Consider the following 57,671-nt stretch of genomic DNA (forward strand, 5'->3'; position numbering starts at 1 on the left):
GCCCACCAGCGCCGATGGTACTGCATGCGGGAGCGTGTGGGAGAGTAGGACACCGCCGACACTACAACTTCACATAACAGGCACCGGCCCGGATCGACAGGAACGTCGACCCGGGCCGGTGCTTTTTCGTGATTCAGGCCTGTCTCGTCCTGGGGCGGGGCCCGGGAGGTTTGTACCTGGCGCGCTGGCCTCCGGGGCGGGGCGGTGGGTGGGTTGCGGCGACCCGGAGTGGTGGGTACGGGGTGTGCTTCCTGACTCCGAGGCTCCGGTTTTCACGGCAATGACGGCGGTGCGTGGACATGATGAAGCTCACGCGTCGGAATACCTGGCGTGGGCTGTTCGGGCGGCAGCCGCGGGGGGGGGGACACTCCAGACGCTTATGTCTACGGGACGAGACCGAAGTACAGGGTGGGAACCTGAACGGGTCGCGGGGTTGTGCCGCCGGCATCCGGGTGTAGTTGTCGGCGCTCCATCCGATCGTGACGGCCACCCCTTTCCCCGGCGCCGATTCGATGTCGACGACTCCGCCCTTCGTGGTCTGCAGGCGGCCGAAGGCCGTCAGCCGGAGCCCCGCCCTGTCGTCCGGAATCCGTCTGATGTCGAAACCGGGACCGTCATCGCTGTAGCGGACGGTCAAACCACGCAGACGGTTGTCGCTGTCGGCGACGATGATCGCGCACCGGCGTTGGGCGTCCGGAGCGTGTTTCACGGAATTGAGCGGAGTCTCGCGGAGAGCGTCACAGATCGCCGCCCCGGCCGAAGCCGGGAGGGTCACCGCGGTGGAGGGCACGGGTGTCGATGTGACAACGGTGGACGGATCGAACGTCATCACGATCTGCAGCACCTCATCCATGAGGTCACGGACCGCGACCGGGGCACCGCCCGTGTACGGAACCCCGTCGGGTGACAATCTTCCGACGATCTGTTCGGTATCAATCCCGGGATTGCCCCGGGCGACGGAGCCGAGGAGGGTGAGGACGTTGTCATGCACGTGGGCCAGAAACTGGGTCTCCGTCTCCCGCAGCGTCCGGGACCCGGCGTTCACCAGTGCGGCGCGGTGCAGTGACGCAACGCGAGCATCGAGTTGCCGGGCGGTGCTGGTCGCGTAGGCGAGGAACACGAGGAAGGGGAAGACGATGATCTCACCGTGGGCGATCGCGAGAAAGAAGTGGCTACCACGGGGAATCGTATTGTTCAGGAGTGTGGAGGCGGCGATGATGATCGCGCCGAGAGCGTATCCGAGCGGCGGTCGGAGTGAGGCGGCGAAGAACATGGCGGGAAACCCGGCGTAGTCCTCCATGTGGAGGTCGCCGAGAGGAGAACTGCCGTACACCGCCTTCAACACGATGTGGGTGCTGATGATGACGGTGTATCCGGTGGCGGAGAGAACCATCAGCCGCCGGTAGCGTCTCGGATCCGGGCTGAAAAACACCAGCAGGGGAAGTGCGGCACAGATCAGGAGGATGGCTGCCGCTGCGAGCGGTCCGCTGAAGCTCCCCGCGGTGAGTTGTCCCGCGACATGGTTCCCGGTCCTGCTGAATACCAGAGCCAGGATCCAGGCGACGCTCGTAGCGGAGGCGGTGACCCGCAACACCGCAGCTTCCGCCCGGTGTCGGCTGGTCGTGGGTTCGGAGGGGCTCTGCTCGAGGTTCCCGACGGACCGCGCGGGTGCGGGGATGAACGGAGGATCGACATCCGATTCATGGATGCGACGCCCACGGTCGTCGGAGACACCGGTTCCGGGGCTGTCCGCTGATCCACTCATGCCGTGGCACCGCGCCAGTCGAGGTCCATGTGGTCGCTCTGTTCACGGTGGGGATCCCGGGTCGACCGTCCGTGGTGGATCGGCGATTTCGACGGGAGAACCCGGAGCGGTCGGTGACCCCGCGCACGGGGGGGGGAACCCGGACCGGTGAGGGCGACCCCGTGTCTGAGCCGACGCCGCTGGAGCCGTCGCGGCCGGCCCCGGTGCCGCCGGCGCGCGACCGTCCGGCGGGCGCAAACTCCGGGCCGCGACCCGTCAGTCGAGAACGAGCAGGTCCGCGGGGGTCTCCCGGACCTCGGCGAGGCGGCCGAGGGACTTCTCCAGGCGTTTCCACCGGGCCGCCGGGATGGCGTCGGCGGCCCGGTCGATCACGCTTGTGTCCGGTGTCGCCCAGGAGATCGGCATCGGGGTGACCTCGCTCCAGTGTTCCCTGTCCGAGAGGTTCCGCTGCCCTGACACCGCCACCGACGGGACCCGTTCACCGACCTTCCGCGGATGGCCCGTGAGTCTGGTGACCGTCCGTGCGGCGAGCGCCCACCGGGGCTCCCCGGCCTCGTCGACGGTCGTGTCGACCAGCGCCAGGAGCACGAGATCCCGTTCGTTGACCTCCGCGACGATCGCGGGTGCCAGTGGGTAGCGGTCGTAGAGTTCCTGCGCCGTGCCGACCTTCCTGGGCAGGACCACCATCATGCCGAAACTCACCAGGGCCATCACGGCCAGGGCGATCGTCATCATCCAGACCCACGGCTGTCCACCGAAGTACAGGAGGACCCCGGCCGCGACGGCGAGCTGGATCAGACCGAACACCCCCGCGGAGACCACGAGGCGACGGGAATCCCGGAACAGTTCGTTGTTCGCCTTGTTGTGGGTCTCGTCGACGGTGAAGGGGAAGTCGGTTGCGCTCATCGCGTGGGAGTTACCTTCCGTGGTTGGAATCAGTGGCCGGTGCCACCTGTCAGTCTAGATGCCGGGGGAGGGAAGATCGGCCGCGTCCATGATGCGGTACGCGTAGCCCTGCTCAGCGAGGAAGCGCTGCCGGTGCGCCGCGTAGTCGGTGTCCAGGCTGTCGCGGGAGACGACCGAGTAGAAGTGGGCCTCACCTCCGTCGGCCTTGGGGCGCAGGAGCCTGCCGAGGCGCTGCGCCTCCTCCTGCCTGGAACCGAAGGTGCCCGACACCTGGATGGCGACCGCGGCCTCCGGAAGGTCAATGGAGAAGTTCGCGACCTTGCTCACGACGAGGACCTTGATCTCCCCGGCACGGAACGCGGCGAACAGTTTCTCCCGCCGCTTGTTCGAGGTGCTGCCCTCGATGACGGGGGCATCGATCGTCTGCCCGATCTCCTGCAGCTGGTCCAGGTAGGCGCCGATAACCAGGGTCGGTTGGCCCGCGTGCCTGGCCAGTAGTTTTCGGACGACCCGCATCTTGGATCCGGCGCACGCCGCCAGCCGGTACCGGTCGGCGGCCTCCGCTGTGGCGTAGGCCATGCGTTCGGCATCGGTCATGGTGACCCGGACCTCGACGCAGTCGGCGGTGGCGATGTAACCGCGGGCCTCGATGTCCCTCCACGGGGCGTCGAAGCGTTTCGGGCCGATGAGGGAGAACACGTCGCCCTCACGACCGTCCTCGCGCACGAGGGTGGCGGTGAGTCCGAGGCGTCGCCGCGACTGGAGGTCCGAGGTCATCCGGAAGACCGGCGCGGGCAGCAGATGGACCTCGTCGTAGATGATCAGCCCCCAGTCGTGGGAGTCGAACAGCTCGAGTGCCCGGAACTCGCCCCTGGTGCGGCGGGTGACCACCTGATAGGTCGCGATGGTGACCGGGCGGATCTCCTTGACCTCGCCGGAGTATTCGCCGATCTCGTCGGCGGTGAGGGAGGTCCTGCGGATCAGTTCGTCGCGCCACTGGCGCCCGGCCACGGTGTTGGTCACGAGGATGAGCGTCGTGGCCTTGGCCTTCGCCATCGCGGCGGCACCGACCATCGTCTTACCTGCACCGCATGGGAGCACGATCACTCCGCTGCCGCCCGCCCAGAAGGCCTCGGCGGCCTGGGACTGGTAGTCCCGCAACTCCCACTGTTCGTTCTCGGTGGACAGTTCGATCGGGTGCGCCTCCCCGTCGACGTAGCCGGCGAGGTCCTCGGCGGGCCAGCCCACCTTGAGAAGTTCCTGTTTGAGTCGGCCCCGTTCACTCGGGTGCACGGCGAACGTGGTGTCGTCGATCCGTTGTCCGAGCATCGGGGCGATCTTCCGGTGCCGGATGAGCTCGGCGAGGATCGCGGCCTCGTCGGATTCGAGGGTGAGACCGTGCGCCGGGTCCTTGTGCAGCCGGACCCGGCCGTAGCGGCTCATGGTCTCCGCGACATCGATGAGCAGCGCCTGCGGCACAGGGAAGCGCGAGTAGGTCTCGAGCATGTCGACGACCTGTTCCGCGTCGTGTCCCGCGGCGCGTGCGTTCCACAGTGCCAGCGGCGTGATCCGGTAGGTGTGCACGTGTTCCGGGGCGCGCTCGAGTTCGGCGAACGGCGCCAGCGCCGATCTGGCGGCGTCGGCCTTCTCGTGCCCCGTCTCCAGCAGCACGGTCTTGTCGGACTGCACGATCAGCGGTCCATCGCCGATGGGCACAGGCGATCACGTCCTCTCCAGCTTCGCGGATGATCCCCGGGCAGGGGACAAACCACCATTATTGCACCCTCCGCCGGGGGATGTCCGCGCGTCAGTCGTCGCCGAGAATGACCTCGGTGATCCGGTGGAGCAGGAAACGACGGGTTTCCCCGGTCGCCTCGTCGACGGCGTCGACCTGCCCGCCCGACACCATCACCGGGGTGATGCGCCGGTACCCGGCCTGGCCGTGATTGTCGACGAATCCGAGTGTCACCGTCCGGTTCGATCTCGCGGCGGCCTGCAGGATGCCGAGGGTACGCGCCCCCTGAACGACCCGTCCGGTGTCGTCGGTGGCGGTGCGGCCCTTCCTCGCCGCATCCTGTGCGGCTTCACCCCGACGCACGGCGGCGACGACGTCGCGGGTGCGTGTGGAGTCGGTGCCGGGGGACACGGCGTTCGCGGGTCGTGGTTCCGCCCGCAGCCGTGAGGGACGTTCCCGGAGATCGAGGCTGGCCCCGGTGGCGGACTCCGCGACCGGTTGGAATCCGTCGGCCCGGAGGGCGTCGAGCACCTGGATCAGCGGGGCCTGGGCGACGGCGACGGTGGGGGCGATGACACGGAGCGCGACCTTCCGTGCGCCGGGGGCCTGCGCGACCTGCAGAAGGAGTGCGGCGTCGTCGCACCGCAGGTAGCAGAGGGCCGGGCCGCCGCGCAGGGCGCCGTGGCGCCGGGAGACGTCGGTGATGAGGTAGTCGATGTTCTGCGGGAGCTCGCCCAGGGTGTGCCGCTCCAGGAGCGAGCGGATGTCGGTGCCGCTGCGTCCGGCGTCCAGTGCCCGCCGGATCGAGCCTTCGGTGATGCGGAACACACTGGCTACCCCAGCTGATTCGATGTCCGCGGTCAGGGTCAGCTCTGATTCGAGTTCGGGTTCGAGCGGCCCCGGGGCGAGAACGGTCATGTCGCCCTGCGCGATGAGGGTGTCCACGGAGGCCGGGGTCACGGAGCCGGTGGCGGCGAGAACCGCCGGGCCCGGGGTTTCCGGGGTGGCGGAGGATTCGCGTGACAGGACGCGGAGCGGAGTGGTCGCGGTGCCGTGGGCCAGCGCCCCGATCCAGGACGCCTCGGCGAGGATCTCGTCGACGGTGCCCGGACGGATGCGGCTGGCGGGGACCGGTGCGGTGAACCGGAGATCCTCGTCGAGTTCACCGCGGCTGAGCCGGATGCCTTCCGGAGGTCGGACGAACTGGGCCATGACCAGCGCGCGGACGTCGGGGAGTCCCTGGTGCTCGGTCGCGGAGGACAGGAGGTGGATGGAGCGACCACGCGCGTCGGTCCGCCCGTTGCGCCAGTACGCCCAGGTGGACCGGGACCAGCCGACGAGGAGCGTCGCCCACCGGGCGGCCAGCCCGGTGGCGAGCCAGGCGTCCGACTCGATTGTCGGTGCGAGCAGGTCACCGCCGGGATCATCCGCCGGTGGCGGATCCGGCTCACCTCTGCCGAGCAGTCCGGACGAGACACCGAGACAGATCAACCGGTTGACGGTGATCTCATCGCAGTCCAGGTCCCTCGCCAACCTGGTGAGGGACCGGACACCGATACCGCCCTCCTTCAGACACGGGGCGGGATGCTCTCCGAGTACGGTGATCAGGCGTCGCATGAGGCGGGTGACCTCGAGTCCGGCGGCCGCTCCCTCATCATCGGCCCGGCGCTGCGCCGCCGCATCGGCGGCGAGACCGTCCGCGCCTTCGCCACCGCACCGCGGGGACGGCAGCAGCGGCTGGGGGGCCACTCCGGTCCCGTCGAGGATCCCCCGTACCAACGCGGGCATCTTGACCGTTCGGTTGTCCACCCGAAGCAGCAGTCCCTCATCGATGAGCCGGGGAACCGGGCGTCCGGGATCGGCGTCGGGCGCGGCGTCCTTCGACAGTCCGAATCCTCCGGAGGATACGAGGGTGTCGAGGATGCGGCGTTCCCGGGGGGAGAGACCGGCGATGCGGGCCCGCGCGGCGTCCTCGTCGAGTTGTTCCGCGCGGCCGCCGGGGTCCGGGAGGAGCTGCCAGTTCGCGGGGAGGGAGGACATCGCCTCAGCGGTCACCCGGAGATGCTCGTCGTCCCCGTAGACCAGGGCACGGTCCATGAGTTCCCCCAGGGTGCGGGTCACAGTCCCCGGGGTGATGCGCGCGGAGCCACCACCGGCGCCCAGCCGGTCGGTGACCAGTTCCACCACTTCGGGGGAGCCGACCGGGTGGAGCTCACCACCGAGAGCGGCCGCGGCCTCGAGGACGACGAGCTGGAGGGCCGTGAGGCCCGCGGTGGCGCGGGCGACGGAGGCCCGCAGCTGCAGTCGGGCCGCGAGCGCTCCAATTCCGGGAGGTAACGGCCACGCGGTGTCGGGTCGGTTGTCGATGATCCGGGAGAGCCGGTCATCATCGACCCCTGACAACCACTGACGGAACGTGGGGCCGGAATCGGAGGCGGAGTCGGGTTTTTTCATGGTGCCGACAAGTTTAGATGGTCATAAGGTGACTTTTCTCCACCGTGTTTGAGACAATGGTGGCATGTCGAAAATCGAGAAGAAAACCTACGTCGATCCCGGTTGGCCGGACCATGTTCCCGGTGGCGGACATCCGGTGACTGAGCTGGTCTCCAAGGTCGACGGCGCGTCGAGCCCGTTCGGTGATGACACGGTGTTCCCGCGCCCCGTGGAGGAACTCGGCTACGTCCACCCCTACACCCGGGTGAACCGCTAGAACCGAAACTCCTCCGGCCTGCGCCGGTGGCTGCCGCTTGGATGCGGTGACCACCGGCTTTTCGTGCTGCCGGAGGGGCGGTGCTGCGGATCCTCCTCAGGTTGACCGAGGAACCACCGAGCCCGGTGCACACATACGCGATGTGTGCACCGGGCTCGGTGGGCTGTCACCCTGGATCCCCGTGAAGGGGGCAGGCGGATTAGCGGCCCAGCAGGAATCCGATGCTGTCCCGGTTGGCGTTGTAGAACGCCTCGAAGTTGTTGCGGTTCGCCTGGTAGAAGGCGGTGAGCTCGCGGGGAACCGGGATTCCGAGGTTCCGCATGGCGGCCACCAGAGCGTTGTAGAGCGAATCGACCGGCGTGAGGTAACTGGAGCCGACGGCGGCATCCTCCGCCTCGGTCACTTCGGCGTTGAACTGGGCCGGCGCGGGAACGTTCCCGACCTCCGGTGCGGCTGCCGGTGCGGGGACTCCGCGGTTCGTGTTCGGCGCGGAATTCAGGCCGAGTCGGGCCGAGCAGGCGGGCCATGCTCCCCAACCCTGGCCGGCGAGCGTCTTCTCCCCGATGGCGATCTGCTGTTCGCGGGTGGCCTGGTGCGGCAGCGGCGCGTACTCGGTACCGCCGTAGGCGCGCCAGGTGCTCGGGGTGAACTGCAGCCCACCGTAGAAGCCGTTTCCGGTGTTGATGGCCCAGTTTCCGCCGGCCTCGCACTGTGCGAGCCGGTCCCAGTCGGAGTAGGGGGCCGCACCGGCGCTGGGCGCCATGATGGACACCGCGGCGCCGACGGTCACGGCGGAGGCCGCGAGACGGGTCATACGGGAGTGGGTTTTCTTTGCGTGGCGGGCCATGAAGTGTTCTGTTTCCTCTCGGTCATCGCTCGGCGGGGCCACCCCGGCTTCCGGTTCCCCGGTCGCCGGCACCGGAGTTCTGGACTCCGGTGCGGTGGTGCTCCGTCCCTGTCCTGGCTGTCTGTGTCGGGTGCTCCACGTGCCGTCCCGGGTGGGATCGGCCGTGTCATGAAGATGTTCTGCGTTGTGGTCGTGTGGAGATCCACGGGCCCCGGTGGTGGCTGCCGCGTCGCCGGGTGTCCCGGACAGGGGTGCGATGGGTCCTGCGGCGCGGTGGTGGGGCCTACGACTGGATACGGTACTGGTTTATAACGAAACTGTCACGTTCTTTGCCGGGATTTGACGTATCTGACGATCCGAAAATGGAGAAACAGCAGGTGAGGGCGGGTGATCTGGTTATGTCACAGTTTTCCGTCTTCGCCGGTCCACCGGACGAAAACGGTGCAGCCGGTCGATTCCCGCGGGCGGCGGTGCTCTCCTGCCCTCCGTGGCAACCCCGGAACGGCGAGTGTGTGGGACGCCGGGTTTGCCGGGGTATACTGGATGTTTTACGCGATACGCGGGTGTCGGTGGGGCAGGTCTTGATGGACCCGATCTCCCGACGTAAACGGACCCGCACGGTGCTCAAGGAAAGGGTGGCTCCCAATGCCCATAGGCAAGGTCAAATGGTACGACTCCGAGCGGGGCTTCGGCTTCGTCTCCAACCCCGGCGACGAGGACTGCTTCGTGGGAAAGCAGGTGCTCCCGGAGGGGGTTGAGGAGCTCCACCCGGGGCAGCGTATCGAGTTCGACTTCGCGGCCGGACGCCGGGGGCCGCAGGCACTGCGGGTCAAGCTCCTGGACAGCCCCCGGGTGTCCAGGCGGGTGCAGCACAAATATCAGCCCGAGGAACTCCACGGGATGATCTCCGACCTGGTGACACTGATGGAGTCGAAGGTTCAGCCGGATCTGCGTTCGGGACGCAGGCCGGACCGGAGGACCGGACGCCAGGTGGCCGAGATTCTCCGCGCGGTTGCGCGGGAACTCGACTCCTGACCCGACCGCTGGAGCGGGGCCTGGACTGGGGCCGGCACTAGGGCTGGGCGTTGATCGACCAGACGACACGGACTGGGCTCTCCGTCCCGTCCTCGCCCACACTGATCTGAGGTGATCTCACCTCGACGACGAGCAGCCTGGCGTCGGTCGATTCTCCCGCGTCGTCGGCCTTGAGTGCCACGGACCCCGGAACCTCGACCTCCCTGGTGCTGTTTCCGGGGTAGAGGCGCTGGTCGTTCGCGGCCGGGTTGTCGTAGATCATCAGCAAAGAGAAATCGTGGTCGTAGACCTCGGGGGGAAGCGTGACGGTGAGGGTCTCGTCCGCCCCGACCGCCAGATCCGTCACCTCGCCCTCGGGGCACTCGACATCGATCTCGCAGGCGCTGTACGGAGACACGGTCACGGTCCGTCCCCCGGCTGACGCCTCGATGGTGATTTCCCGGGGCGGCGGTCCGGGTCGGTTGTTCCACCAGTGCTGGAACAGCACCGACACCACGACGACGATGACCACCGCGACGATGAGCGTGACGAACTGCCGGAGGTTCCTGCCCTTGTTCTTTCGATCAGCCATGCCCGAAGTCTAACCGTCAGTCGGGGGGCGTTCGGTCAGACGCACCTCGTAGAGGGTGCCCCAGCGTTTGCCGGTGAGCAGCAGCCTGTCCGTACCCGGTATCCGGGCGATACCGTTCAGGACGTCATCGGGATCGCGGGGCGCCGGAGCGTCCAGATCCGAGGCGTCGATCACCGCGTCGACGGTGCCGGTCACCGGATCGATGCGCACGATGTCGGTGCTCTTCCAGACGTTCGCCAGAACGGACCTGTGGCCATGATCTTCGATGCACTCCAGTTCGTTGAGCTGCTCCAGCGGTTCGCCCCCGATCGTGACCGGTACCCGTGAGCGTTCCCGGAGATCGTCGGGGTCGAGCAGCCGCAGGTGATCGCTGCCGTCCGACATCACCACGGTGTCGCTGAAGGAGCACAGCCCCCACCCTTCTCCGGGGTAGGACGCCCGTCCGGTCTCCCGCAGGGTCTCCCGGTCCCGCCTGATGGCGGTCCGACCCTTCCACGTCAGCTGCCAGATGACGGTGCCGGTGTCGGTGACCCCCTCGCCGAAGAACTCCCCGGGCAGGGCCGCGGATCGGATTTCCCTGCCGTCCAGCCCGGAGGTGTAGACCCGGGAGACGCCGGTGAGCCCCGTCCCGACGAGGAGTCGTTCGCCGTCATACTCCAGACCCTGGGTGAAACTGGTCGGATCCATCGGATGCCGGTCGACGATCTCCACCCCGAATCTCGCCACCTCCCGGTCGTCGTCGGCCGAAGGTTCCGGTCCGCCACCGCAACCGGTGAGCAGAGCGGTGAGCAGAGCGGCGGTGAGTGCGCGGCGAGTTCTCCGGGGCGTGACAGGGGGCATTCGTTCATCATGCACCAGATACGGGATAATGAACGCGTGCCGAAGAGAAACCGCAGACGAAACCGGAACGCTGACCCGCAGCAGAAGCCGACGGGGGACCCCCTGCTCGGAGCCGGGGCGATCGCCGTCGCGCGGGACGCCGTCCTCGAGCTCGGTGAGGGCGGGGTCGGCGTTCACCTCGGGGTGTCGCGGACCGGGGAGCACGCCGCCACCCATCGGTTCGCGGCGGACGTACCCGGGTACGGGGGATGGGAATGGGTGGCCGTCGTGGCCTGTGCCCCGGATTCCGAGCGGATCACCGTCAACGAGGTGGCCCTCCAGCCGGGCACTGACGCGCTCCGGGCTCCGGACTGGGTGCCGTACGTGGACAGGGTCCGGCCCGGCGACCTGGGCCCCGGAGACGTCATGCCGCCGCGGCCCGATGACGGGCGCCTCGTCGACGCCGCCGAGCTCGACGACACCACGGGCCCGGACCGTCCCGCGATTCCGTGTCAGCACACCGGCAAGCGACTCACCCGGCGTGGTCTCGACGAGACCCTCCACAGGTGGCGGGGAAGTGACTTCGGTCCGACCAGTGAGTTCGCGCGGCACGCGGCACTGCACTGCGGCAGCTGCGCCTTCTGGGTGCCCCTGCCGGAGAAGGTCATGGGGAGCTTCGGGGTGTGCACCAACGAGTACGCCGCCGACGGACGTGTCGCGCACAGCGGGTACGGGTGCGGCGCGCATTCGGACACTCCACCCGCGGACGCCCTCGGCCGGCCGGAGGGGACCGCGTTCGACGACGAGTCCACCGTCGAGTTCTAGAGCTGCGTCGCGTTCCGCCAGAGCCACACACCGACCCCGGCGACGCCCTCCGGGCCGGCGGTGGTCGCGTCCGGCGCGGTGGTGACCCCCGCCGCCGTGACCCATCCGCTGACGGCCCGGACCCCGGAGAACGCGTTGAGTAACCAGACGGGTGAATCCATGAGTTCCCCCGGTGTGATCTCCGCCCGGTCGGTCACCGTCCATCCTGCGCGGCGGAGATGGCCGGAGACCCCGGCGGCCGTCGTGGACTGCAGGGACCGGGGGTGCCGGACGAGCGTCGCCCGGCCGCGTCCCAGCACCAGGATCGCGGAGTAGACGGCCTCCACGACATGACCGGAGTCGTCGAGGAGCAGTCCCTCCCCGGCGCCCCGGTCCCGGGACTCCGCCAGCCGGTCCGCGAGCCATCCGAGATCGGGTCCCTTCACCGTCGGGGACCGGCGCAGGTCCCGGTGTCCCACCGCGTCGACGGTCACCCGGTCGCTGAACCCACGGTCCGGACGGATCAGCACCTCCTCCACACCATCCGGTCCCACCGACACCATCGGGTTGAAGGCTCCCGGCCCCGCTTTCCGCAGCTCCGAGCGGATGCGTGACTCGGCCCCGTCCGACAGGAACGGCCCGAGGCGATCCATGTGCGCCCCCCAGCACCGGACCCGGCCGTCGACCATCCGGAACGATGTGGCGACCCGGGCACCGCCGGTCATCGGTCCTCCCCCGGAAGATCCGTTCCCAGGAGCAGCCGGAACGGGAGCATCTTCACCATGACCTCGGCCCATTCCTCCGCGGGATCCGACAACCGGGTCACCGCACCCCCGGCACCGTAGGTCAGGGTCCTGCCGGTGACCACCACGGTGCGGATCAGCACCGACAGGTCCACGTCTCCGTTGGCGGAGAACCAACCCATGCATCCCGAGTAGACGCCACGGGGAGTCTTCTCGAGCTCCGCGAGGATGTCCATGCTGCGTTGTTTCGGGGCTCCGGTCATCGACCCCGGGGGAAACGCCGCGAGTGCCGCATCGATTCCCGTCGAGGTCACCGGGAGCCGACCCGTCACGGTGGAGATCAACTGGTGTACCCGATCGAAGGTGTGGACGGCGCACAGCTCCGGGACGGTCACGGAGCCGGGAATGCAGCTGCGTGCCAGATCGTTGCGCAGCAGATCGACGATCATCATGTTCTCCGCACGGTCCTTCACACTCGAGGCGAGTTCCTCGATCAGTGCGGCATCGCGCCCGGGGGTCGTGCCCCTCGGACGGGTCCCCTTGATCGGGGACGCCGCGACCGAGCCTGCGGTCACCGTCACGAACCGCTCCGGGGAGACCGACAGCACGGACCGGTGCGGGGTGATGAACAACCCCGCACGGGGTGCCGTGGCGAGATGCCGGAGACGGAGGAACAGGGCGAACGGATCCGGATCCTCCGCCAGCTCCGCGGTGGCCCGTGTCGTCAGACAGAGCTCATAGGATTCGCCGAACTCTATGTAGCGTCTGCACCGCTCGACCAGCTCCCGGTAGGTTGTGGCGTCGTGCCGCAGCTGGACCTCGCCGGTGAGGGCCGGTGCGGTCGGAACCTCGGCGGGGCGTCCCGGCCCCGAATCAGGCAGGAGCGCCAGGGCCTCGCCGTCCGACAGGTCGGCGGGGAACGTGAGATACCCTCCGGTGGGTCCGCACTGGTAGACGACGTCCGGGACGAGCAGCTGTTCGCCCGGGTCGACCTGCGCCGGGGTCGCGCCGTCCCACCCGCCGGACGCCTCGTAGGTCAGGACCCCGAACGCGCCGGGCACGATGTCGGGCCGGGCCGGTGAGCTGTCCGGGGTGAGCCGGCCTGCGGGGATGTCCGCCGGATGGACCAGGCGATGTCCGGCCGCGACGATTCCGGTGGCCCGGGGGAGGGTCGACTCCGCCCCTCTCTCCCCGGCACCGGTCGTGGCTCCGCCGGTACCGGAGGCGGAGCCGTCGAGCCAGATCAGCGCCGGGTACCTGCTCCGCCAGACGTCGGCGACCTCGAGTGCCCCGGGTGGGGCGGAGACGGGGATCCGCCGCCACCGGCGCACGCCGTCGGCCCCGCGTGATCCGGTGTACCGCAGCGCCTCCTCGACCATGTTCCGCAGAAGCCTCTCGCCGTGGTGCGTTCCGATGGACTCGGGATGGAACTGGACGCCCCACTGCGGGGCGTCCGTGCGCCGCAGTGCCATGATCGTGCCGTCGTCCGCCCGCGCGAGAACATCGATGTTCGGCGGAGGGTCGGTGACGTCGAGTGAGTGGTACCGCACGACCTCCATGGGGGAGGGGACACCGCTGAAGATACCGGTGCCGTCATGGGAGACCCTGCTCGCCAGGCCGTGGCGGGGATGGCGGGCGCGGTTGACGGTCGCGCCGGCCGCCAGGGCGATGGCCTGATGTCCGAGGCAGATGCCGATCACCGGTACCCGGTCCTGTGCGATCGCGGCGGCGGAGACGCCGAGATCCTCGCGGCAGTGTGGCGAACCGGGGCCGGGGGAGATGACGACCACATCCGCGGAGCTCATGAGCCCGGGGGTGACCCGGGGGGAATTGTTCGGGAGGATGCGGGGGGTTATCCCGGTCGCGCGGTGAATCAGGTCGCCGAGCAGATGGGTGAAGGAATCGTGGTTGTCTATCAGCAGAATTGTTGTCACAGTCAGGTCCGGGAGGTCGGGGTGCGTCCGCGGGGTGTGTCCGGCGGGCGGTCCATCGGGCGCGGGGAAGACACCGAATCACGTCCGGTCCTGCAGGAAGTCCGGTTGCCCACGGGTGCGTGCCGGTGCCATTGTATCCGTGGCACAGTATTCCTCTTGCCCGGTTGGACGGGAGGGCGTGTGACATTCCCTGACCGTACGTACGGAAAGACACCCCACACTCATGACCGAGAGCAACGGCGGCGTTCCCGCTGCCGCGCCGACGACACACCAGTCCGACGGCGCACTCGACCGTTTCTTCCACATCAGCGCCCGCGGTTCCTCCGTGGGCACCGAGATCCGGGCCGGCGTGGTCACCTTCTTCGCCATGGCCTACATCATCATCCTCAACCCGCTGATCATCGGCACCACCGCCGACATCAACGGTGACACCCTGGGTATCCCGCAGGTCGCGGCCGTGACGGCGCTCGCCGCGGGCGTGATGACCATCGCCTTCGGTGTGATCGCCCGGTACCCCTTCGGTATCGCCACGGGACTCGGGATCAACACGCTCGTCGCGGTGACCCTGGTGGCCACCGAGGGTCTGACCTGGCCCGAGGCCATGGGGCTCGTGGTCATCGACGGCATCATCATCGTGATCCTCGCGGTGTCCGGATTCCGGGTCGCCGTGTTCGAGGCGATCCCCCACTCCCTGAAGGCCGCGATGGGCGTCGGCATCGGCCTGTTCATCGCCCTCATCGGACTCGTCGACGCCGGTTTCGTGCGTCGTATCCCCGATGCCGCGGGCACCACGGTCCCGGTCGGCCTCGGCATCAACGGCTCGATCGGCTCCTGGCCGACGTTCGTGTTCTGCGCCGGACTCATCATCTGCGGAATCCTCGTCACCCGCAGGGTCCGCGGCGGACTGTTCATCGGTATCGTCGCGACCACGGTCATCGCCATGATCGTCGAGGCACTCACCGACTCCGGCCCCTCCTTCGTCGAAGGAAAGCCGGTTCCCACCGGCTGGTCACTGGCCGTGCCCCAGCTCCCCGACACCGTCGGCGGCGCGCCGGACCTGTCACTCGTCGGTGCGGTCGACCTCATCGGTGCCTTCAGCCGCATCGGCGTCCTCGCGGCCTCGCTGCTCGTGTTCACCCTCGTGCTGGCGAACTTCTTCGACGCCATGGGCACCATGACCGCGCTGGGCAAGCAGGGGCGCCTCGTCGACGAGAACGGCAACCTCCCGGACATGAAGCGCGCCCTGATCGTCGAGGGTGCCGGCGCCATCGTCGGCGGCGGCGTCTCCGCGTCGTCGAACACGGTCTACATCGATTCCGCCGCCGGTATCGCGGACGGCGCCCGCACCGGTCTCGCGAACGTCGTCACCGGCGTCCTGTTCCTCGCCGCGATGTTCCTCACCCCGCTCTACGAGGTCGTTCCGATCGAGGCCGCGGCGCCCGTGCTCGTCGTCGTCGGTGCGATGATGATGGGACAGGTCGTGGACATCGACTTCACCGAGTTCCACATCGCGCTCCCCGCGTTCCTGACCATCGTGATCATGCCGTTCACCTACTCGATCGCGAACGGCATCGGCGTCGGGTTCATCGCCTACGTCCTGATGGCCCTGGCCGGCGGACAGGCGAAGAAGGTCCACTGGCTGCTGTGGCTGATCTCCGCGCTGTTCATGGTCTACTTCACCATCGACCCGGTGATGCACGCCATCGCGTAGCCCCTCACCCCGAGCCGACGGCGCCGGCCCCGACACCGCTTTCCCGCGGGCGGGACCGGCGCCTTCCGTGTGTCAGGTCGGGGCCGTGTCCTACGATGGCAGCGTGTTGCGCATACCCGTCACCTCATCCGATGATCCCCGTCTCCGCGACTACCGGGATCTCAACCACTCCGACAACCGGCCCGATCTTCCGGGCGGTAAGGGGCTGGTGATCGCCGAGGGACCACTGGTCGTCGGCAGGCTCCTCGCCTCCCGGTTCCCGGTGCGTTCCATCGTCGGTTTCGGCAACCGGCTCGACGAGTTCCTCGCGGACCCGGAGATCACCCGGATGGTCGCCGCCGACGACATCGCCGTCTACGAGGTGGAGCGACGGACGCTCGCCGAGACCGTGGGTTTCGATATGCACCGGGGACTGCTGGCCGCGGCAGACCGGGTAGCGGGCATGGGTGTCGGTGCCGCGATCGAGAACGCCCGAACCATCGCGGTGCTCGAGGGTGTCGGCGACCACGAGAACATCGGCTCGCTGTTCCGCAACGCCGCGGGACTGGGCGTGGACGCGGTGCTCTTCGGCGCCGGCTGCGCCGATCCGCTCTACCGCAGGGTCGTCCGGGTCTCCATGGGGCATGTCCTGAGGACGCCGTTCGCGCACCTGCCCGGCACGCCCACGACGTGGCAGCGCGGACTGGCGGATCTGCGGGCCGACGGGTTCACCCTGCTCTCCCTGACCCCGGATCCGGCCGCCGTGCACCTCGCCGACGCCGTCACCCGGTCCGACGGCGAACCGGTGGACAGGCTGGCACTTCTCGTCGGCGCTGAAGGACCCGGGCTCTCGGAACACGCGATGCGGGCGACCGATGTCCGGGCCCGTATACCGATGGCCCCCGGGACCGATTCACTCAATCTGGCCACCGCAGCCGCCGTCGCGTTCTATGAGCGGCAGCGCAGTCTGCGCTGAGGACGTCACCGGTCGGGCCCCGGTGACGCGGGCCGGACACGCCGTGCCGGAGCGTCAGGGATGGTCGGTGTGCCGTAGTTTCTGCCCGATGGTCGCCCCCAGACGCCGGCCGCGGCGCGCGACGTTCCGTCCGATCCGGCGGGCGGCCGCGGCACCGGCCTCCGCCAGCCGACGGAACTCGTCGCCGTCCCCGTCACCGCTGTCATGGGTCTCGTAGTCGTCGTATCCGGGATCACGCACCGAGATACCGAGTTTCGATGAGGCACGACCCACGACGCTGTCGAGGTCCGCTGCCACACGGCGGTCCGGCCCGTCGAGGAAACGGGGCTCCGGGCGGCCGTCGACGGCGAAGGCCGTCACGTGGACGTCGGGGCCGTCGGCCGCGAGGTCGAATCCCAGCCACGCCCGCTGGGCCGCGGGGACCAGGTCCACGGGATGGAAGGGCAGATCGATCCCGGAACCGTTTCCGTCATCGTGATCACCAGCCCAGAAGGGTAGTTCGAACGGGTCCGGTAGACCGATGTCCTCGTACAGCCGGTCCCGTCGGGCGCACAGTGAACGCACGACCTCACCGTCACGGAAGTGGGCGATACCGCCGAAGTCCGTCGCGGTGTCCGTCGCGAAGACGTAGACGTCGTTCGCGGGCAGTGAGGTGAGCAGGCGGGGGTCCAGTTCGGACAGGCGGCGGACGTCCCCGATGACCGTCTGGACCAGGGTGATTCCCGGGTACCCGGCGATGTAGTACTCGCCGGTGGAGGCGGGGGCACTGCGGTTCAACGCGAACTGCCCGATCGGCGTTATCGGCCATGCCGGATTGAGTTGAGCCAGGTACTTACGGCCGAATCCCCGGTCGGAGCGGGGTTCGCCGGCGATGACGGCCGCCGGGTCCGTCGTGGTGACGAACCAGATCGTGACAACGGCGCCGCTGTGGGCGGAGGTGCTCACCTTGCGTTCAGTTCCTCGGTCGTTTCGTGTTGGTCCGTACACCCAGCAGGACGTCCTCCCAGTGCGGGGTTATCGCCCTGCGGCGGGGGCGTCGCTGCGGGTCCTCGTCCGGATGGCGGAGGAACTCGTCGTTCTCTCCGTCCGCCTGCGGGGTACCGGTCCCGGCGGTGTCCCGACCGTCGTTCCGCCGGTCGGTGGATCCGGTACCGGGGTCCCCGGAGGAATGCCGCTGATCACCGGGGGCGTCATCGCCGGATTCACGGACCGGGTTCAGTGGGCGTGAGGGACGCCCGAAGTTCGGGTCGAGCAGGGCTGCCGCGACCGAATTCCGCGCCACCGCCGTCGCGTTGCTGATTCCCTGACGGTGGTACGACCACTCCGCGGTGGTCCGGGTCTGCCCCTCGAGCCAGGTGACCAGGATGACCCACTGGCCGCCGGCTTCCCGGTAGGCGTCCCATTCGCTGTCGCCCAGATCGTCGCCCCGGGCAGCGAGGGCGGTGGCGAGGACCTCCCACAGGGTGAGGGGGGCGGGACCGTCGTCGCGGACGGGATGCGCCTGCTTCGCCATGTCGGCGATGCGGCCGCGTTCGAGGAGTACCGGGTGGGCGAACGGCTCGATGCGGCTCTCCGGGACCCCGCACTCGGCCGCCAGCTCGGTGATGTTCGCGCCGCCCCTGATCCGGGCCTGGATGTCCCGGGGACTCATGGTCAGCGGTGCGGACAGCCGGGGATCGGGTTCGCGGGTGGTGCGGGGGGCCGACGGCGCGTCCTTCTCTGGGGTGGGGGCGGGATCGGTGTCCCGGCGCCCACGGTCGCTCCCTTCGGCGGTGCCGTCGTCCCCGGATCCGGTGATCACCGCGCGGAGGGCGTCGTCGACGACGAGGAAGAACTGCCCGCCGTCGCCGGCGTCCGGATCGTGGTCGGCAGGGCGGAGAACCAGCGACCCGGGCGTTGATTCCTCGGGTATGACGTTGAGCTCCCGCATGCGATCTCCCTGTGTGCTCTGATGGAACCGTACACGCCGGAGAGAACCCCGGCTCTCATCCCACTCTAACGCACACACCACCGCGGAACCGGTCGGAAGAGCCGGTCGCGGTGGTGTGTTGGTGGTGCGCTTCCCCGAGTGGGTGGAGCGGTCCGGCTACGCGCCGGCGAGACCCTCGTCGAGGACGTAATCGACGGCTGCGGTGAGCTTCTCGATGTCCTCCGTGTCGATCGCGGGGAACATGCCGACCCGCAGCTGGTTCCGGCCGAGCTTGCGGTAGGGCTCGACATCCACGATGCCGTTCGCGCGCAGGATCTTCGCGATGCGCGCCGCGTCGATGGAATCGTCGAAGTCGATGGTGCCGACGACCAGGGACCTATTGGCGGGGTCGGTGACGAAACACCGGGCCTCGGACCGGGCGTCGGCCCAGGAATAGAGCGCACGGGAGTTGGCGGTGGTGCGCCGGACCATGCCCTCGAGGCCCCCGTTGGCGTTCATCCACTGGACCTGGTTGTCCATCATCAGCAGGGTGCCGACGGCCGGGGTGTTGTAGGTCTGGTTCTTCCGGGAGTTGTCCACGGCCGTCTGCAGGTTGAGGAAAGCGGGGATGAACCGGTCGGAGGAGTTGATCTCGGCGATCCGCTCGATCGCGGCGGGGCTCATCGCGGCGAACCAGAGTCCACCGTCGGAGGCGAAGCACTTCTGCGGGGAGAAGTAGTACGCGTCGGCCTGATCCATCGCCACCGGGAGGCCGCCCGCACCCGAGGTCGCGTCGATGACGACGAGGGAGTCGCCGGATCCCTCGGGGCGGGTGACGGGGACCATTGCGCCGGTCGACGTCTCGTTGTGTGCCCAGGCGATGACATCGCAGCCCTCGAATGCCTGCGGGGTGGGAGCGTCGCCGGGCTCAGCCGCGAGGATCTCCGGATCGGCGAGCCACGGCGCCTTCTTGGCCGCGGTCGCGAACTTCCCCGAGAACTCCCCGAAGGTCAGGTGGCCGGAACGCTCGCGGATCAGGCCGAAGGTCGCCGCATCCCAGAACGCGGTGGCGCCACCGAGAGACAGGACGATCTCGTAGCCCTCGGGCAGGCTGAACAGTTCGGTCAGGCCCTCGCGGAGGGATCCCACGACATCGCGGACGGCAGCCTGGCGGTGGGAGGTGCCCACAATTCCGGTGGCGCCGTCGACGATGGCCTGGACCTGCGCGGGACGGACTTTTGACGGGCCGCAGCCGAAGCGGCCGTCAGCGGGCAACAGATTCGCGGGGAGGGTCGAGAACTGGTCGGTCATGGTGGTGTGGGGGTTCTTCCTCGTCGGGTACTGGGGCTGTGATCACCTGTGATCACCTGTGGCTGTCCGTGGCTGTTTCCGTGGTCGGCTCCAGACACAGCAACCGTACCCGGGCAACTCTAGTCCCCGGACGTGAATGAGGGGCGCAATCCGGGGTAGTGGGATGTGGACCGGGCGGTCGGTGACCACGGGTGCGTCCCCTGGTCCGGGTGCGCCACCGTCCGCGCGTTCCATCGGCCGCCGGGGACGCGGCCCCGGCCTCGCGTCGGTGATCCGGGGGCGGTGCGGTCTACGGGGGTGGCCGGGGGTCTTTGTCTCCCCCGTAGCGGGTGTAGCGGGGCTGTCTGCGGTGGACTTGCCGTGTCGTTACGGTCACATCATTTGATAAACTGTGCCACACCCCACTCCATTGGGTATTCCGTGTGGGACCGTGAAATCATGACCTGCCGGAGCTTTCGGACCGGCGCCGTGCGTTCCCTGCTCCGGGGCTCCGAAGATCCCCTGAGCTCGGGGAACACAGACAACTTCACAGCGAGTGTCACGTGCTCAGGGCGTTCGGTGCCGCCCGGTGGCGAATCGACTGAAGTGGTGGTTGCGGGTGTCCGTGTCCGTGACCGTCGTGGAACGGGCGTGATGCCGTGGGTGCAACCGAAATTGATGCCTGCGCGTGGCAAACCGTATAGCGTGGAGGTGATTATCCGGACTGTGGTCCGGGCAACACCTCTCGGTGGGCGTGGAAGTCCGACGCGGCGGAACACGCTGCGGTGCACTGCGGTGCAATGGCCGTCCCAGATCCGGGAGGGTGACACTTGACAAAGCTTGAAAGGTACATTGTGGCAACTGACAACAAGGACAAGGCCGTACTTCACTACCCCGGTGGTGAGTTCGAGATGGACATCAAGCGGGCTTCCGAAGGTCAGGACGGCATCGTCCTGGGCAAGATGCTCGCTGAGACCGGACTCGTCACCTACGACCCGGGCTATGTCAGCACCGGCTCCACGGAGTCCGCTATCACCTTCATCGACGGTGACAAGGGCATTCTGCGCTACCGCGGTTACGCCATCGAGGACCTCGCGGAGAAGGCGACCTTCAACGAGGTCTCCTACCTGCTGATCCACGGTGAGCTTCCCACGCAGGAGCAGCTCACGAAGTTCAACGACGAAGTCCGTCACCACACCCTCATCGACGAGGATTTCAAGAGCCAGTTCCGGGTGTTCCCCCGCGACGCGCACCCGATGTCCGTCCTGGCTTCCTCCCTCAACATTCTCTCCACCTACTACCAGGACTCCCTGGATCCGCTGGATCCGGAGCACCGCGACAAGGCCACGGTCCGCCTGATGGCCAAGGTCCCGATGCTGGCTGCGATGGCGCACCGCGCCCGCCACGGTGAGCCGTGGATGTACCCGGACAACAAGCTCAACGCCCGGGAGAACTTCCTGCGGATGATGTTCGGTTTCCCGACCGAGGAGTACGAGGTCGACCCGGTCATGTCCAAGGCCCTCGATCAGCTGCTCATCCTGCACGCCGATCACGAGCAGAACTGCTCCACCTCGACGGTCCGTATGGTCGCCTCCGCCCAGGCGAACATGTTCGTCTCCATCGCCGCGGGCATCAACGCGCTCTCCGGTCCGCTCCACGGTGGCGCGAACCAGGCTGTACTCGAGATGCTCGACGAGATCAAGGCCAACGGAGGCGATGCGACCGACTTCATGACCCGCGTCAAGAACAAGGAGGCCGGTGTCCGCCTCATGGGCTTCGGTCACCGTGTCTACAAGAACTACGATCCGCGTGCCGCGATCATCAAGTCCACCGCGCACGAGGTGCTGGAGAAGATGGGCGGCGACGAGCTGCTCGATCTCGCCCTGAACCTGGAGGAGATCGCCCTCGCGGACGACTACTTCATCTCCCGCAAGCTGTACCCGAACGTCGACTTCTACACGGGTCTCATCTACCGTGCGATGGGCTTCCCGACGGACTTCTTCACCGTGCTCTTCGCCATGGGCCGCCTGCCGGGCTGGATCGCCCAGTACCGCGAGCTCATCGAGAACCCCGGTTCGAAGATCTACCGCCCGCGCCAGATCTACACCGGCGAGACCCTGCGCGAATTCGTGCCGCGTCCGGAGCGTTAAACACACCACCGGTACCGGTGGAGGAACCCGCGGTTCTCCGCGGGTTCCTCCGTGTCCGGCAGCCCCCGGATTTCTTCAAGGCAAGAAATCCCACGTAAGGTGGCTTCCGGCGTCACCGACCCCCGAATCTGATGGTCCGGGCTCCACCGTGACCCCGCCCATCACGTCTAAAGCCCCAAGGAGCGTTCATGGACAAGCCCACGATCGAAGCACAGACTGGCCCCGCCCCGGAGGACATCGTCATCGTCGACCTCATCGAAGGCGACGGCCCCGAAGCGCAGTCGAACGGACTGGTGGAGGTGCACTACGTCGGTGTCGACTTCGAGACGGGCGAGGAGTTCGACTCCTCGTGGGACCGTGGACAGACCATAGAGTTCCCCCTTCACCGCCTCATCGCGGGATGGCAGGAGGGGATTCCGGGCATGAAGGTCGGTGGTCGTCGTCAGCTGACCATCCCGCCGGAGGCCGCCTACGGTCCCGCCGGCGGTGGACATCCCCTGTCCGGCCGCACCCTGGTCTTCGTGATCGACCTGATCAGCGTCGGCTGACGGCCGGACACAGCTCCGTCCGCACAATGAAGAAACCGCCGCCCGGCCGAACTGGCCGGGCGGCGGTTTTTCGTTCACGCGGTTCTCACCCCTGTTCGATGGCCCACCGCTCGTAGTGCCGGAACCTGTGCTCGCGGCCGACCCTGGTCGGATCGGACGCCAGATCCCGGAGGGCGGCGGCGACGGAGCAGAGGACCCGGGTGATGAACTCGTCCGGTTCGTCCGCCGCGTCGGGGTTCTCCGGGATGAGCGTGTCCACGATGCCCGCCTCCCGCAGCGCGAACGCCGAGACCCGCTGCTCACGCATCATCTCCGGGGCGTGGGCCGTGTCCCGGTGGATGATGGCCGAGGCGCCCTCGGGCGGAAGCGGGGAGAGCCAGGCGTGTTCGGACGCCAGGACGGTGTCGGCGGGCAGCATCGCCAGCGCCCCGCCGCCGCATCCCTGTCCGAGGATCACGGAAACCGTCGGGACGTCGACGTCGACGAGCTCCCCGAGGGTCCGGGCGATCGACCCCGCCATCCCGGCCTCCTCGGCAGCGGCGGACAACTCCGCTCCCGGTGTGTCGATGACACTGACCAGCGGCAGGCCGAGGCCGTGGGCCAGCGCCACACCGCGGCGCGCGAAGCGGAGCGCAGCCGGGCCGAGCTCGGTGTCCGCGTGCGGCGGCTGGGCGTGCCGGTCCTGGCCGATGAGCACGCAGGGCTGTCCCTTGATCCGGGTCAGGGCGACGATGACGGCGGGGGATACGCGGCCGTCGCCGGTCCCGGACAACTGGATGAGGTGTTCGGAGAGTCGCCCGACCAGGCTCCGCAGCCCGGGCCTGTCGGTGCGGCGGGTGGCGGTGATCGCGTCCCACACGTCGATCCGGGGCTTGTCCGGGGCCGTCGTCGCCGCGCCGTCGATGGAGTGCGCGTCAGTGGTCTGGGGACGCAGGACATCGACGATCTTCACCACGGCCTCCCGCAGCTGGCCCGGTGAGACGACGCCGTCGATGACGCCGCGGGCCGCCAGGTTCTCCGCGCGTTGCACGCCCTCCGGCATCGGGGTGCCCGTGGTGAGCTCGACGACCCTCGGGCCGAGGAATCCCAGCAGTGCGCCGGGCTCCGCGAAGGTGAAGTGCCCCGCGGAGCCCCAGGACGCCATCACCCCACCGGTCGTGGGGTTCCGGAGGTACACCAGGAACGGCAGGTGGGCGTCCTTGTGCCGGTAGACCGCGGTCGTTATGGAGACCATCAGCGCGAACGCCGGGGTGCCCTCCTGCATCCGTGTTCCGCCGGACGCGGGCGAGATCAGCAACGGGAGCCCACCCTCCGTCGCCCGGTGGATCCCGTCGATGATCCGGCGGGCGGTCGCCGCCCCGATTGAACCACCGAGGAACCCGAACTCACTCAGGACGAACGCCACCCGCGCCCCGTTGACGGTTCCCTCGCCGGTGATCACCGCCTCGTCCACCCCCGACTTCTCCCGGGCCCGGTCGAGGGTCGCCCGGTAGTCGTCGCTGATGTCTCCGTACACGGGTGGGGTGTCCCAGGAGATGAAGGACCCGGGGTCGAGAACCTGATCGATGAGGTCGTGGGAGGTGGTGTTCGTCATGGCTGACACTGTAGCCGCCGGAGCGGCCGCCCGGGGCTGGTCCGGGTCAGCCCCGCCGTACCCCACCCAGTGCCTTCAACCACCCGACGGGTGAACCGGTGTGCAGGATCGACGAGCGGTAGATCCGGGCGGCCAGCCAGCTCGTGGCGACGGTCGCGAGGGCGAGGATGAGGGCCGCGCCCAGGACCCCTCCGACACCGACGTTGCCCACCGCGTACTGCAGGGGAATCGTCGACGAGGAGAACGGCGGCACCCAGGCGACTGTCCGCATGAACGTCGAGTCGACCTGCGTCAGACCGAAGAAGGGGACATACATCACGGCCATCAGCAGCAGGATCACCGGTGTCTGCACACCCTGGAAATCCTCCATCCGGGACACCAGCGACCCGGCAGCCGCGTAGAGCACCGAGAAGAAGAGGTATCCGAGGACGTAGAACAGCAGCAGGACGGGGAGAACGGTGAGGTCGATCTCGACGTCGAAGCGTTCGCCGATCCCGGTGAGGCCGATCCCCGCGGCCGTGACGGCGAACAGCGTGGCGACGAACACCAACCCCACGCCGCCGACGCCGATGATCTTGCCCCACAGCAGGTCCAGGGGACGGACCGTGGCGACCATGAGCTCCACGACCCGGGAGGACTTCTCCTCGATGACCGCGGAGCCGATGGTGATCGCGAACATCATCACCGACATCACCAGAACGCCGAGACCGATCAGGGTGACCATGACCGTGCCCGCCGTACGCGGGTCACCGAAGGCCCCGCCGTCCGATCCACCTTCGACACGGACGGTCGTCACCGTACCGGCGGCGGTGATCTCGGCGACCTGTTCGCCACTGATCCCGAACTCGGTGAGCAACCCGTCCCGTGCGATCGCTCCCTGCGCCGCCCGGAGAGCCGTGAGTGAGTCCGTGTCGACGGACGACTCGGAGACCAGCTCCCATCCCGTCCCCGACTCCGCGGGCCGGTAGATGGCGTCGATGTCCCCGTCGGAGAGCGCTGCGAGTGCCGTGTCCCGGTCCGGGTACCCGGCGGATTCCATCGCGGGCCCGTCACCGTTGTCGCCGGCTACGGCGGCGAGCGCTGCGGGCTCCGCGCCGACGTAGCCGATGACCTGTGGTGCGCTCTCCTTCGATCCCTGCCAGGCTCCCCATCCGAGACCGCCGAGTACGGCGGCGAGCATGATGGCGAGGGTCACCCAGACGGATTTCCGGGTGAGTACGGCGCGTGCCTCACGGGCGGCGATCAGCCGGATCGCTGCAGTCGAAGAATAGGTGTCGGTCGGATGGCTCATGGTTTCACTACTTCCTGGAACAGGTCGGACAGGTCGGGGCGACGGCGGGTGAAATGATGGACGGGACCGGCGGCCATGGCGGCGCGCAGGATGTCCTGGTCGGTGGCCGGGGATCCGGGGTCGAGGGTGAGTAGCGTCGCGGTGTCGCTTCCCCCGGCCCGGCGGATGCCGGGCACCGACCGCCACCAGTCACCCGGGGTGTCGACACGCACCTCGTAGGTGTCCTCACCGGTGTCCCGGAGCTCATCGACGGTGCCTTCCGCGCGCATCCGGCCTGAGGCAATGATCCCGACGCGGTGGCAGAGACGTTGGACGAGGTCGAGCTGGTGGGAGGAGAACAGGACCGGGACCCCCGCATCCGCCCGCTCGACGAGGATGTCGCTCATCACGTTCACCGCCACGGGATCGAGTCCCGAGAACGGTTCATCCAAAACGAGGACGTCCGGGTCGTGGACGAGGGCGGCGGCCAGCTGCACGCGCTGCTGGTTGCCGAGGGAGAGTGACTCGAGCTGATCGTCGGCACGCGCACTGAGACCGAGCTGCTCAAGGAGACCGGTGGTGCGGTTCTCGGCTGAGCGCTTGTCGACGCCGTGCAACCGCGCCAGGTAGGTCAGCTGTGCGCCGATCTTCTCCTTCGGGTAGAGGCCCCGCTCCTCGGGCATGTAGCCGATGCGTCGACGGGAGGATTCGGTGAGCGGTTCGTCACCGAGCCGGACCTCTCCGGAGTCGGCTGCGATGACCCCGAGTGCGATGCGCATGGTGGTCGACTTGCCGGCCCCGTTGGATCCGACGAAGCCGTAGATCTCGCCGGGGTGCACGGTGAAGGTCATGCCGTCGAGGGCGGTGAGGTCGCCGTATCTCTTGGATATCCCGTCGATGACGAGCGGGGATGGTGAGCGTGTCATGGTTTTTCTTCCTTACTGGTTTTTCAGTCCGCGTCGGGGAACAGCAGATCGGGGTCGGTGGGGTCGGGCAGGGTCCACGCGAGGACGAGTCCGGGGATGGCGCCGATCAGACCGATGATGAGGAACATCGTCATGCCGGTCGTGTACGTCAGGTCGTACAGATCGCGCATCGCCCACCCTCTGTCCAGCGCCCAGACCGATCCGAAGGTGACGATTCCGGCGTAGACCAGACCGATCGCGTAGTAGAAGTGGGTTGTCGTGGCGCGTAGTCGGAGCTGTCTCTCCAGCTCGTATTCGTCGAGGAACTCCGGCGGCGCCATGTCCTCCAGTCGGATCAGCGTGCGGATCATGGACCAGATGGCACAGGACGCCAGACACAGAGCCGCGGTCATGGCGAGCAGGGTCGCCTGTTCACGGAGTACCGCCGCGACGCTGAGTGTCACCCCGGTGAGGTAGACCCCGCAGAACAGGAGAACCAGGGCCCGCCGGTGGCGGAGGTTTCGCCACCGGTGGAACCGGGAGTCCAGCACGTCACGCCGACGTTCGAAACTGTTCAGTCGGCGCCGTCTGTAGCGGGTCGCCGGGGAGGGCCTGCGGCCGGTCATTCCTCCTCCGTGTCCGGTGTGATCCACGCGGTCACCAGGTTCGGCCAGGTCAGGGAGAAAAGGACCGCAAGGAGGAGGAACGCGGTGGTGGCACGGATCAGATCCACCGAACCGGATTCCGCGGAGACCCCGATGACCAGCGCACTGACGCCGGCGCAGGCCGACAGTATCCACAGGGCCTGCTCGCGACGGTGCGATCTCCGTGCGTGCTCGTATTCGTCCAGATCGCGGGACCGGTCGTTCATCCCGGTCACCGTGCCGAGTCGGTTGGACAGAACAGCGAGAATGAGGCAGACGGCTGCGAACGGATAGACGGGAACCGTGCCCGTCCCGATCCCGATCACGATCAGGCCCGCGACGGCGGTGGCCGCCGTGAATGATCCGGCGAGAAGACGCCGCCCGCGCAGGCGGGCGGTCGGTGCGATTGTCCTGGATGTGGTCATTGTCGTGCTCCTTTCCGTGCGTTCACCGTGTCACCGGTGAGGGGTAGAGGTCGTGGGACATGGGGCTGAACTCCTCGCGGGAGAACACCGCCTCGACCGGTAAGTGGAAGGTTTCGGCGATACGCATCGCCAGATCGAGGCTGGGGTAGTGGTCGCCGCGCTCGAGGGCGCCGACGGTCTGTGGATTGACCTCGATGACCGCCGCCAGGTCGGCGCGTGACATCCCGCGTTCCGTCCGCAGGACCTTGATGCGGTTGTAGATTGGCCGCGTCGGCCTCTTTGATGGAGACATGAACTAAAGTGTTGTATAAACACAACAAACTGTCAAGAATCTACCCCTCTAGGTTGTCTGGATTCTGTCTGAACGGGGAGACGGGTCCGCTGCCCCCGTGTCCGTGGACCCCGTGCGCGTCCCCGGACATGGGTGTTCAATGGGGCCCATGACTGAGAAGACCTTTCCCACGACCGTGACCCTGAACGACGGCAACGAGATACCGCAGCTCGGATTCGGTGTCTACAAGCTGAAGGACGACGAGTGCGTCACCGCGGTCCGGCACGCCATCGAGGTCGGCTACCGGCACATCGACACCGCCGCCATCTACGGCAACGAGGAGCAGGTGGGCAACGCCATCCGGGACGCCATCGCGGCAGGTGACGTCACCCGCGAGGAGCTGTTCGTCACCACCAAACTGTGGAACGACCGCCAGGGTGCCGAGGAATCGACCCGTGCCTTCCAGGAATCACTGTCCAGGCTCGGACTGGACTATGTGGACTGCTACCTCATCCACTGGCCCTGCCCCCGGAAGGGGCTCGCGGTGGAGACCTTCAGATCGATGGCGAAGCTCCAGGGGTTCGGCAGTATCCGGTCGATCGGTGTCTCGAACTTCTACGCCGAGACCCTGGATGAGGTGATCTCCGGCACCGGGATCACCCCCGTCCTCAACCAGATCGAACTGCACCCGGGGTTCTCCCAGACGGAACTCCGCGAGGTCAACCGCGAGCGGGGGGTCGCCACCGAGGCATGGTCCCCGATCGGCCGCGGCAGGGGACTCGATGACCCGGTGATCCGGCGGATCGCCGAGGAACACGACCGGACCCCGGCGCAGGTGATGCTCCGGTGGCACCTCCAGCTGGGCAACATCATCATCCCCAAGTCGGCGCACCCGAAGCGGATCAGCGAGAACTTCGACATCTTCGACTTCCAGCTCGGTGACCGGGACATGGAGTGCATCACGTCGCTGGACGATTCCACCATCGCCGGACGGATCGGTCCCGACCCGCTGACGTTCCCCGAAGAATGAGTCCGGAACAGGAAACCGGGGATCCGAGTCTCCACGCACACGACGGGGACGGGTTCAGGGTGCTCACCCTGAATCGGCCCCGTGTCCGCAACGCCCTCGACATCGGCCTGTGTGCCACGCTGACCGGAGCCGTCCGTGCCGCGGGTGAGGAGGGGATCCGTCCGGGAAGAGGGACCGTACCCAGGGTGCTGCTGCTCCGGGGCGCGCCACCGGCATTCTGCGCCGGGGCCGACCTCAACCGGGCGCACTCACCCGAATTTCTCTCCACCCTGGGCGAACTCCTCCGTGCCCTGGTGGAGTGTCCGCTGCCGGTGATCGCCGACATCCAGGGACCCTGTGTCGGTGCGGGACTGCAGCTGGCCCTGGCCAGCGATCTGCGTGTCGTCGGCCCGGATGCCTGGTTCGGACTCCCACCCGCGTCCCTGGGGATCGCCCTCGACGACTGGACGGTCGGCCGGTGCGTCGACCTCATCGGTGGTTCCCGTGCCCGGGGGCTGATGCTCGGTGGGCTCCGGATGTCTGCCACGGAAGCCGCGGACTGCGGTTTCGCCAACGTCTCCGGCAGCTCCCGGGACGCGGAGGAACTGGCGGCTCGGGTCGCGATACTCGCGCCACTGTCGGTGAGACAGCTCAAACTCGCGCTCAACGACACCGGGAACGTGGCCGCGGGAACCGGAGCCGCGGCCCGCGAACTCCACGACATCTGCTGGGCGAGTGAGGACGCGGCTGAGGCACGGAAGGCCAGGTCGGAGAAGCGGCCGGCAGAGTTCACCGGTCGCTGATCCGTCACGGCGGACACCGGAGGCCGATCTCTGAAGTACCTGCGTACGGCGGCCCGGCGGGCTGAACAGCCGACTTGCGGACATCCGACGGTGAATGCTGTCAGCCGGGGTCCCGCGGATTAGAGTTGGCGCCATGAACATGGATCCAGCAGCCACCGCTGTCGCCACGACCGGCTACACAACCGGCCCGGAGGGGCTCGACTCCGGGACCGTCCGGGAGCGGATGGAGTCGGGGAAGGTCAATCACGCGGTACGGCGTACCGGACGCAGTGTCCCGGACATCGTCCGGAGCAACATATTCACCCGGATCAACGCGATCCTCGGCGTGCTGCTGGTCATCGTCCTCATCACCGGATCGATCATCAACGCGGCCTTCGGTCTGCTCATCGTGGCCAACTCGGCGATCGGCATCATCCAGGAGCTTCGCGCCAAGCGCACCCTGGACAAACTCACCATCCTCGGCGAATCCATGCCCCGGGTGGTCCGGGACGGGGTGACAGCCGAGATCGTCCGCGATGAGATAGTCCTCGATGATCTCATCGACGTCGGTCCGGGGGACCAGATCGTCGTCGACGGCTACGTGCGTTCCGCCGACGCCCTCGAGGTCGATGAATCCATGCTCACCGGGGAATCCGACGCGGTGGTCAAACAGAGCGGGGACGAGATCCGTTCAGGATCGTATGTCACCGCAGGGTCGGGGAGGTATCAGGCGACCGCCATCGGGGAGGACTCCTACCAGGCTAAGCTCATCGCGGAAGCGGGCCGGTTCACGTTGACGGATTCGCAGCTGATGGACGGCATAAACCGGATTCTCCGGATCATCACCTGGCTGCTCATTCCCACGGGCGTCCTCACCGTGTGGACCCAGCTCGGGCGGACCGGTGCCCCGTGGAGGGAAGCCGTTCTGTCCATGGTCGCGGCCCTCGTCCCGATGGTCCCCGAGGGACTCGTGCTGATGACCTCCATCGCCTTCGCGGTCGGGGTCGTCCGGCTGGGTAAACGCAAGGCGCTGATAAACGAGCTGCCCGCGATCGAGGGCCTCGCCCGCGTCGATCTCGTCTGCGCCGACAAAACCGGCACCCTGACCGAGAACCGGATGGAGCTCGACGGGATAGTCCCCGTGGGTGGCCGCTCGGACGCCGAACTGGCGCGCCGGGTACTCGCCACGATCGCAGCCGCGGACGATCACCGGAACGACACCATGCAGGCGATCGCGGAGGAGGTCACCGATGTCGAACCCGACGGTGTGACCTCGACGATCCCCTTCGATTCCGCCCGGAAATGGTCCGGTGTGTCCACCGTGCGGACGGGGGACTGGGTCCTCGGCGCGCCCGATGTCCTCGTCGCGGACGGGGATCCGGCACTCGCCGCGGTGGAACCCTACATGGACCGTGGTCTCCGCGTGCTGATGCTCTGCCGGGCGAAGGCACTCGGGGATGTCTCGGCGTCGCCCGCCGCGCCGGGCTGTGCGTCACTGACCCCGTGTGCCCTGGTGGTGCTGCGGCAGAAGATCCGGGAGGACGCCCGGGAGACGCTGGAGTTCTTCGCCCGTGAAGGGGTGGAGGTGAAGGTCATCTCCGGCGACAACGCCGTCTCGGTCGGTGCCGTCGCCGCATCACTCGGGCTGACTGGCAAGGTCGTCGACGCACGCGAGCTTCCTGTGGCCGATGATCCCGACTTCGTCCGGCAGGTGAGTGAGGGGACGGTGTTCGGCCGCGTCACCCCTGAGCAGAAACGCGACATGGTGGTGGCGCTGAGATCGCAGGGGCACACCGTCGCGATGACCGGCGACGGCGTCAATGACGTGCTGGCGCTGAAGGATGCGTCGATCGGGGTCGCCATGGGATCGGGTTCCCCCGCCACGAGATCGGTCGCGCAGGTGGTGCTCCTGGACAACCGCTTCGCCACCCTGCCGCACGTCGTTGCGGAGGGACGACGGGTCATCGGCAACATCGAGCGCGTCGCGAATCTCTTCCTGACCAAGACCATCTACTCGATCGTGCTGGCTCTGGTCGTCGGGTTGTTCGGGGTGACCTTTCCCTTCCAGCCGATCCACGTCACGATGATCGGCTGGTTCACGATCGGGATCCCGGCGTTCGTCCTGTCACTCGCCCCGAATCATGAGCGGGCCCGGCCGGGATTCGTTGCCCGGGTCCTCCGTCTCGCCCTTCCCTCGGGATTGCTGATCGGGGTGTTCACCGTGGCGTTCTGGCTCCTCGTGAACCCGGGGGCTCACGCGCCGGCCATGGAGGTGAGGCAGGCGGGAACGGCCACCCTCACGGTGACCCTCGTCATGGCGCTCTGGGTGCTCGCCGTGGTCGCCCGACCGTACCAGTGGTGGCGGATCGCGCTGATCGCCAGTGGAGCGGTCGCCTACGTCGTCATTTTCTCGGTGCCGCCGCTCGCACGCCTGCTCTTCCTGGATGCCTCCGATCCCGGACTGCTGTGTCGGGCGCTCATCGTGGGCGGTGTCGGGGCCGCACTGATCGAGTTGTCATGGTGGATCGGGCAGAAACGGTCCGGTCAGGCCGTGAGGATCTTCGCTTTAGAGGGCTGAAGCACTCACCGGGGGGCCGTTCCGGGGTGCTTCCGGCGCTCCACGGGGCGGAAACACGGATTCGCAATCTTCACAACGCCCGAACATGCGGGCGATGGGGGGTTGTTGACGAATGGGGAAAGTGCTGGCCAGTGGCTTTTGTGGGGGTGGGGAAAAGCTGCGAATGCAGTTATTCCGGCGATTAGCTTTCACATTGCAACGTGAGCTAGGTAACTTCACACCTACACCTTGTTTTGTGATCGCTTGCACAATGATGTCCGGCGGACCAGTTCCGTCACCATCACCAAGCCTCCGACCGTGGTGTGCGAAGTGGGGGATGGACGACCGATCGGTGGTCTTCCGTCCCGTCCCGAACAGAATCTCCGTCAAAATTAATTACAGAAAGCGAGATGACCCTCACATGAGTGCAGACTCATCCGCCCCGGTGCGGCGCCGTGAACCCGGTGCCGCAGAATTCCGGGCCATGCAGAAAGATCCTGAATTCCTCGACCTCAAGAAGACGTTCCGCGGGTTCGCCTTCCCGATGAGTATCGCGTTCTTCCTCTGGTACATGTTCTACGTCTTCCTCGCGGTCTACGCGAAGGACTGGATGGGAACCCCGGTGTTCGGCAACGTCAACTGGGGCGTGATCATGGGACTTCTCCAGTTCGTGACCACCTTCGCCATCACCTGGATCTACGTCAACTTTGCCAACAAGAAGATCGAGCCCAAGGCGGCAGCGATCCGTGAGAGAATGGAAGGCTAATACCTCTCATGAATAACACCATCAGTTACTCCGCCCAGGAAGTGGGCGCGCAGGCCGGTAATCCGATCCTGAATATCGCCGTCTTCATCATCTTCATCGTCGTCACGATGGGTGTCGTCATCAAGGTGGGTAAGTCCACCAGTGAGGCCTCCGACTTCTACACCGGTGGCGCCCAGTTCTCCGGTAAGCAGAACGGACTCGCCATCGCGGGCGATTACCTGTCCGCCGCCTCCTTCCTCGGTATCGTCGGTGCCGTCGCCCTCGCGGGATACGACGGCTTCCTCTACTCCATCGGCTTCTTCGTGGCCTGGTTGGTCGCGCTGCTGCTCGTCGCCGAGCCGCTGCGGAACACCGGTAAGTTCACGATGGCCGACGTCCTGTCGTTCCGACTCAATCAGAAGCCCGTCCGGATGGCCGCCGCACTCGGCACCCTGTTCGTGTCGCTCTTCTACCTCATCGCTCAGATGGCCGGTGCCGGTTCGCTGGTCGCCGTCCTGCTGAATGTGCACGACAAGTCGCAGCAGGCCATCGTCGTCGCCGTCGTGGGTGTCATCATGATCGCCTACGTGCTCTTCGGCGGTATGAAGGGCACGACCTACGTCCAGATGATCAAGGCCGTCCTCCTGGTCGGTGGCGTCGGTATCATGACCGCACTGATCTTCATCAAGGTCGGTTCCTTCCCGACGCTGCTCGACGCAGCCGTGCAGAAACACGCCGAGTCCGACTACCTCGCCAGCAAGGGCTACGACGCCCACGCGATTCTGGAGCCCGGTCTCAAGTTCGGCAAGGACAGCGTCACCAAGATCGACTTCATCTCCCTGGGTCTGACCCTGGTTCTCGGCACCGCGGGTCTCCCGCACGTGCTGATGCGCTTCTACACCGTCCCGACCGCACGTGAAGCCCGCCGCTCCGTCACCTGGGCCATCGTGCTCATCGGCGCCTTCTACCTCATGACCCTGATGCTCGGCTACGCCGCAGCAGCGATGGTCGGACCGGACCGCATCCTCGGTGCGCCCGGCGGGCAGAACTCCGCGGCACCGCTGCTCGCGCTCGAACTCGGTGGCTCCTTCTTCATGGCCGCGATCTCCGCAGTGGCGTTCGCCACCGTGCTCGCAGTGGTCGCCGGACTCGCCATCACGGCGTCGGCCTCCGTCGCCCACGACATCTACCACTCGATCATCCGCAACGGTGAATCCACCGAGGCGGAACAGGTTCGGGTCTCCCGGATCACGGTGGTCGTCATCGGTGTCACCGCGATCATCCTCGGTATCCTGGCGATGAGTCAGAACGTCGCCTTCCTGGTCGCCCTGGCCTTCGCCATCGCAGCCTCGGCCAACCTGCCGACGATCCTGTACTCGCTGTACTGGAAGAAGTTCAACACCACCGGAGCCCTCTGCTCGATGTACACCGGCCTCATCCTGGCTCTGGTTCTCATCGTGTTCTCCCCGGCCGTGTCCGGTACCCCGTCCTCGATGGTCCCCGACGCCGACTGGGCCTGGTTCCCGCTCCGTAACCCGGGTCTCGTCTCCATCCCGGCGGCGTTCCTCGCGGGCTACCTCGGTACCATCTTCGGTAAGCCGGACAACCTGGACGACCTCCAGGCTGAAATGGAAGTCCGCTCGCTGACCGGTGTCGGCGTGGAAGCCGCGGTCGAGCACTAGTACCGTTTCCACTTCGCACGCTGATCGGTTTCCACCCGTGACGGCGGGTGGGCACCAGACATCACAGCAGTAGAACAAGACGGCGGCCCCGTCCACCAGAACCCGAGAGAATTGGGGGGGTGGACGGGGCCGCCGGTATCATGTCCGACATGGCTAAGCATTCCGTCGGGCACCGGGATGGCCCGGACGGACGAAGCGACCGCTGGCGGCGAATGGTGCGCGTGACCCCGGTGATCGTCGCAGTATCCTGCCTCCTCTCGCTCCCGTTTCTCCCCGTCGTCGACGACGGGGATTCCGGCGCCGGTGTGACCGACCGGGTGCCCACCGCATCGCCGGTGGGCACCCGAGCCTCGAGCGTGAGTCTCTCCAGTGAGGACCTCGGCGAGTTCACCGCCAACGCGACCGGGTCGCAGGTTTCGTTCACACGGCTCTCCGACGGCTGGCACACCGGTACCGCCACGGAGAGGTACGCCCGCCCCGCGCTGAGCCTGATCAAGCTCTACATCGCCGACTACGTGCTCCGGTACGGGTTGCCCGAGGACAAACTGGCGGCCGTCGAGATGATCCGCTCGTCCGACGATGACCTCGCCGACGAGCTCTGGGACCGGTATCCGCGGGCGATCGACGTCACCGCGAAGAACTACGGGCTGCTGTCGACCAGATCGGACGAGGAACGTTGGGGATACAGCGTCACCTCGACATACGATGTCGTCTCATTCATCCAGCAGAAGTTGGCGACCGACCCCAGGTCGCCGATCCTCACCGCGATGACCCAGTCCGACGAGTTCGCGGCCGACGGGTACCCACAGGATTTCGGTACGGCGGTTCTGCCCGGGGCGGTGGGAACCAAGTGGGGATGGTCGAACGACTACTCGCTCCACTCCTCGGTGACCTTCGGGACGGATTTCGTCGCGGCGGCGGCCGTCACCGGGTCCGCGGACGATCTCACCGCACTTGTGGAGACCCAGCTGGGCGGACTCGTCGGTGATCGTGCCGGATCCGTCCCCCCACCTCCCGGGCGCCGTCTGGAAGCCGGGGGATAGGGCTGTCCGATACGGTTCCACTGCAGTGGTTCTGCTCCACCGGCTTATCATGGGCAGTCGTCAGGGGCCGGGTACCGCCCCATCCGTAGTTCCCCTCCACGAATTGAAGGTCGACGTTGAATTCGATAACTGTGCTCGCCTCCGGCGCCGCGGTCGCACCGGGGGTCATCGTCTCGATGATGTGGATCGCGATCGCGGCCCTCGCGTCCCCGCTGCTGTCCTTCCTGACCGGCAAACGGGTCCCGGGCGTGGTGTTCATGCTCCTGCTGGGGGTCCTCATCGGTCCGGAGGTCCTCGACGTGGCCCATCTGGACGGGTCGAACGCGCTGCTCCGGGAACTCGGCCTGGGGATGCTCTTCCTGCTCGCGGGCTGGGAGATCGATCCCGATGTCATGCGGGGGAGGCAGGGCCGCCGGGCCACCGGAACCTGGCTGCTCAGCCTGGGGCTCGCCGTCGGTGCGGCGCTGCTGCTCCTCGGTACCGATGACCTGCTCCGGAGCATCGTGATCGCCATCGCGGTCTCGTCCACCGCGATGGGCACACTGCTGCCGGTGATAAAGAACTCCGGACGTGCGGATTCACCGGTCGGTCAGGGAGTTCTGGTCCACGGTGCCGTCGGGGAACTGGGACCAGTCTTCGCGATGGCCCTGCTGCTGTCCACACGGACGACCTGGCTCACCCTGCTCATCCTCGTGCTCTTCATGGGAGGCGCGATGATGGTGGCGTTCGTTCCGCGCACCGTGTCCCGTCTCGTGCCCTGGGTCGGACACGCGGTCCGTGACGGAGCCAGTCACACGAGCCAGACCGTGATGAGGATGGTGATCGTCCTGCTCACCACCCTCATGGCGATGGCCGCCGTCTTCGAACTCGACGTGGTGCTCGGGGCCTTCGCGGCGGGCATCATTCTCCGCGGACTGGTTCCCGTGCGTGCGCGGAAGACGGTCGAGGCGCGCCTCGATGTGATGGGTTACGGTCTGCTCATCCCGGTGTTCTTCATCACATCCGGGATGGCGATCAACGTCCGTGAGGTCCTGCACTCGCCCTGGGCGGTTGCCGTCGGGATCGTCGTCATCTACGTCGCGCGCGGACTGCCGATACTCCTGATGGAACGCTTCACCGACACCGGCTCCGGGATCCGGGGCTTCCGGGACCAGATGGAGCTCTCGCTGTACTCCGCTACGGGGCTCCCGATCATCGTGGCGGTCACCGAGATCGCCGTGGACCGGGGGCTGCTCGGTGAGGGCCGAGCGTCGGTCATGGTCGCCACGGGGGCCGCCACGGTGCTTCTGTTCCCGATGCTGGCCGCGAACGTGCACTCCCACGTCCCTGCCCCGGAGTATCCCGAGGACGACGAGGAGCGCCGCCGGGTGGAGGGGGACATCGAGGCTGAAGCCGCCGAGTACCGGAGTGAGACGAGCGGTGGCGCACGACAGTCGGGTGCCGTCCGTCCCAAGCCGAGGCCGAAGAGCCGCACCGTCTCCGACGACGAGATCACGATCGATTCGGACGGGGACTGACGCAGGCTCCGGGCTCAGCTGGACAGGCCGGTGAACTGCGACAGCAGCTGACCGAGCGGGCTGGCCGGGGTGCCCGCGGGAGCGGGAGCTACGGCCTCCGGAATCTCCGCCGGAGCCGGGGTCGCGGGGTCCGGGAAAACGGCCGTCCACTGTCCCCAGTCCCGGGAGTAGACGTCGTTCACGTCAACCTCGACACCTGATATCCAGGCTCTGCGCTTCGCCGGCTGGTGCAGGTCCGCCCTGTGATGGAGGCGCCCGCCGGAGCCCCAGTCGTGCTGCCAGAAGAACTCGCCGAGTCCATCGGTCAGGGCCCACTCGATGACGTTGTAGTTGCCGTACACACCCAACCGGAGCCCGGCGACCTCGAGCGCGGTCCTGAACGCGGACAGATAGGGGCGGACCTGGCCCTCGTACTGGCCCCGGGTCGGGTTGTCGTCGATGGCGACGTAGATCGGTCGTCCAGCAGGCCCGCCCGCAGCGGCGTGGAGGGCGATGGCCTGGGGCGCATGGGCGGCGGCACCCGCCGCACCCGGGAGCCAGTCCGCGGTGTCGGCGCGGCCGAACTGGTAGACGCTGGCTGTGGCGAGCCCCGCTGACCGGAACGCGAGGGTTTCCGCGGCGGTGACGGGTTTCCCCAGCATCCAGTTCTCGGCGCCCGGGCGCCTGCCGGAAACGTACCTCACGGCACCCAGGTGGCCCGCTGCCGCGATCGCGCGGGCGTCGGGAACCCCTGCGGCGTAGTCCAGCACCGTTCCCAGTACGGGGCGAGCGGCGTATGCCCGGGGGAGTGTTCCGGTCGAGGATGCGACGGTGCCGCCGGCCGCGGCGAGCGCGGCCACCTTGAGCAGGGTGCGGCGGTGGATGAGGGGGTGCTGCGATGTCATACGGTACCTTCTGCGGTCATCGGGAGAACCCGCCATTCCCACGGGTCACATGGACCACAGTAGCAACTTGGGGCCACAACGGTGACCCATGATCCCGGTGACCACCCAGGTAGGGTCGGGTGAGGGCGTCCGTGCTACCCGGGTCATCCATCCGCGCGTGACGCGGCACGGGTTCAGGTGCACCGGGGCGCGGCCGCACAGGCCGCCCGAGGTGCGGGATGGTCCGTAAACACGGGAAATCCTCGGCGGTGGGCCACAGGACTCCGGGGGATCGAGCCCGAAGGGGGTGCACCCCGGAGCGTCCCGGGAAAGGTGTGGCGGTGGGGATCAGGGAGCGGGGGCGGAGCTGTCCTCCGTTTCGGCTCCGGCGGATGGTGCCCGGTGATCCGCCGCCCGCGTAGGCGCCCCGTCGTCCGCAGCGTCACCATCTCCCTCCCGGAGCCCGCCGGCGTCAGTGTCGGCGGGCTGCCGCTCGTCCGCGTCGACGGCCGAGGCTCGGTATCCGTTGGTGAAGTGGATGATGACGAGCAGTGCCGCGAGCAGGGCCGGTACCGCAGGGATCCGGTACATCTCGTGAGGGAGGAGCAGCGTCCGCCAGTCCAGACACGCGACGAGGACCATCTGGACCGCGACGACCAGTCCGAGCTCGTCGCGGCGGATCAGACCGATGACACCGGCGGAGAGCATGAGAACCGCCAACGCGATGAGCGCGGGAACCGCGGTGGAACCGATCTGGGATGCGTGCATGTCGGAGTCCACGCGCATGACGCCGGCGAAATCGAAGATCCGCAGCCACCCCACGATCGGCATGCCGATGTTGCCGGGATCATAGGTGAGCTGATCGTCGTCGAAGCGGCTACGGATGAACGGCAGCCACGCCGCGAGCGCGACCGGTCCGCTGGCCAGCGCGAGCGCCCGACCCCAGTACAGGCGCCGGTCCCGGGCCATGTGGATAAGCAGATGAACGCCGAGCGCGACGGGTATCAGGGCGAGCTGTTCCTTGGTGAGACAGAGCGCCACGCACAACGCGGCGATCCATCCGGGGTGCACCCGGGCGCGCCACGCGAGCAGCAGACCCGCCACCAGTGCGAGTTGGAACGGTTCGGTCAGATTGGTGGTGGCGCTGAACATCAGACCGGGACTGACGGCGACCAGCAACCCCCACCAGGCTGAGCATCCGTGGGAAACCGCCAACCGGGAGACCAGATACGCGGCTGTCCCGATCGAACCCAGACCGAGGGCCCAGAACGCGGTCGACAGCAGGTGCGGTTGCCCGAACGCCAGGAGAGAGGCCATCCACGAGTAGAACGGATGACCGTAGCGGTAGGCGGCGAGATCGATCAGGTCATGGGCGTCCCCGGAAGCGAACGGGTCGCGGGCCATGGCCCACAGGTAGACCCCGTCATAGTGGTCGGCGCCGCCGGTGAACCTGAATGCCGGGTCCTCCGCCCGGACCAACTGCGCGAGAGGCACCCCTTCAGTGACGTTGAGCAGAAGACTGTGGTGGAAGGAGGGCCGGTGTGAGGCAACCTGTGCGACCAAAGCTGCGAGAACGGCGATACATGCGGTGATGAGACCGTGCAGGCCCGGATGTCTGAAACTCGCGTGAGGGGCGGTCATGGATTTCTTTCCATCGGCTGGAGGGGTCGTCGCACGGCGGACACGCGAAGGCCCCGCGGGTTCACGGGGCGGCGCAACCGGCGGACGGCTTGAGGGGTGAACTGACGGGGCGCGGCGGCATATTCCCCGGCACCGGGTCACCGGGTCCTGGGACGGTGACCGGAGGGGGCCGTGCATGGTTGAGGCTATCCCGGTTAGTTCGACAGGAATGAACATGTCGGAGGTTCTCTGCGGGATGCATTCGCGTGGACCGGAACGCGTCCGGTGGACGGGCACGCCGGGAACAGACCACCGTTGCTCCGGTGGCGGCACAGGAAGTCGGAACCCCCACGGGAGTACGCGGCGCGGGATGACGAGGTCGTGCCTCCCTTCGGACAGTGCACCGACCCTCACCGCTTCCGGGACCGAGGGCGTATCCCCGTCTGTCTTCGGTGCATGGGATCCGGCAACGTCGTCGCCACGCCGGGAAAACACCCCGGCGGAACGCTCGATCCGGTGGATCCCCGGAGTGTTTCTGGTGGACCCGGGAACGGGGGATGAACCCCTGCCGACCGGGATGCGGTGGCCCGGTCCCCCGGATCGTCGTGAGAACCACGGTCGGACAGGGGAGAATTCTGTGGTGCCCCAGAGAGGAATCGAACCTCCGACACCGGCTTTAGGAGAGCCGTGCTCTATCCACTGAGCTACTGGGGCCTGGCACCGACCTTATCCAAGTCGGACGGTGTCAGATTAGCCCATCGGCGCGTGGTGGTGAAAACCGGCCGAATGGGAGACATCGGGGGTGGCTCCAACTGTGAGATCAGGGACACTACCCCCGAGCTCACTTCAACGGCAGCGAAAAGAACATAGGCTAGGGGTAATACTTGTGGGTCCGAGAGGGCCCGTTCCGGATCAAAGGAAGGTACATCATGCCGAACAAGAAGCCTCTGTTCACCGACGTCAACCGGGTCGAGGTCATCGCCAACATCGTCACCGGAGAGAAGGGGCCCGTGCTCTCCCTGGACAAGATCGAGGAAGACGGCACCTTCAGCAACATCCTCCTCCTGAATATCTACGATGCGAAGCACCTCTCCGAGGCGTGCACCCGCTACCTCGGGCAGTCCTTCATCGCGAACTTCGACGGTTTCACCTCCGGGCTCTCCGCGAAGGACCACGAGGAAATCCACGGCGACGACTAGACGACCATCCGGTGTGTCCCGGAGCCCAGTCACAGGACTCGGGTTCCGGGACGTTTCTTCGAACGGAGCGGAAAGGGCTGATCCAGGATGCGGACACTGCTGGTCATCGGAATCGGGGCGGGTGACCCCGGCCACCTCACGCTCGGCGCGATAGATGCGCTCCGCTCCGCGGACGTGGTCATCGCCCTGGACAAGGGCGAACAGAAGGCCGACCTCCTGCAGGCCCGCCGGGCCGTGGTTGACGCCCACTCGCCGGGGACCCCCATCGTCGCGGTGACCGATCCCGAGCGGGACCGCGACCCCGATGACTACCGGGCGGAGGTCCGCCGGTGGCACGGGGAGCGCGCAAGATTGCTTTCCGAGGCGATCGTCGGTGCGACCGGCCCGGACGGTACCGCAGCGTTCCTCGTCTGGGGGGATCCGTCGCTCTACGACTCGACCCTGCGCATCATCGACCGCATGCGGCGCGACACCGGACTCGAGTGCACGGTGAGGGTCATTCCAGGTATCACCGCGCTCCAGACGCTCACCGCCGCGCACGCCATCACCGCCAACCGGATCGGCGAGCCCATCCACGTCACCACGGGCCGCCTCCTCCCCACCACGAGCGCCGCCGACAGGCGCAACTGCTTCGTCATGCTCGACGGAGGAACGACCTGGAACGAGGTCGCCGGGCCCGACACCTACATGTACTGGGGCGCGTATCTGGGGACACCGGACCAGATCCTCCGCGCCGGGTACGTGGAGGACATCGGCGACGAGGTCGCGGCCCTGAAGTACACCCTCCGGGAGAACCACGGATGGATAATGGACACCTATCTCCTACGCGAGCTCAGTGGGGAATGACCGGGCACAACTCGCCGGTTGGTGCTCCCCGTGTTCCCGGGTAGGTTGGCTCCGACGGACGGTGATGGCCGTTCCGGGCCCCGGGAACGAGAGAAGGTGACGGCACAGTGGCCGTGAAACGCAGGAACGCGAAGCGGAAGAAGCAGAACGTGCCGTTCAGTCCGTGGATCGTCGTCACCTGGATCCTCGCGGCCGTCTGGGCGGTACTCGCTCTCCTCGCGCACCGTGCCGGTATCCATGCACTCACCTGGGGTTTCGGGGTCAGCTCACTTCTCACCGCCATGACCGCGGCCGGGGTGACGGTAATCCCGGAACTGCGCTCCTCTGCGGGGCTCGCCTGTCCCGTGGGACTCATCCTGGCCGGGACGGTCGCCGTCACATTCAGCTGGTGGTTCCTTCTCGCACTGTTCGTCGGCGTACCCTGGCTCGTCCTCGCGCTGATCAGCCTTTCCGCACCGCGCCGGACCGGCGGAGGTCTGCACCTCTGGCGTGGCGGCGACGACTAGCTGTTTACCGTAACCGCGCATCCGGTCCCGGTCGTGCCGGCGGCACGGTTCGGAACCCGGCTGACCGCCACGAACTGGTGGCGTGTCCGGTTCGTCCATTCGCCGATCGAATCCGGGCGGCGAACCCGGTGTGTCAGGTTCCCCGACCGGCCGTACACCGGTGAACAGTCGACCGTCGCAGGAACGGGAAACGGCCCCCGCACGCATTACCGCGTCCGGGGGCCGTCGGGTCTCATCGGGGTCAGCCCTGCAGCTCCTCCAGCTTGCGGCGCACCTCGGATGCGGCCGGATTGGTGGCGTGCGTACCGTCCGAGTACTTCACGGTGGGCACGATCCGGTTGCCGTCGTTCACCGACTCAACCCAGGCCGAGGCCTCCGCGTCCTCTTCGACGTTGACGGCGGTGAACGGCGTCTCCGTGCGGTTGAGGGCCTTCACCAGGCGGTTGCAGTACGGGCACCAGTCGGTCAGGAAAACTGTGATGTGATTGTCGCTCATGCCCGGTACAACGCCACCGGGCGTGGGGATTATTCCACCGGGTCGCGGCGGTAGGTAAGCACCCGGTAACGGAGCGGCCCCTCCTGCCGGGCTGCCTCGGCCGCGCCGGTCAGCCGGCCCTTCGCGGATTCGATCCAGTCGGTGTCGTCGGTGCACGTGAACGCGTCCCCGAGCTCCGGTGCGAACACCGCGACAGGGCCGAGAACATCGCGCAGCTCGGCGTCGACGAGCGTCACCCGAACCTCATCCACCATCGGCAGGGTGTCGGCGTAGACCCGGCCGCCCCCCATGATCCACGCGTCCTCCGGGGCCTGGGACGGATCACCGATCACGGTGGTGCCCTCCGACCACGTACCTGGCGGGCGGGTGGTCAGGACGTAGTTGTCACGGCCGGGTAGGGGACGGAAGCGTTCCGGGATCGTCTCCCAGGTGCGCCGTCCCATCAGGACGGCGGAACCGAGGGTGGTTTTCCGGAAGTACCCGAGGTCCTCGGGAATGTGCCACGGCATGTCCCCGCCGTCACCGATGACCCCGTCGACGGACTGCGCCCAGATCGCCCGGTAGCCCATGTCTCAGACCGCCACCTTTCCGCGGATCGCGGGGTGGGGGTCGTACCCCGTGACGGAGATGTCGTCGAAGGTGTAGTCGAACATCGAGTCCGCCTTACGCAGCTGCAGCTGCGGATACGGGCGCGGTTCGCGGGACAGCTGGAGTTCCACCTGCTCCCGGTGGTTGTCGTAGACGTGGCAGTCGCCGCCGGTCCAGATGAACTCACCGACATCGAGCCCCGCCTGCTGCGCGAACATGTGGGTGAGCAGCGAGTAGGAGGCGATGTTGAAGGGGACGCCGAGGAACATGTCCGCGCTGCGCTGGTAGAGCTGGCAGGACAGGCGCCCGTCCGCGACGTACAGCTGGAACAGCAGGTGGCACGGGGGCAGTGCCATCTTCTCCAGGTCCGAGACGTTCCACGCCGAGACGAGGATCCGGCGGGAGTCCGGGTTGTTCCGCAGCTGGTCCAGGACCTGCGAGATCTGGTCGATGTGCCGGCCGTCCGGGGTCGGCCAGCTGCGCCACTGCACCCCGTAGACGGGGCCCAGCTCACCCTCTGGGGAGGCCCACTCGTCCCAGATCCGGATCCCGTGATCCCTCAGGAACCCGATGTTCGACTCGCCCCGCAGGAACCAGAGCAGCTCGCCGACGACGCCCTTCAGATACACCTTCTTCGTGGTGATCAGCGGGAAGGAGTCGGCGAGGTTGAACCGCATCTGGCGGGCGAACAGGCTGGTCGTTCCCGTTCCCGTGCGGTCGTCCTTGTGGGTTCCCTCGCGCATGATCTGCGCGAGGAGATCCTCGTAGGGGGTGTGGATGGCGGTGACGCTCATGGCGTCCAGACTAACGGAACACAGCCCCGGGCCTTTCCGGTGGGGGCTGTGTTCCGGAACACGGTACGGCCTAGGTGTAGGAGCCGTTTTCCTTCAGGAACCCGGCCGCGATCTCCAGGATCTCGTCGGCGAGGTCCTTCCGGCAGATCAGGAGATCCGGCAGGTAGGTGTCCTTGTTGTTGTAGGTCAGCTCACTGCCGTCCAGACGGGAGCAGTGCAGGCCGGCCGCCTGGCAGACACCGACCGGTGCGGCGGAGTCCCATTCGTACTGCCCACCGGCGTGGACGTAGGCGTCGGCGTCGCCCAGCAGGACGTGCATGGCCTTCGCGCCCGCGGAACCCATGTCCATCGGTTCGAAGCCGAGCTTCTCCGCGACGTGGAAGGCGACCTTCGGGGGCCGGTTGTGGGACATGATGATCTTCCGGGCGAACGGGCCGCTCACCGCGCGGGCGTCGTGGGAGCTGAACACGACGCCGAGGTCGGGGAGGGCGACCGCCGCCGACAGGGGCCTTCCGTTGTCGACCAGGGCGATGTGCACCGCCCAGTCCTGTCGACCGGTGGCGAACTCGCGGGTGCCGTCCAGGGGATCGATGATCCAGACGCGGTCCTTGCCGAGGCGTGCCGGGTTGTCCGCGGCCTCCTCACTCAGGACGCCGTCGTCCGGGCGGTGCTGCGCCAGGACCCGGGCGATCCAGCTCTGGGCCAGCTCGTCACCGGCGTCGCCGAGGCCACGACCCCGCAACAGTCCGACGTCACGCACCCCCTTCAGGATGTCGCCTGTTCCCTGGGCGAGTCGGGCGGTGAGAATGGCATCGTCAATGTTCGCGGTCATGGTCCCCACTCTAGTTGTTGGAACGGGCGCCCGCTCGGCGCCCGAAGGGTCATACCCGTCACACGGTCGGGCATGTTCGGAAATCATCCGACCGTCCGACGCGGATAACCCGCCGATGCGAACATTTGGTTGAATGGGGGACATGCCGACGTCCACACTCGACCGCTTCCGACCGGAGGTCAGGACCTGGTTCACGGACGTCTTCGCCCGACCCACCGCCGTGCAGGAACAGGCGTGGGCCGAGATCTCCACCGGAGGACACGCACTCGTCGTCGCCCCCACCGGTTCCGGCAAGACCCTCGCGGCATTCCTCTGGGCGCTGAACTCGCTCGCCGCACGCCCCGGCCAGACCCGCCTGCCCGCCCCGGACGGTGTTGAAGCGGTGCCCGCGTCCACCGGCACCGACGGCTCCGGGGTGAAGGTCCTCTACATCTCCCCGCTCAAGGCACTCGGCGTCGACGTGGAGAACAACCTCCGTGCCCCGCTGACCGGGATCGCCCGTGCCGCCGACCGCCTCGGCGTCGCGGCGCCGGACATCACCGTCGGCGTGCGTTCCGGCGACACCCCGGCGAAGGAACGGGCCCGTCAGCAGCGCAACCCGCCGGACATCCTCATCACCACGCCCGAATCGCTCTACCTCATGCTCACCTCGAAGGCGGCGGGCACACTCACCGGCGTACGCACCGTCATCATCGACGAGATCCACGCCCTCGCGGGAACGAAACGCGGTGTGCACCTCGCGCTGTCCCTCGAACGCCTGGAACTGCTCACCGAGCGGCCGGTGCAGCGCATCGGGCTTTCAGCCACCGTCCGGCCCCTGGAACGGGTCGCCGCGTTCCTCGGCGGAACCGACCGCAACGTAGCGATCATCGCACCGGGCAGCGGGAAACGGTGGGAACTCGACGTCCACGTCCCCGTCCCCGACATGTCCGATCTGCCCACCCCGGAGCACGCCTCCACCATCGGGGACGCGGTCATCGACGATCCCCTCGGTCTGACCGCGCCGCTCGACGGAACCGACGGGCCGGAACCGGCGACAGGTGGTGCACCGCAGGAATCGGCGCTGCCCACCGCAGGCTCCATCTGGCCGTTCATCGAGAGCGAGCTCTACACGGAGATCACCCGGGCACGCTCCACCCTCGTCTTCGTCAACTCACGCCGTACCGCGGAACGACTGACCAGCAGACTCAACGAGATCCACGCCGAGAAACATGACCCGGGTGCGCTCTCCGCACCGACCCGCAGACCACCAGCGCAGCTGATGAAATCCGTCGACGTCGCCGGGAAGGCCGACACGATCCTCGCCCGCGCCCACCACGGTTCGGTGAGCAAGGAGGAACGCGCCCGCATCGAGGAACAGCTCAAGTCCGGGGAGCTCACCTGCGTGGTGGCCACCTCATCCCTGGAACTCGGCATCGACATGGGCGCCGTCGACCTCGTCATCCAGGTGTCCTCACCGCCTTCGGTCGCCGCCGGACTGCAGCGCGTCGGTCGCGCCGGGCACACCGTCGGCGCGGTCTCCAGGGGTTCGTTCTACCCGCAGCACCGCTCCGATCTCGTCCAGAGCGCGGTCACCGTCGAACGGATGCGGGCCGGGGCGATCGAGGAACTGACCGTGCCCCGCAACCCCCTCGACGTGCTGACCCAGCAGACCGTCGCCACCGTCGCCGCCCGCGACATCCATGTCGACGAATGGTACGGGGCCGTCCGCCGCGCCCATCCGTACTCCACCCTCGCCCGCGAGGTGTTCGACGCCGTCATCGACCTGGCCTCCGGCGTGTACCCGTCCACCGACTTCGCGGAGCTGCGCCCCCGCGTCGTCTACGACCGGGTCACGGGGATGCTCACCACCCGGCCCGGCGCCCAGCGGGTGGCCGTCACCTCCGGCGGCACCATCCCGGACCGGGGCATGTTCGGCGTGTTCCTCGCGGGCACCACCGGTGAGGGTGGCGGGGCACCCCGCCGGGTCGGTGAACTCGACGAGGAGATGGTCTACGAGACCCGGGTGGGCGACGTATTCACCCTCGGGGCGTCGAGCTGGCGGGTCGAGGAGATCACCCGCGACCAGGTCATCGTCACCCCGGCACCCGGGCACACCGGCAGGCTGCCGTTCTGGAACGGGGACCAGGCTGGCCGGCCCGCCGAACTCGGAGCCGCGCTCGGGGCGTTCCGCCGCGAGGTCGCCGCCGATCCGGTGCGCGCCGCGGGGCTCGGCCTGGACACCTGGGCGCACGACAACCTCACGCGCTATCTCGCGGAGCAGGCCGACGCCACCGGCATCGTCCCGGACGAGAGGACGCTGGTACTGGAACGCTTCACCGACGAGCTGGGGGACTGGCGCATCATACTGCACAGCCCCTATGGGCGTGGGGTGAATGCGGCGTGGGCGCTCGCCGTCGGGGCGCGGATCGCGGAGAACACCGGCATGGACGCCCAGGCGGTCGCGGGTGATGACGGCATCGTCCTCCGCCTGCCGGACATGGACGGTGAACCCGGTGCCGACCTGTTCACCTTCGACGCCGACGAGATCGAGGACCTGATCACCCGGGAGGTCGGCAACTCGGCGCTGTTCGCCTCCCGGTTCCGGGAGTGCGCGGCCCGCGCACTGCTCCTGCCGCGCCGCACCCCCGGCAAACGGGCACCGCTGTGGCAGCAGCGCCAGCGCTCGGCGCAGCTCCTCGACGTCGCCCGGAAATACCCGTCGTTCCCCATCATCCTGGAGACGGTGCGCGAGTGCCTGCAGGACGTCTACGACCTGCCGGCGCTGAAACAGCTGTGCTCCGATCTCGGTGCACGTCGCGTCCGCATCGCGGAGATCACCACCGACCAACCCAGCCCCTTCGCCTCCTCGCTGCTGTTCAACTACACCGGCGCATTCATGTACGAGGGTGACACCCCGCTGGCGGAGAAACGCGCGGCGGCACTCGCCCTCGACCCCGCGCTCCTGGCGAAACTGCTCGGAACCGTGGAACTCAGGGAACTCCTCGACGCCGGGGTCATCACCGAGGTCCACGCCCAGCTGCAGCGCACCGCCGACGGCCGGAAGGCCCGCGGCCCGGAGGAACTCGCCGACGTACTGCGCATCATCGGCCCCATCCCCGTCACCAGGGTCCACGAGCACTGCACCTTCGGCGAGCCCGGCACCGTCGTCGACCTCTCCCTCGACCACCTCCGCGACCGGGTCATGCTCGTGCGCATCGCCGGAACCGAGCACCTGGCGCAGTCCCCCGACGCCCCGCTGCTCCGCGACGCCCTCGGTGTTCCGGTACCCGCCGGCGTGGCCGCGCAACCGGCCACCGTCACCGACGCCCTGGCCCAGCTCGTGAACCGCTTCGCCCGAACCCGCGGCCCGTTCACCCTCGGGGATCTGGCGGAGACCTTCGGGCTCGCGCCCGCCGCCGCGCACACCGCGCTCCGCCAGGCCGTCACCGACGGAACCGTCATCGAGGGGCACTACCGTGCCGGGGTCGAGGGACCCGAGTACTGCGCAGTCGAGGTCCTGCGCACCATCCGCGGCAGATCACTGGCGCTCGCCCGTTCCCAGGCCGAGCCCGTCAGCGGTTCGACCTTCGCGCGTTTCCTCACCGACTGGCACCAGATCGCCGGCGTCGGTCGACGCCCGGTGCTGCGCGGCGCGGACGGCGTGTACACGGTCATCGAACAGCTCGCCGGTGTCCGCCTGCCCGCGAGTGCCTGGGAAACCCTCGTCCTGCCGGCCCGCGTCGGTGACTACACCCCGCGCCTGCTCGACGAGCTGACCGCCACCGGGGAGGTGCTCATCCTGGGCGCCGGCTCCGCCGGTTCCCGCGACCCGTGGATCATGCTGCTGCCCGCCGACTATGCCGCGCAGCTCGCCCCGCAGACCGACCCGCCCACGCTCACCGAACTGCAGGAGGCGGTGCTCGCTGTGCTGCACCGTGGCGGGGGTTTCCACTTCGCCGAGCTGCTCGGGGAGGTGTCCACCCTCGCTCAGGGCGACCTCGACATCGCCGTGCCGCGCAGGGTCGGGGCACGCGATCTGGCGGACGCCCTCCGGGAACTCGTCGAACTGGGACTGGTCAGCCCGGACAGCTTCGCGCCGCTGCGGGCCCGCCTCGCGGGAACGACCTCCGGCGCCACGGCGCACCGGGCCAAACGCCGACCCGTCCGCAACCGCCTGCGCATGGGACGCACCCGTTTCGCGCAGGCCGAACGGGCGAACGCGACGGCGGTGTCCGCTCCGCCGGACATGGTGGGCCGGTGGGCCGCGGCCGTGACCCCGGCCACCGACCCGACGACCCGTTCCGTCGCGCACGGCGAGGCGTGGCTGGACCGGTACGGCGTGGTCACCCGGGGAAGTGTCGTCGCCGAGGATGTCACCGGCGGGTTCGCGCTCGCCTACAAGGTCCTGTCCTCCTTCGAGGAGACCGGTAGAGCGATGCGCGGCTACGTCATCGACGGCCTCGGCGCCGCGCAGTTCTCCACCACCGCCGTCATCGACCGGCTCAGAGGCCTGGCCGACACCCCGGACGTCGAGGGCTGGCCGTCGGGAACCACCGATCCGGACGTGGTCCTGCTCGCGGCCGCTGATCCGGCGAACCCCTACGGAGCCGCTCTGCCGTGGCCGGACTGCCCGGGGGCCCGGCCGACCCGCAGTGCCGGTGCCGTGGTGGTCCTGGCCGACGGGCTGCCGCTGGCGTACCTCACCCGGGGTGGCCGCAGCCTCACCCTGTTCACCGGAATCTGTCCCGTCGGGGAGGCGGAGATGGTCGCCCTCGTGGTCGCCGCCCTGGTGGACGCGGTCGCGGCGGGGCGGATGTCCCGGTTCACCGTGGAGAAGATCGGCGGGAAACCTGCCCTCGAATCGCCGCTGGTCGGGGCCTTCCGCTCGGCGGGGACCGCGATCACCCCGAAGGGACTGCGGCTGGCCGGAACCACCGGCACCGTCACGCCCCGGGTGGCGCGCACCCGACCGGGGCGCTCGCTGGCCGAGGCCGCAGCCGATGCCGACACCTCCGACATCGACCTCACCTTCGACGATCCGCCGCCCGGCGGCGGGTTCCGCAGGCCGAGGCAGCCGGGGCGGTGAGGGGGCCGCGGCCCGGACGCACCGGGAAGATGGCCGGGTCAGCGCGGTGACGGCGCAGTCCGGATGAGAGACCTCATGTTCATCTCTTCCGGTGAGCACGACGACCGTCCTCCGTCTTCACTGTTCCCGTGGGGACCATGATCCGCTCGTGAATCTCCCGATGGTTCTGCCACCGAGGATGTCCGCCAGATCCTCCATCGCCTGCACCGCCGGGACGAAAACTCGGGTGAGACGACGGTGGCCAGACGTCCGGCACCCCGGGAAGTGATCTCCACCGGTACGCTCCGTGCGGTAGTGATGCAGGCGCTCTGGTGACTGCGAAACCGGGACAACACCACGGGCATCATGGGAAGAGGTGCAACCTGCGAGAGTCGTACTCAATGATCTGAGGGTGTTTCCGCCCGGAGAATCGTGTCGCCGCACAGTGGAGATTGGTGCGGTGGCAGTCGCCCGCCATCCCGTCGCTGTTGCGGATGGATCTACGGTGGACGTACAACCACTGTCGCCACCCCGGTGCCGGACGATCACCTGCACCCACAGGTTGATCAGGTGCCCCCATGATCCTGAAAGGAGCCCCGTGCCCGAGGGTGATTCCGTCCACCAGCTGTCCGCCCGGATGCAGTTCATGTGCGGACGCGAGGTGACCGCGACGTCGATACGTGTACCCCGGTACGCCACAGTCTCCTTCACCGGGGAGACCGTGGGCGCGGTGTGGCCGCTCGGCAAGCACCTGTTCATGTCCTTCGGCGACCGGATCCTGCACACGCACCTGAAGATGGAGGGCACCTGGTCGGTGCACCGGGAGGGGACCCGGTGGCGGAAACCCGGGCATGCGGCGCGGGTGGTGCTCCGGCTCAGTGACGGTCCAGATCGTGCACCGATAGAGGTCGTCGGTTTCGACCTGGGGCTCGTGCGGGTGTTTCCCGCGTCCGGGTACCGGGAACGGATGGGGTATCTCGGGCCGGACGTGCTCTACGACGACTGGGCTGAATGGGGGCGGGATGAGGCGCGGCGCCGCATTCTGGCCCGCCCGGATAGGGCCATCGGCGCCGCGCTGCTCGACCAGAGGAATCTGGCCGGGGTGGGCAACGAGTACCGCGCGGAGATCTGTTTCCTGTGCGGTGTACATCCCGCGAAGCCCGTATCGGAGGTGGACGTGGATCGGATTCTCGATGTGACCCGCCGGCTGATGTGGGCGAACCGCGTTGAACCGGTGCGGGTGACCACAGGTGTCAAGCGGGCGGGGGAGACGGCCTACGTGTTCGGACGCAACCACCGCCCGTGCCGCAGATGCGGGAGCCTGATCGAGCAGAGTTTCCTCGGTGGCGTCGACAGGGGCGGGGATGACGGCGAGCTGGAGCGGGTCATCTGGTGGTGCCCCCACTGTCAGCCGGTGCCGGACGGGTGGGCCGGAGACGGTCGGTGATCCGTGTCGTACTCGGGGGCGAAGCACAGGAAGTGCCCAGACAGTGGCCGTAGAATGAGGGCATGAAGCTCCTCCTGAACATCATCTGGTTCGTATTCGCCGGCGTGTGGCTGGCTCTGGCCTACGTGATCTTCGGGGTTCTGGCGTGCATCTTCATCGTCACCATCCCCGCGGGCGTCGCCTCCTTCCGGATGGCCAACTACGCCCTGTGGCCGTTCGGCCGCTCGGTCATCGTCCCGGACACCGGTTCCGGCGGACTCAGTACATTCAGCAACGTCATCTGGTTCGTCGTCGCCGGTTTCTGGTTGGCCCTCGGTCACCTGACCACGGCGGTGACCCAGGCGGTGACCATCATCGGGATCCCGCTGGCGCTGGCGAACCTCAAGATGATCCCGGTGACCTGTTTCCCCTTCGGTAAGCAGATCGTCGACAACCACCGGATCCCGGCCGGGTATCACCCGATGGTGCAGATGTGACCCACGGGCAGGGAAGACGAGGCGTGGGCGGGCGCTCCATGCAGGCGTCCCCGCAGCGACATCGATGAACTACCCCCAGGAGATGAGGCGTGGTGCGCAGTAATCCGGAGACCCGGTCCAGATTGGCGGCGGCGACCCGGGAGGTGATCGCCTCCCACGGCTTCGAGGGGTGCACCCTGGAGCGGATCTGCCAGACCGCGGGCTTCACCCGGGGTGCGTTCTACTCCAACTTCGCGGACAAGGACACGCTGTTCACCCTGGTTGTCCGGGAGGAGTACTCGCGGGTGATCGAGCTTCTCGACGCCGTGACCCGAGAGTGGGTCGCGGCGTTCCATCCCGGCGCGCGCCACGCCTCATGCCCGGACGAGGTCGCGGCCGAGAAACTGACCGACGCCCTGCTGCGGACCAGGGAGCGGTTGGGGCTGGACCGGGATTTCCTCGTCCTGCACAACGAGCTCCTCGCGCGCGCGGCCCGGGAACCGGAGTGGGCGATGCAGTTCATGGAGATCAACCGTGACTTCGTCGTCGGTGTCGGACGGGCTCTCGAGCTGATGCTCGCGGAGGTCGGTCGGGTCCCGGTCAAACGCACCGAGGCGATCGCGCAGGCCGTCATCGGCATCACGATGCGCTACACCGGGGTGTCGGTGTGGCGGGACCGGCTGTCCGAAATTGAGGCCGAGCACCACCGGCGGGGGACGATGCTCGAGCTGGACGACATCCTGGACCTGGTTCTCACTCTGCTGATGGCCTCGTCGAGGCCCGCGATGGAGGATGTGTCGGAGTAGCCCCGGGGAGCGGGCCCGCACTGCGGATGTCATCTCCCGCATGTGCTTGACCGGGGTGGGGGCAACCATTCGGCCGACCGTGTGAAACGCTGTTCCGCCGTTCCGTTACGGGTGCGTGAAAGAACACATCAGAGGTTGTCACGGCTGTGAGCGGCTGCGATACATGATCGTATTGCTTTGATACAGAAATGTATTCGACAGGCTAACCTTACGGTCTTACGCTCCGGGGGAGACGGGTCCGTCATCTGTCCGCATGCCCCGGTGACCCGGCTGGTCGCCGGACGTGGGGCACGGGATGGGGCCGTCGATCAGTAGTCAGCACACGCCAATCCGAGTACGACGGCGGGCGGACGCGGCGGGAAACCAGCTCCCACACTCCCGGATTCCGGGCCCGGATGGCCGACGCGTGCGTACCACCGTCGACGTCCTACCGAGGAGTCCCACCAGTGACCACCACGCACGCCGACACCAACGACATCACGAGCTTCACCGCCGGTGAGACCCCGCTGCACCAGATCCCGCACCCGGGGATGCTGTTCGCCGGACAGGCGTCCCAGTGGGTCGAGGCGCTGGCGGACAGTGTGACGGACACGTCGACCGCCCGGCTCCTGGATGAGCTTCTCGACGCCGCCTGGCACCGGTGCGCCCCAGCCGCCCGCGACATCTCCATCATCGTTCCCGGCGCCCGTGAACGCCTGCACTCCCTGATCGGCGGGGCGGCGGCGCACCGGCTGCCCCTCGACCGGGAACCCGCGGTCTCCGTCGCGGGCATCACGCTCGCGCAGATCGGCGCCCTCCATCAGCTCGTGGATGCCGGGGTCAGCCTGAGCTCCTGGCGGTTCGCCGGTCACTCACAGGGCAGCCTCGGGGTCGCCGCGGCCGAGGCCATCGCGGACGGGGACCGTTCGCGGCTGGTCGACGTCGTCGCCTTCGCTCTGATCCTCGGGGCCGTGACCTCCGCTCGCGCGCGCGAACTCGACATCAGCTCGGACGAATCCTGCATGCTGAGTGTCCGCGGTTTCTGCCGCGAGGGACTCGACGCCGCGATCGCGGAACTCCCCGGATCCGGCGTCGAGGTCGCACTGCGCAACAGTCCCCGGCATTTCGTTCTCGCCGGGACTGCAGAGGGACTGGCCCGTGTCCGGGGGGCGCTCACGGCGGCCGCCGAGACCCACAACGAGGGAATCATCGGCAAGAAGCGGGGTGGTTCACTGATCGAGCCCTTCTTCGACGTCCTCGAGGTCGCCGCCCCCTTCCACCACTCGTCGATGACCCCGGCCGTGGACCGCGCCGCGGCGCTGTCCGCACGGTGCGGCCTGGAGGACGTCCCCGCGACCGATCTCGCGCGGTCGATCCTGGTCGACCACCACGACTGGGACACGGAGCTCGCCGACTGCCTCGACAACTGCTCGCACCTGCTGGTCATCGATCCGGGCGGGGCGCTGGACCGGATGACCCGCCCGCTCCTGCAGGGCAGGGGAATCGCGATCGTCGACGCCTCGACCGTCGCGGCGCGTGACCAGCTGGCGACCCCGGGCACCGAGCTGCCGCAGGCCAGTGACTTCTCCCGGTTCGCCCCGAAGCTCCTGCACCTCTCCGACGGTTCGTTCAGCGTGGAGACGAAGTTCACCACCCTCACCGGCAATTCGCCGGTGATCCTCGCGGGCATGACCCCGACCACCGTCGATCCGGGCATCGTCGCCGCCGCGGCGAACGCCGGGTTCTGGGCGGAGATGGCCGGTGGCGGACAGTACTCGGAGGAGGTCTTCGCCAAGAATCGGGACGGACTCGTCGCGCAGCTCGACCAGGGGCGCTGCGCGCAGTTCAACTCGATGTTCTTCGACCGCTACATGTGGAACCTCCAGTTCGGTGCGCAGCGCATCGTCTCCCGGGCACGTGCCACGGGAGTCTCGCTGAATGGCGTGACCATCTCCGCGGGTATCCCCGAGATCGAGGAGGCCACCGAGCTCATCACCGGCCTCAACGCCGACGGGTTCCCCTACGTCTGCTTCAAGCCCGGCACCGTGGAACAGATCCGGGCCTGCCTCGCCATCGCGGAGGCCAACCCGGACACCCCGGTCATCATGCAGATCGAGGACGGGCACGCGGGTGGCCACCACTCCTGGGTCAACCTCGACGATCTGCTGCTGGCCACCTACGCGGAGATCCGCGCCCACGACAACGTCGTCGTCCTCGTCGGCGGCGGCATCGGGACCCCGGACAAGGCCGCGCAGTGGATCACCGGATCCTGGGCGACCCGCCACGGCATGCCCGCCATGCCCGTCGACGGTGTCCTCGTCGGCACCGCGGCGATGACCACGAAGGAGGCCACCACCTCACCGCAGGTCAAGCAGCTCCTCGTCGACACACCCGGCGTCGATCCGGACGACGCCGGGGGCTGGGTCGGTCGCGGCGATTCCCGCGGCGGGGTCACCTCGGGGCTCTCCCACCTGCACGCCGACATGTACGAGGTGGACAACTCCTCGGCCCGCTGCTCCCGACTGCTCAGCTCCCTGGACACATCCTCCGACGAGGCCGTCGCCGCGCGCCGCGACGAGATCATCGCGGCCCTCGACTCCACCGCGAAGCCCTACTTCGGTGAGGTCTCCGAGATGACCTACGCGCAGTGGCTGCAGCGCTTCGTCGAACTCGCCTGGCCCTGGACCGACCCGAGCTGGTCGGACCGCTTCCTCGACCTCGTCCACCGCATCGAGGCGCGCCTCGCGCCCGCCGACCACGGCGAGATCCCCACCCTGTTCCCGGACATCGACTCCATCACCGATGGCCCCGCCGCCGTCGAGAAACTCCTGGACCGCTACCCGGAGGCCACCGACACCATCGTCGGCGCCCGGGACGCCGCCTGGTTCATCGGGCTGAACCGCAAGCACCACAAGCCCATGCCCTGGGTACCGGCCATCGACGCCGACATCGCCCGCTGGTGGGGACTGGACACACTCTGGCAGGCACACGACGACCGCTACGACGCCGACAAGGTCCGCTGCATCCCGGGGCCGGTCTCCGTCGCGGGCATCGACCGCGTCGATGAACCCGTCGCTGAACTCCTCGGCCGCTTCGAGGCCGCCTGCGTCGAGGACCTGAGGGAACACGACGCTCCCGTCCACGAGGTGTTCTCCCGACTGGCCTCCGCCGTCACCGAACGGGACTTCCTGCTGGCCGCCCCGCACATCGTGTGGCACGGACACCTCATCGACAACCCCGCCCACGTTCTCGACCCCGAGGCGTTCGAACTCCTCGAACCCGACACGGACGGTGACCCGTGGACGATCCGGATCCTCTGCGACTCCTACTGGGACGGACTCGAGGGAGAGCATCCCTTCGTCATCGAGCACGTCGACATCCCCGTCCTGCTGGGGGAGGCCTGCGCCACCGGCGCCGTTCCGGTCGTCTCCCGGGAACACCTCCCCGACAGCGTCTACGCGCTGCTCGCCGGCGTAGCGGGCGTCGGGTCCACCTCGGCGGCCGGTGACGACATCACCGACCTGCCCCGCGTCCACGAGGATGAGGGCTCGGCGTTCGGCGTCGTCCGCGACTCCTTCACCCTGCCCGCCCACCTGTTCACCGCGCACACCGCGGTCACCGGCGCCGCACTCACCGGGGTACGCACCGCGCCCGGTACCGCCGACGCCCTCGTCGGGCCCTGCTGGCCCGCGATCTACACCGCCCTCGGCTCCGGAAAACTCTCCGACGGCTACCCCGTCATCGAGGGCCTGCTCAACGCCGTGCACCTCGACCACTGCGTGGACCTCCGGGTCCCGCTCGCCGAACTGCGCGACGGCACCGACCGGCACATCGACGTAGAGGCCCGCACCCGCCCCTTCGACGAGTCCGCCTCGGGCCGCATCGTCACCGTGGACCTCGTCCTGCGCCACGACGGTGACGTGATCGCCACGATGGTCGAACGCTTCGCCATCCGCGGCCGCGTCACCACCACCGACCCCGCACCGGCGGCACCCGAGTTCGGTGGCGTCGACGCCACGATCGACGACACCCCGCGCAGCTTCATCCGCCGCGCGACGGTCACCGCGCCGGGCGACATGACCCCCTTCGCCGTGGTGTCGGGTGACTACAACCCGATCCACACCTCCACCAACGCGGCCCGCCTCGTCGGCCTCGACGCACCGCTGGTGCACGGAATGTGGCTCTCGGCCACCGCCCAGCACCTCGCCACCGCAGCGGAGCCAGGCAGTCGCCCGGCCCGCCTGCTCGGCTGGACCTACTCCATGTACGGCATGGTGCAGCTCGATGACGTCGTGGAGATCACCGTCGAGCGCGTCGGACGCAGCGGCCCGAACCCGGCAGTGGAGGTCACCTGCCGTATCGACGGGGTCGTCGTCTCCCGCGGTCAGGCGCTCCTCGAGGCACCGACCACCGCCTACGTCTACCCCGGCCAGGGCATCCAGGCACAGGGCATGGCGAGCGCGGACCGCGCCGCCTCCGCAGCGTCCCGCGCCGTCTGGCAGCGGGCCGACGAACACACCCGCGCCGCACTCGGGTTCTCCATCATCCAGGTCGTCGACGACAACCCCGTCGAGCTGAAGGTGGGGGAGACCGTCTACCGGCACCCGAAGGGTGTCCTCTACCTCACGCAGTTCACCCAGGTCGCTCTCGCCGTCGTCGCCTACGGTCAGACCGAGCGTCTGCGGCACGAGGGACTGCTCGTCCCCGGCTCGATGTACGCCGGGCACTCGCTGGGCGAGTACACCTCGCTCGCGTCGACGGCCGGGATCTTCGAGCTCGAGGGCGTCATCGACATCGTCTTCTCCCGCGGTTCGGCCATGCACTCCCTCGTCCCGCGCGACGACCGGGGCCGCTCCAACTACGGCCTCGGCGCGCTGCGACCGAACCAGTTCGGCGTGGACGACGACGGTGTGGTGGAGTACGTCCGCTCGATCGCGGAAGCCTCGGGCGAGTTCCTGGAGATCGTGAACTTCAACGTCGCCGGCCAGCAGTACGCCGTGGCCGGAACCCTCGCCGGACTGAAGGCACTGGAGGCTGACGCCGCCGCGCGCGCGGAGGCCGCGGGTGGACGCCGCGCGTTCATCCCGATCCCCGGAATCGACGTCCCCTTCCACTCCTCGGTGCTGCGCCCCGGTGTCGCCGCCTTCGCGGAGAAGCTCGACGCCCTGCTGCCCACCGACCTGGACGTCGACGCCCTGGTCGACCGCTACATCCCGAACCTCGTCGCCCGCCCCTTCGAGCTGACCCGCGACTTCGCGGAGTCCATCCTCGAGGTCGTCCCCGCAGAGCCCCTCCGGGAGCTGCTCGGTGAGGACGG

The 57,671-nt window shown here is 68.0% G+C and carries 46 protein-coding genes and 1 tRNA gene (1 of these 47 running past the window's edge); 22 read left to right on the forward strand and 25 right to left on the reverse strand.

The features are described from left to right. Positions 1 to 133: 133 nt before the first annotated feature. The 4 genes from KRX55_RS05155 to KRX55_RS05170 form a co-directional block, all read right to left on the reverse strand. Entirely contained in the window at positions 134 to 1,765 is a 1,632-nt protein-coding gene (locus KRX55_RS05155) for a hypothetical protein (protein ID WP_218406732.1), read from the reverse strand. Positions 1,766 to 2,020: 255 nt separating this feature from the next. Continuing rightward, entirely contained in the window at positions 2,021 to 2,671 is a 651-nt protein-coding gene (locus KRX55_RS05160; protein ID WP_218406733.1) for a DUF3239 domain-containing protein, read from the reverse strand. A gap of 54 nt (positions 2,672 to 2,725) precedes the next feature. Beyond that, the gene (locus KRX55_RS05165) at positions 2,726 to 4,387 is read right to left on the reverse strand and encodes a DNA repair helicase XPB (RefSeq protein ID WP_218406734.1); all 1,662 of its coding nucleotides are present in this window, start codon (positions 4,385 to 4,387) and stop codon (positions 2,726 to 2,728) included. A gap of 91 nt (positions 4,388 to 4,478) precedes the next feature. Then, positions 4,479 to 6,860 carry a helicase-associated domain-containing protein gene (locus KRX55_RS05170; protein ID WP_218406735.1) on the reverse strand — a complete coding sequence of 794 codons (2,382 nt, stop codon included), beginning with the start codon at positions 6,858 to 6,860 and terminating at the stop codon, positions 4,479 to 4,481. Between the two features lie 64 nt (positions 6,861 to 6,924). Here KRX55_RS05170 and KRX55_RS05175 point away from each other — a divergent pair, with 64 nt between their 5' ends. Next, on the forward strand, positions 6,925 to 7,116 hold the full coding sequence (locus KRX55_RS05175; protein ID WP_198737630.1) for a hypothetical protein: 192 nt from the start codon (positions 6,925 to 6,927) through the stop codon (positions 7,114 to 7,116). 199 nt (positions 7,117 to 7,315) lie between these two features. Here the strand turns inward: KRX55_RS05175 and KRX55_RS05180 are convergent, their stop codons facing one another. Further along, on the reverse strand, positions 7,316 to 7,963 hold the full coding sequence (locus KRX55_RS05180; protein ID WP_218406736.1) for a resuscitation-promoting factor Rpf1 domain-containing protein: 648 nt from the start codon (positions 7,961 to 7,963) through the stop codon (positions 7,316 to 7,318). Positions 7,964 to 8,608: 645 nt separating this feature from the next. Here KRX55_RS05180 and KRX55_RS05185 point away from each other — a divergent pair. Then, complete coding sequence (locus KRX55_RS05185; protein WP_218406737.1) at positions 8,609 to 8,998, forward strand: cold-shock protein; 390 nt, start codon at positions 8,609 to 8,611, stop codon at positions 8,996 to 8,998. 37 nt (positions 8,999 to 9,035) lie between these two features. On the opposite strand, the gene KRX55_RS05190 is transcribed toward KRX55_RS05185, so the two are convergent. Together KRX55_RS05190 and KRX55_RS05195 are read right to left on the reverse strand one after the other, a co-directional pair. Continuing rightward, entirely contained in the window at positions 9,036 to 9,569 is a 534-nt protein-coding gene (locus KRX55_RS05190) for a DUF2771 domain-containing protein (protein ID WP_218406738.1), read from the reverse strand. Between the two features lie 9 nt (positions 9,570 to 9,578). After that, the gene (locus KRX55_RS05195; RefSeq protein ID WP_218406739.1) at positions 9,579 to 10,409 is read right to left on the reverse strand and encodes a glutaminyl-peptide cyclotransferase; all 831 of its coding nucleotides are present in this window, start codon (positions 10,407 to 10,409) and stop codon (positions 9,579 to 9,581) included. Between the two features lie 9 nt (positions 10,410 to 10,418). On the opposite strand from KRX55_RS05195, the gene KRX55_RS05200 reads away from it, so the two are divergent. Further along, positions 10,419 to 11,213 (forward strand): DUF3027 domain-containing protein, encoded by a 795-nt coding sequence (locus KRX55_RS05200; protein WP_218406740.1) that lies wholly within the window; start codon positions 10,419 to 10,421, stop codon positions 11,211 to 11,213. Here KRX55_RS05200 and KRX55_RS05205 read toward each other — a convergent pair. Both KRX55_RS05205 and KRX55_RS05210 read right to left on the reverse strand, forming a co-directional pair. Further along, positions 11,210 to 11,917 carry an aminotransferase class IV gene (locus KRX55_RS05205; RefSeq protein WP_218406741.1) on the reverse strand — a complete coding sequence of 236 codons (708 nt, stop codon included), beginning with the start codon at positions 11,915 to 11,917 and terminating at the stop codon, positions 11,210 to 11,212. The two genes, KRX55_RS05200 and KRX55_RS05205, sit on opposite strands and share 4 nt — an antisense overlap. Further along, positions 11,914 to 13,869: a chorismate-binding protein gene (locus tag KRX55_RS05210; protein WP_218406742.1), complete on the reverse strand. Its 1,956-nt coding sequence runs from the start codon at positions 13,867 to 13,869 to the stop codon at positions 11,914 to 11,916. Before KRX55_RS05210 ends, KRX55_RS05205 begins: the two co-directional genes overlap by 4 nt. Before the next feature lie 223 nt (positions 13,870 to 14,092). Between KRX55_RS05210 and KRX55_RS05215 the strand changes: the two genes are divergently transcribed. Continuing rightward, complete coding sequence (locus tag KRX55_RS05215) at positions 14,093 to 15,580, forward strand: NCS2 family permease (RefSeq protein WP_218406743.1); 1,488 nt, start codon at positions 14,093 to 14,095, stop codon at positions 15,578 to 15,580. Between the two features lie 103 nt (positions 15,581 to 15,683). Beyond that, positions 15,684 to 16,535 (forward strand): TrmH family RNA methyltransferase, encoded by an 852-nt coding sequence (locus KRX55_RS05220; protein ID WP_370625756.1) that lies wholly within the window; start codon positions 15,684 to 15,686, stop codon positions 16,533 to 16,535. A gap of 54 nt (positions 16,536 to 16,589) precedes the next feature. On the opposite strand, the gene KRX55_RS05225 is transcribed toward KRX55_RS05220, so the two are convergent. The 3 genes from KRX55_RS05225 to serC form a co-directional block, all read right to left on the reverse strand. Further along, a complete protein-coding gene (locus KRX55_RS05225) occupies positions 16,590 to 17,480 on the reverse strand; it encodes a DUF6928 family protein (protein WP_218406744.1) in 891 nt (296 codons plus the stop codon). A 7-nt stretch (positions 17,481 to 17,487) separates the two neighbouring features. Beyond that, positions 17,488 to 18,465 (reverse strand): septation protein SepH, encoded by a 978-nt coding sequence (gene sepH / locus KRX55_RS05230; protein ID WP_218406745.1) that lies wholly within the window; start codon positions 18,463 to 18,465, stop codon positions 17,488 to 17,490. Between the two features lie 156 nt (positions 18,466 to 18,621). Beyond that, positions 18,622 to 19,755 (reverse strand): phosphoserine transaminase, encoded by a 1,134-nt coding sequence (serC, locus tag KRX55_RS05235; RefSeq protein WP_218406746.1) that lies wholly within the window; start codon positions 19,753 to 19,755, stop codon positions 18,622 to 18,624. Positions 19,756 to 20,588: 833 nt separating this feature from the next. Here serC and KRX55_RS05240 point away from each other — a divergent pair. Together KRX55_RS05240 and fkpA are read left to right on the forward strand one after the other, a co-directional pair. After that, positions 20,589 to 21,884, forward strand: coding sequence for a citrate synthase (locus tag KRX55_RS05240; RefSeq protein WP_218406747.1), 1,296 nt, complete (start codon positions 20,589 to 20,591; stop codon positions 21,882 to 21,884). Between the two features lie 188 nt (positions 21,885 to 22,072). Then, positions 22,073 to 22,432: an FKBP-type peptidyl-prolyl cis-trans isomerase FkpA gene (fkpA, locus tag KRX55_RS05245; RefSeq protein ID WP_198737617.1), complete on the forward strand. Its 360-nt coding sequence runs from the start codon at positions 22,073 to 22,075 to the stop codon at positions 22,430 to 22,432. A gap of 85 nt (positions 22,433 to 22,517) precedes the next feature. On the opposite strand, the gene KRX55_RS05250 is transcribed toward fkpA, so the two are convergent. From KRX55_RS05250 to KRX55_RS05275, 6 genes are read right to left on the reverse strand one after another with little or no spacing between them, the layout of a single operon-like run. Continuing rightward, on the reverse strand, positions 22,518 to 24,026 hold the full coding sequence (locus KRX55_RS05250) for a carboxyl transferase domain-containing protein (RefSeq protein WP_218406748.1): 1,509 nt from the start codon (positions 24,024 to 24,026) through the stop codon (positions 22,518 to 22,520). Between the two features lie 46 nt (positions 24,027 to 24,072). After that, the gene (locus KRX55_RS05255; RefSeq protein WP_218406749.1) at positions 24,073 to 25,317 is read right to left on the reverse strand and encodes an ABC transporter permease; all 1,245 of its coding nucleotides are present in this window, start codon (positions 25,315 to 25,317) and stop codon (positions 24,073 to 24,075) included. After that, a complete protein-coding gene (locus KRX55_RS05260; RefSeq protein WP_218406750.1) occupies positions 25,314 to 26,222 on the reverse strand; it encodes an ABC transporter ATP-binding protein in 909 nt (302 codons plus the stop codon). Before KRX55_RS05260 ends, KRX55_RS05255 begins: the two co-directional genes overlap by 4 nt. Before the next feature lie 23 nt (positions 26,223 to 26,245). Continuing rightward, positions 26,246 to 26,827 (reverse strand): hypothetical protein, encoded by a 582-nt coding sequence (locus tag KRX55_RS05265; RefSeq protein WP_218406751.1) that lies wholly within the window; start codon positions 26,825 to 26,827, stop codon positions 26,246 to 26,248. Continuing rightward, positions 26,824 to 27,270: a hypothetical protein gene (locus KRX55_RS05270; protein ID WP_218406752.1), complete on the reverse strand. Its 447-nt coding sequence runs from the start codon at positions 27,268 to 27,270 to the stop codon at positions 26,824 to 26,826. The genes KRX55_RS05265 and KRX55_RS05270 overlap by 4 nt, the downstream gene beginning before the upstream one ends. 22 nt (positions 27,271 to 27,292) lie before the next feature. Then, positions 27,293 to 27,562 carry a helix-turn-helix transcriptional regulator gene (locus KRX55_RS05275; RefSeq protein ID WP_218406753.1) on the reverse strand — a complete coding sequence of 90 codons (270 nt, stop codon included), beginning with the start codon at positions 27,560 to 27,562 and terminating at the stop codon, positions 27,293 to 27,295. Positions 27,563 to 27,710: 148 nt separating this feature from the next. Between KRX55_RS05275 and KRX55_RS05280 the strand changes: the two genes are divergently transcribed. The 7 genes from KRX55_RS05280 (at position 27,711) to KRX55_RS05310 (ending at position 36,876) form a co-directional block, all read left to right on the forward strand. Further along, positions 27,711 to 28,571 carry an aldo/keto reductase gene (locus tag KRX55_RS05280; RefSeq protein WP_218406754.1) on the forward strand — a complete coding sequence of 287 codons (861 nt, stop codon included), beginning with the start codon at positions 27,711 to 27,713 and terminating at the stop codon, positions 28,569 to 28,571. Next, entirely contained in the window at positions 28,568 to 29,353 is a 786-nt protein-coding gene (locus tag KRX55_RS05285) for an enoyl-CoA hydratase (protein WP_218406755.1), read from the forward strand. Before KRX55_RS05280 ends, KRX55_RS05285 begins: the two co-directional genes overlap by 4 nt. A 133-nt stretch (positions 29,354 to 29,486) precedes the next feature. After that, positions 29,487 to 31,910, forward strand: a complete 2,424-nt coding sequence (locus tag KRX55_RS05290; protein WP_370625757.1) for an HAD-IC family P-type ATPase — start codon at positions 29,487 to 29,489, stop codon at positions 31,908 to 31,910. 400 nt (positions 31,911 to 32,310) lie between these two features. Further along, complete coding sequence (locus KRX55_RS05295) at positions 32,311 to 32,655, forward strand: DUF485 domain-containing protein (RefSeq protein WP_200259549.1); 345 nt, start codon at positions 32,311 to 32,313, stop codon at positions 32,653 to 32,655. An 8-nt stretch (positions 32,656 to 32,663) separates the two neighbouring features. Then, positions 32,664 to 34,316: a solute symporter family protein gene (locus KRX55_RS05300; RefSeq protein WP_218406756.1), complete on the forward strand. Its 1,653-nt coding sequence runs from the start codon at positions 32,664 to 32,666 to the stop codon at positions 34,314 to 34,316. Positions 34,317 to 34,465: 149 nt separating this feature from the next. Further along, a complete protein-coding gene (locus KRX55_RS05305; RefSeq protein ID WP_255567593.1) occupies positions 34,466 to 35,359 on the forward strand; it encodes a hypothetical protein in 894 nt (297 codons plus the stop codon). 176 nt (positions 35,360 to 35,535) lie between these two features. Next, positions 35,536 to 36,876, forward strand: coding sequence for a cation:proton antiporter (locus KRX55_RS05310; RefSeq protein WP_218406924.1), 1,341 nt, complete (start codon positions 35,536 to 35,538; stop codon positions 36,874 to 36,876). Between the two features lie 14 nt (positions 36,877 to 36,890). Here the strand turns inward: KRX55_RS05310 and KRX55_RS05315 are convergent, their stop codons facing one another. The 3 genes from KRX55_RS05315 to KRX55_RS05325 all read right to left on the reverse strand — a co-directional run bounded on the left by KRX55_RS05315 (position 36,891) and on the right by KRX55_RS05325 (position 40,073). Further along, positions 36,891 to 37,760, reverse strand: a complete 870-nt coding sequence (locus tag KRX55_RS05315) for a DUF1906 domain-containing protein (RefSeq protein WP_218406757.1) — start codon at positions 37,758 to 37,760, stop codon at positions 36,891 to 36,893. A 327-nt stretch (positions 37,761 to 38,087) separates the two neighbouring features. Further along, positions 38,088 to 39,380, reverse strand: a complete 1,293-nt coding sequence (locus tag KRX55_RS05320) for an AZOBR_p60025 family cell surface glycopolymer formation protein (protein ID WP_218406758.1) — start codon at positions 39,378 to 39,380, stop codon at positions 38,088 to 38,090. A gap of 617 nt (positions 39,381 to 39,997) precedes the next feature. Next, positions 39,998 to 40,073 (reverse strand) — tRNA-Arg (locus KRX55_RS05325). 215 nt (positions 40,074 to 40,288) lie between these two features. Between KRX55_RS05325 and KRX55_RS05330 the strand changes: the two genes are divergently transcribed. From KRX55_RS05330 to KRX55_RS05340, 3 genes are all read left to right on the forward strand, one after another. Continuing rightward, positions 40,289 to 40,558 carry a hypothetical protein gene (locus KRX55_RS05330; RefSeq protein WP_218406759.1) on the forward strand — a complete coding sequence of 90 codons (270 nt, stop codon included), beginning with the start codon at positions 40,289 to 40,291 and terminating at the stop codon, positions 40,556 to 40,558. An 87-nt stretch (positions 40,559 to 40,645) separates the two neighbouring features. Continuing rightward, positions 40,646 to 41,404: a precorrin-6A synthase (deacetylating) gene (cobF, locus tag KRX55_RS05335; RefSeq protein ID WP_218406760.1), complete on the forward strand. Its 759-nt coding sequence runs from the start codon at positions 40,646 to 40,648 to the stop codon at positions 41,402 to 41,404. Between the two features lie 113 nt (positions 41,405 to 41,517). Continuing rightward, positions 41,518 to 41,910, forward strand: coding sequence for a hypothetical protein (locus KRX55_RS05340; protein WP_218406761.1), 393 nt, complete (start codon positions 41,518 to 41,520; stop codon positions 41,908 to 41,910). A 241-nt stretch (positions 41,911 to 42,151) separates the two neighbouring features. On the opposite strand, the gene KRX55_RS05345 is transcribed toward KRX55_RS05340, so the two are convergent. The 4 genes from KRX55_RS05345 to KRX55_RS05360 form a co-directional block, all read right to left on the reverse strand. Further along, positions 42,152 to 42,406: a mycoredoxin gene (locus KRX55_RS05345; RefSeq protein WP_200259570.1), complete on the reverse strand. Its 255-nt coding sequence runs from the start codon at positions 42,404 to 42,406 to the stop codon at positions 42,152 to 42,154. 29 nt (positions 42,407 to 42,435) lie between these two features. After that, positions 42,436 to 42,975 (reverse strand): dihydrofolate reductase, encoded by a 540-nt coding sequence (locus KRX55_RS05350; protein WP_218406762.1) that lies wholly within the window; start codon positions 42,973 to 42,975, stop codon positions 42,436 to 42,438. Between the two features lie 3 nt (positions 42,976 to 42,978). Then, complete coding sequence (locus KRX55_RS05355) at positions 42,979 to 43,788, reverse strand: thymidylate synthase (protein WP_218406763.1); 810 nt, start codon at positions 43,786 to 43,788, stop codon at positions 42,979 to 42,981. 70 nt (positions 43,789 to 43,858) lie between these two features. Continuing rightward, the gene (locus tag KRX55_RS05360) at positions 43,859 to 44,620 is read right to left on the reverse strand and encodes a 3'(2'),5'-bisphosphate nucleotidase CysQ (protein WP_198737598.1); all 762 of its coding nucleotides are present in this window, start codon (positions 44,618 to 44,620) and stop codon (positions 43,859 to 43,861) included. A 142-nt stretch (positions 44,621 to 44,762) separates the two neighbouring features. On the opposite strand from KRX55_RS05360, the gene KRX55_RS05365 reads away from it, so the two are divergent. From KRX55_RS05365 to KRX55_RS05385, 5 genes are all read left to right on the forward strand, one after another. Then, on the forward strand, positions 44,763 to 49,688 hold the full coding sequence (locus tag KRX55_RS05365) for an ATP-dependent helicase (protein ID WP_218406764.1): 4,926 nt from the start codon (positions 44,763 to 44,765) through the stop codon (positions 49,686 to 49,688). A gap of 577 nt (positions 49,689 to 50,265) precedes the next feature. Further along, positions 50,266 to 51,114 (forward strand): DNA-formamidopyrimidine glycosylase family protein, encoded by an 849-nt coding sequence (locus KRX55_RS05370; RefSeq protein ID WP_218406765.1) that lies wholly within the window; start codon positions 50,266 to 50,268, stop codon positions 51,112 to 51,114. Between the two features lie 62 nt (positions 51,115 to 51,176). Beyond that, on the forward strand, positions 51,177 to 51,590 hold the full coding sequence (locus KRX55_RS05375) for a YccF domain-containing protein (RefSeq protein ID WP_218406766.1): 414 nt from the start codon (positions 51,177 to 51,179) through the stop codon (positions 51,588 to 51,590). Positions 51,591 to 51,682: 92 nt separating this feature from the next. After that, positions 51,683 to 52,375 (forward strand): TetR/AcrR family transcriptional regulator, encoded by a 693-nt coding sequence (locus tag KRX55_RS05380; RefSeq protein ID WP_218406767.1) that lies wholly within the window; start codon positions 51,683 to 51,685, stop codon positions 52,373 to 52,375. Positions 52,376 to 52,905: 530 nt separating this feature from the next. Continuing rightward, positions 52,906 to 57,671, forward strand: partial view of a type I polyketide synthase gene (locus KRX55_RS05385; protein WP_255567610.1) — the 5' portion only. The gene runs 4,378 nt beyond the window's last position; 4,766 of the gene's 9,144 nt are visible here — the first part of the coding sequence; its start codon is at positions 52,906 to 52,908; the stop codon falls past the right edge of the window.

This window comes from Corynebacterium sp. TAE3-ERU16 (assembly GCF_019209935.1).
Classification (GTDB): Bacteria; Actinomycetota; Actinomycetes; order Mycobacteriales; family Mycobacteriaceae; genus Corynebacterium; species Corynebacterium antarcticum.

Excerpts from the sequence above, each read along its gene's own strand:
- KRX55_RS05265 (WP_218406751.1), bottom strand. The coding sequence starts at position 26,827 with ATGACCGGCCGCAGGCCCTCCCCGGCGACCCGCTACAGACGGCGCCGA.
- KRX55_RS05320 (WP_218406758.1), bottom strand. The coding sequence starts at position 39,380 with ATGACCGCCCCTCACGCGAGTTTCAGACATCCGGGCCTGCACGGTCTC.
- KRX55_RS05185 (WP_218406737.1), top strand. The coding sequence starts at position 8,609 with ATGCCCATAGGCAAGGTCAAATGGTACGACTCCGAGCGGGGCTTCGGC.
- cobF (WP_218406760.1), top strand. The coding sequence starts at position 40,646 with ATGCGGACACTGCTGGTCATCGGAATCGGGGCGGGTGACCCCGGCCAC.
- KRX55_RS05300 (WP_218406756.1), top strand. The coding sequence starts at position 32,664 with ATGAATAACACCATCAGTTACTCCGCCCAGGAAGTGGGCGCGCAGGCC.
- KRX55_RS05350 (WP_218406762.1), bottom strand. The coding sequence starts at position 42,975 with ATGGGCTACCGGGCGATCTGGGCGCAGTCCGTCGACGGGGTCATCGGT.
- KRX55_RS05270 (WP_218406752.1), bottom strand. The coding sequence starts at position 27,270 with ATGACCACATCCAGGACAATCGCACCGACCGCCCGCCTGCGCGGGCGG.
- KRX55_RS05180 (WP_218406736.1), bottom strand. The coding sequence starts at position 7,963 with ATGGCCCGCCACGCAAAGAAAACCCACTCCCGTATGACCCGTCTCGCG.
- KRX55_RS05360 (WP_198737598.1), bottom strand. The coding sequence starts at position 44,620 with ATGACCGCGAACATTGACGATGCCATTCTCACCGCCCGACTCGCCCAG.
- KRX55_RS05195 (WP_218406739.1), bottom strand. The coding sequence starts at position 10,409 with ATGCCCCCTGTCACGCCCCGGAGAACTCGCCGCGCACTCACCGCCGCT.
- KRX55_RS05285 (WP_218406755.1), top strand. The coding sequence starts at position 28,568 with ATGAGTCCGGAACAGGAAACCGGGGATCCGAGTCTCCACGCACACGAC.
- sepH (WP_218406745.1), bottom strand. The coding sequence starts at position 18,465 with ATGCGGGAGCTCAACGTCATACCCGAGGAATCAACGCCCGGGTCGCTG.
- KRX55_RS05345 (WP_200259570.1), bottom strand. The coding sequence starts at position 42,406 with ATGAGCGACAATCACATCACAGTTTTCCTGACCGACTGGTGCCCGTAC.
- fkpA (WP_198737617.1), top strand. The coding sequence starts at position 22,073 with ATGGACAAGCCCACGATCGAAGCACAGACTGGCCCCGCCCCGGAGGAC.
- KRX55_RS05170 (WP_218406735.1), bottom strand. The coding sequence starts at position 6,860 with ATGAAAAAACCCGACTCCGCCTCCGATTCCGGCCCCACGTTCCGTCAG.
- KRX55_RS05260 (WP_218406750.1), bottom strand. The coding sequence starts at position 26,222 with ATGACACGCTCACCATCCCCGCTCGTCATCGACGGGATATCCAAGAGA.
- KRX55_RS05175 (WP_198737630.1), top strand. The coding sequence starts at position 6,925 with ATGTCGAAAATCGAGAAGAAAACCTACGTCGATCCCGGTTGGCCGGAC.
- KRX55_RS05315 (WP_218406757.1), bottom strand. The coding sequence starts at position 37,760 with ATGACATCGCAGCACCCCCTCATCCACCGCCGCACCCTGCTCAAGGTG.
- KRX55_RS05355 (WP_218406763.1), bottom strand. The coding sequence starts at position 43,788 with ATGAGCGTCACCGCCATCCACACCCCCTACGAGGATCTCCTCGCGCAG.
- KRX55_RS05365 (WP_218406764.1), top strand. The coding sequence starts at position 44,763 with ATGCCGACGTCCACACTCGACCGCTTCCGACCGGAGGTCAGGACCTGG.
- KRX55_RS05155 (WP_218406732.1), bottom strand. The coding sequence starts at position 1,765 with ATGAGTGGATCAGCGGACAGCCCCGGAACCGGTGTCTCCGACGACCGT.
- KRX55_RS05375 (WP_218406766.1), top strand. The coding sequence starts at position 51,177 with ATGAAGCTCCTCCTGAACATCATCTGGTTCGTATTCGCCGGCGTGTGG.
- KRX55_RS05255 (WP_218406749.1), bottom strand. The coding sequence starts at position 25,317 with ATGAGCCATCCGACCGACACCTATTCTTCGACTGCAGCGATCCGGCTG.
- KRX55_RS05295 (WP_200259549.1), top strand. The coding sequence starts at position 32,311 with ATGAGTGCAGACTCATCCGCCCCGGTGCGGCGCCGTGAACCCGGTGCC.
- KRX55_RS05250 (WP_218406748.1), bottom strand. The coding sequence starts at position 24,026 with ATGACGAACACCACCTCCCACGACCTCATCGATCAGGTTCTCGACCCC.
- KRX55_RS05310 (WP_218406924.1), top strand. The coding sequence starts at position 35,536 with ATGATGTGGATCGCGATCGCGGCCCTCGCGTCCCCGCTGCTGTCCTTC.
- KRX55_RS05215 (WP_218406743.1), top strand. The coding sequence starts at position 14,093 with ATGACCGAGAGCAACGGCGGCGTTCCCGCTGCCGCGCCGACGACACAC.
- KRX55_RS05305 (WP_255567593.1), top strand. The coding sequence starts at position 34,466 with ATGGCTAAGCATTCCGTCGGGCACCGGGATGGCCCGGACGGACGAAGC.
- KRX55_RS05330 (WP_218406759.1), top strand. The coding sequence starts at position 40,289 with ATGCCGAACAAGAAGCCTCTGTTCACCGACGTCAACCGGGTCGAGGTC.
- KRX55_RS05160 (WP_218406733.1), bottom strand. The coding sequence starts at position 2,671 with ATGAGCGCAACCGACTTCCCCTTCACCGTCGACGAGACCCACAACAAG.
- serC (WP_218406746.1), bottom strand. The coding sequence starts at position 19,755 with ATGACCGACCAGTTCTCGACCCTCCCCGCGAATCTGTTGCCCGCTGAC.
- KRX55_RS05190 (WP_218406738.1), bottom strand. The coding sequence starts at position 9,569 with ATGGCTGATCGAAAGAACAAGGGCAGGAACCTCCGGCAGTTCGTCACG.
- KRX55_RS05205 (WP_218406741.1), bottom strand. The coding sequence starts at position 11,917 with ATGACCGGCGGTGCCCGGGTCGCCACATCGTTCCGGATGGTCGACGGC.
- KRX55_RS05280 (WP_218406754.1), top strand. The coding sequence starts at position 27,711 with ATGACTGAGAAGACCTTTCCCACGACCGTGACCCTGAACGACGGCAAC.
- KRX55_RS05290 (WP_370625757.1), top strand. The coding sequence starts at position 29,487 with ATGAACATGGATCCAGCAGCCACCGCTGTCGCCACGACCGGCTACACA.
- KRX55_RS05275 (WP_218406753.1), bottom strand. The coding sequence starts at position 27,562 with ATGTCTCCATCAAAGAGGCCGACGCGGCCAATCTACAACCGCATCAAG.
- KRX55_RS05200 (WP_218406740.1), top strand. The coding sequence starts at position 10,419 with ATGCACCAGATACGGGATAATGAACGCGTGCCGAAGAGAAACCGCAGA.